The organism is Stenotrophomonas sp. 01N47 (assembly GCF_056399165.1).
The window spans coordinates 54814-110225 of record NZ_JBFTQU010000011.1 but is presented as its reverse complement, the minus strand read 5'-3'; the positions used below and the strand labels follow the sequence as shown (position 1 = coordinate 110225).

At 65.5% G+C, this 55412-nt stretch carries 57 protein-coding genes (2 of these 57 only partly in view); 30 read left to right on the top strand and 27 right to left on the bottom strand.

Annotation, left to right across the window (positions count from 1 at the left end):
* Positions 1-273 carry the start of a bifunctional proline dehydrogenase/L-glutamate gamma-semialdehyde dehydrogenase PutA gene (gene putA, locus AC1DKR_RS18865; RefSeq protein ID WP_478034439.1) on the bottom strand. 2946 nt of this gene lie to the left of the window's left edge, so only the first 273 of its 3219 coding nucleotides appear in the window; the start codon lies at positions 271-273; its stop codon lies off the left edge, out of view.
* A gap of 273 nt (positions 274-546) precedes the next feature.
* On the opposite strand from putA, the gene AC1DKR_RS18860 reads away from it, so the two are divergent.
* The 6 genes from AC1DKR_RS18860 to AC1DKR_RS18835 are packed head-to-tail and all read left to right on the top strand — an operon-like array spanning position 547 to position 5339.
* On the top strand, positions 547-1023 hold the full coding sequence (locus AC1DKR_RS18860; RefSeq protein WP_025878297.1) for a DUF2244 domain-containing protein: 477 nt from the start codon (positions 547-549) through the stop codon (positions 1021-1023).
* Between the two features lie 11 nt (positions 1024-1034).
* Positions 1035-1988: a cytochrome c oxidase subunit II gene (gene coxB / locus AC1DKR_RS18855; protein WP_394198217.1), complete on the top strand. Its 954-nt coding sequence runs from the start codon at positions 1035-1037 to the stop codon at positions 1986-1988.
* 60 nt (positions 1989-2048) lie between these two features.
* Positions 2049-3656: a cytochrome c oxidase subunit I gene (ctaD, locus tag AC1DKR_RS18850; RefSeq protein WP_025878294.1), complete on the top strand. Its 1608-nt coding sequence runs from the start codon at positions 2049-2051 to the stop codon at positions 3654-3656.
* 8 nt (positions 3657-3664) lie between these two features.
* Complete coding sequence (locus tag AC1DKR_RS18845; protein ID WP_154879164.1) at positions 3665-3862, top strand: hypothetical protein; 198 nt, start codon at positions 3665-3667, stop codon at positions 3860-3862.
* A complete protein-coding gene (locus AC1DKR_RS18840) occupies positions 3859-4449 on the top strand; it encodes a cytochrome c oxidase assembly protein (RefSeq protein ID WP_025878292.1) in 591 nt (196 codons plus the stop codon). The genes AC1DKR_RS18845 and AC1DKR_RS18840 overlap by 4 nt, the downstream gene beginning before the upstream one ends.
* A gap of 14 nt (positions 4450-4463) precedes the next feature.
* A complete protein-coding gene (locus AC1DKR_RS18835; protein WP_478034435.1) occupies positions 4464-5339 on the top strand; it encodes a cytochrome c oxidase subunit 3 in 876 nt (291 codons plus the stop codon).
* Between the two features lie 53 nt (positions 5340-5392).
* Here the strand turns inward: AC1DKR_RS18835 and AC1DKR_RS18830 are convergent, their stop codons facing one another.
* Complete coding sequence (locus AC1DKR_RS18830; RefSeq protein ID WP_010484233.1) at positions 5393-5611, bottom strand: twin transmembrane helix small protein; 219 nt, start codon at positions 5609-5611, stop codon at positions 5393-5395.
* Positions 5612-5668: 57 nt separating this feature from the next.
* Between AC1DKR_RS18830 and AC1DKR_RS18825 the strand changes: the two genes are divergently transcribed.
* The 5 genes from AC1DKR_RS18825 (at position 5669) to AC1DKR_RS18805 (ending at position 10169) form a co-directional block, all read left to right on the top strand.
* Complete coding sequence (locus tag AC1DKR_RS18825) at positions 5669-6385, top strand: SURF1 family protein (RefSeq protein ID WP_025878288.1); 717 nt, start codon at positions 5669-5671, stop codon at positions 6383-6385.
* Between the two features lie 50 nt (positions 6386-6435).
* Positions 6436-7005 (top strand): hypothetical protein, encoded by a 570-nt coding sequence (locus AC1DKR_RS18820; RefSeq protein WP_033830168.1) that lies wholly within the window; start codon positions 6436-6438, stop codon positions 7003-7005.
* A gap of 10 nt (positions 7006-7015) precedes the next feature.
* Complete coding sequence (locus AC1DKR_RS18815) at positions 7016-8179, top strand: COX15/CtaA family protein (RefSeq protein WP_312786874.1); 1164 nt, start codon at positions 7016-7018, stop codon at positions 8177-8179.
* Between the two features lie 4 nt (positions 8180-8183).
* Complete coding sequence (cyoE, locus tag AC1DKR_RS18810; RefSeq protein WP_033830169.1) at positions 8184-9077, top strand: heme o synthase; 894 nt, start codon at positions 8184-8186, stop codon at positions 9075-9077.
* Between the two features lie 498 nt (positions 9078-9575).
* Positions 9576-10169, top strand: coding sequence for a hypothetical protein (locus AC1DKR_RS18805; protein WP_478034430.1), 594 nt, complete (start codon positions 9576-9578; stop codon positions 10167-10169).
* A 155-nt stretch (positions 10170-10324) separates the two neighbouring features.
* Here the strand turns inward: AC1DKR_RS18805 and AC1DKR_RS18800 are convergent, their stop codons facing one another.
* The 9 genes from AC1DKR_RS18800 to rpsU all read right to left on the bottom strand — a co-directional run bounded on the left by AC1DKR_RS18800 (position 10325) and on the right by rpsU (position 17553).
* Positions 10325-10537, bottom strand: coding sequence for a hypothetical protein (locus AC1DKR_RS18800; protein ID WP_478034428.1), 213 nt, complete (start codon positions 10535-10537; stop codon positions 10325-10327).
* A complete protein-coding gene (locus AC1DKR_RS18795; protein WP_478034426.1) occupies positions 10509-11396 on the bottom strand; it encodes a hypothetical protein in 888 nt (295 codons plus the stop codon). The genes AC1DKR_RS18800 and AC1DKR_RS18795 overlap by 29 nt, the downstream gene beginning before the upstream one ends.
* A complete protein-coding gene (locus AC1DKR_RS18790) occupies positions 11397-12260 on the bottom strand; it encodes an ion channel (RefSeq protein ID WP_478034423.1) in 864 nt (287 codons plus the stop codon).
* A 94-nt stretch (positions 12261-12354) separates the two neighbouring features.
* Positions 12355-13329, bottom strand: coding sequence for a bile acid:sodium symporter family protein (locus AC1DKR_RS18785; RefSeq protein ID WP_478034421.1), 975 nt, complete (start codon positions 13327-13329; stop codon positions 12355-12357).
* A 40-nt stretch (positions 13330-13369) separates the two neighbouring features.
* A complete protein-coding gene (locus AC1DKR_RS18780; protein WP_025878280.1) occupies positions 13370-13870 on the bottom strand; it encodes a protein tyrosine phosphatase family protein in 501 nt (166 codons plus the stop codon).
* Positions 13871-13896: 26 nt separating this feature from the next.
* Entirely contained in the window at positions 13897-15636 is a 1740-nt protein-coding gene (gene dnaG / locus AC1DKR_RS18775; protein ID WP_478034418.1) for a DNA primase, read from the bottom strand.
* A gap of 59 nt (positions 15637-15695) precedes the next feature.
* On the bottom strand, positions 15696-16655 hold the full coding sequence (locus AC1DKR_RS18770) for a YihY/virulence factor BrkB family protein (protein WP_478034416.1): 960 nt from the start codon (positions 16653-16655) through the stop codon (positions 15696-15698).
* A gap of 105 nt (positions 16656-16760) precedes the next feature.
* Positions 16761-17204, bottom strand: coding sequence for a GatB/YqeY domain-containing protein (locus tag AC1DKR_RS18765; protein WP_032975623.1), 444 nt, complete (start codon positions 17202-17204; stop codon positions 16761-16763).
* Between the two features lie 133 nt (positions 17205-17337).
* Positions 17338-17553, bottom strand: coding sequence for a 30S ribosomal protein S21 (rpsU, locus tag AC1DKR_RS18760; RefSeq protein WP_002808376.1), 216 nt, complete (start codon positions 17551-17553; stop codon positions 17338-17340).
* A gap of 166 nt (positions 17554-17719) precedes the next feature.
* Between rpsU and tsaD the strand changes: the two genes are divergently transcribed.
* Positions 17720-18745 carry a tRNA (adenosine(37)-N6)-threonylcarbamoyltransferase complex transferase subunit TsaD gene (tsaD, locus tag AC1DKR_RS18755; protein WP_049468546.1) on the top strand — a complete coding sequence of 342 codons (1026 nt, stop codon included), beginning with the start codon at positions 17720-17722 and terminating at the stop codon, positions 18743-18745.
* 45 nt (positions 18746-18790) lie between these two features.
* Here tsaD and AC1DKR_RS18750 read toward each other — a convergent pair whose 3' ends face one another.
* The gene (locus AC1DKR_RS18750) at positions 18791-19450 is read right to left on the bottom strand and encodes a hypothetical protein (RefSeq protein WP_478034451.1); all 660 of its coding nucleotides are present in this window, start codon (positions 19448-19450) and stop codon (positions 18791-18793) included.
* 365 nt (positions 19451-19815) lie between these two features.
* Here AC1DKR_RS18750 and folB point away from each other — a divergent pair, with 365 nt between their 5' ends.
* From folB to AC1DKR_RS18730, 4 genes are all read left to right on the top strand, one after another.
* Positions 19816-20169 carry a dihydroneopterin aldolase gene (folB, locus tag AC1DKR_RS18745; protein WP_025878255.1) on the top strand — a complete coding sequence of 118 codons (354 nt, stop codon included), beginning with the start codon at positions 19816-19818 and terminating at the stop codon, positions 20167-20169.
* 91 nt (positions 20170-20260) lie between these two features.
* Positions 20261-21532, top strand: coding sequence for a mechanosensitive ion channel family protein (locus tag AC1DKR_RS18740; protein WP_059065752.1), 1272 nt, complete (start codon positions 20261-20263; stop codon positions 21530-21532).
* A 128-nt stretch (positions 21533-21660) separates the two neighbouring features.
* Complete coding sequence (locus AC1DKR_RS18735) at positions 21661-23835, top strand: glycoside hydrolase family 3 N-terminal domain-containing protein (protein ID WP_223484482.1); 2175 nt, start codon at positions 21661-21663, stop codon at positions 23833-23835.
* 137 nt (positions 23836-23972) lie between these two features.
* The gene (locus AC1DKR_RS18730) at positions 23973-24566 is read left to right on the top strand and encodes a hypothetical protein (protein ID WP_033830175.1); all 594 of its coding nucleotides are present in this window, start codon (positions 23973-23975) and stop codon (positions 24564-24566) included.
* A 106-nt stretch (positions 24567-24672) separates the two neighbouring features.
* Here AC1DKR_RS18730 and AC1DKR_RS18725 read toward each other — a convergent pair whose 3' ends face one another.
* Positions 24673-25839, bottom strand: a complete 1167-nt coding sequence (locus AC1DKR_RS18725; RefSeq protein WP_301909157.1) for a PQQ-dependent sugar dehydrogenase — start codon at positions 25837-25839, stop codon at positions 24673-24675.
* A 172-nt stretch (positions 25840-26011) separates the two neighbouring features.
* Here AC1DKR_RS18725 and yiaA point away from each other — a divergent pair, with 172 nt between their 5' ends.
* Positions 26012-26464, top strand: a complete 453-nt coding sequence (yiaA, locus tag AC1DKR_RS18720) for an inner membrane protein YiaA (RefSeq protein ID WP_478034413.1) — start codon at positions 26012-26014, stop codon at positions 26462-26464.
* A 46-nt stretch (positions 26465-26510) separates the two neighbouring features.
* Here the strand turns inward: yiaA and AC1DKR_RS18715 are convergent, their stop codons facing one another.
* The 6 genes from AC1DKR_RS18715 to AC1DKR_RS18690 all read right to left on the bottom strand — a co-directional run bounded on the left by AC1DKR_RS18715 (position 26511) and on the right by AC1DKR_RS18690 (position 32667).
* A complete protein-coding gene (locus tag AC1DKR_RS18715) occupies positions 26511-26843 on the bottom strand; it encodes a hypothetical protein (protein ID WP_478034411.1) in 333 nt (110 codons plus the stop codon).
* 82 nt (positions 26844-26925) lie between these two features.
* Positions 26926-28227: an APC family permease gene (locus AC1DKR_RS18710; RefSeq protein ID WP_478034409.1), complete on the bottom strand. Its 1302-nt coding sequence runs from the start codon at positions 28225-28227 to the stop codon at positions 26926-26928.
* Positions 28224-28985, bottom strand: a complete 762-nt coding sequence (locus tag AC1DKR_RS18705) for a L,D-transpeptidase family protein (RefSeq protein ID WP_478034407.1) — start codon at positions 28983-28985, stop codon at positions 28224-28226. Before AC1DKR_RS18705 ends, AC1DKR_RS18710 begins: the two co-directional genes overlap by 4 nt.
* A gap of 12 nt (positions 28986-28997) precedes the next feature.
* Positions 28998-29846 (bottom strand): MurR/RpiR family transcriptional regulator, encoded by an 849-nt coding sequence (locus AC1DKR_RS18700; protein WP_230112545.1) that lies wholly within the window; start codon positions 29844-29846, stop codon positions 28998-29000.
* Between the two features lie 280 nt (positions 29847-30126).
* Complete coding sequence (locus AC1DKR_RS18695; RefSeq protein WP_230113326.1) at positions 30127-31221, bottom strand: dipeptide epimerase; 1095 nt, start codon at positions 31219-31221, stop codon at positions 30127-30129.
* A complete protein-coding gene (locus AC1DKR_RS18690) occupies positions 31222-32667 on the bottom strand; it encodes a C40 family peptidase (protein WP_478034404.1) in 1446 nt (481 codons plus the stop codon). It abuts the gene before it with no gap.
* 132 nt (positions 32668-32799) lie between these two features.
* Here AC1DKR_RS18690 and AC1DKR_RS18685 point away from each other — a divergent pair, with 132 nt between their 5' ends.
* From AC1DKR_RS18685 to hglS, 9 genes are all read left to right on the top strand, one after another.
* Complete coding sequence (locus AC1DKR_RS18685) at positions 32800-34272, top strand: transglutaminase-like domain-containing protein (protein ID WP_478034401.1); 1473 nt, start codon at positions 32800-32802, stop codon at positions 34270-34272.
* A 51-nt stretch (positions 34273-34323) separates the two neighbouring features.
* A complete protein-coding gene (locus tag AC1DKR_RS18680) occupies positions 34324-37323 on the top strand; it encodes a TonB-dependent receptor (protein ID WP_478034398.1) in 3000 nt (999 codons plus the stop codon).
* A gap of 83 nt (positions 37324-37406) precedes the next feature.
* A complete protein-coding gene (locus AC1DKR_RS18675; protein WP_478034396.1) occupies positions 37407-38963 on the top strand; it encodes a serine hydrolase domain-containing protein in 1557 nt (518 codons plus the stop codon).
* The gene (locus tag AC1DKR_RS18670; RefSeq protein WP_442244699.1) at positions 38896-39609 is read left to right on the top strand and encodes a M15 family metallopeptidase; all 714 of its coding nucleotides are present in this window, start codon (positions 38896-38898) and stop codon (positions 39607-39609) included. The genes AC1DKR_RS18675 and AC1DKR_RS18670 overlap by 68 nt, the downstream gene beginning before the upstream one ends.
* 550 nt (positions 39610-40159) lie before the next feature.
* Complete coding sequence (locus AC1DKR_RS18665) at positions 40160-40531, top strand: hypothetical protein (protein WP_025878234.1); 372 nt, start codon at positions 40160-40162, stop codon at positions 40529-40531.
* Between the two features lie 227 nt (positions 40532-40758).
* On the top strand, positions 40759-41178 hold the full coding sequence (locus AC1DKR_RS18660; protein ID WP_025878233.1) for an EF-hand domain-containing protein: 420 nt from the start codon (positions 40759-40761) through the stop codon (positions 41176-41178).
* A gap of 97 nt (positions 41179-41275) precedes the next feature.
* Positions 41276-42028: an HAD family hydrolase gene (locus AC1DKR_RS18655; RefSeq protein ID WP_032975604.1), complete on the top strand. Its 753-nt coding sequence runs from the start codon at positions 41276-41278 to the stop codon at positions 42026-42028.
* A gap of 31 nt (positions 42029-42059) precedes the next feature.
* Positions 42060-42548 (top strand): hypothetical protein, encoded by a 489-nt coding sequence (locus AC1DKR_RS18650; protein WP_312111953.1) that lies wholly within the window; start codon positions 42060-42062, stop codon positions 42546-42548.
* A gap of 163 nt (positions 42549-42711) precedes the next feature.
* Positions 42712-44076: a 2-oxoadipate dioxygenase/decarboxylase HglS gene (gene hglS / locus AC1DKR_RS18645; protein ID WP_478034391.1), complete on the top strand. Its 1365-nt coding sequence runs from the start codon at positions 42712-42714 to the stop codon at positions 44074-44076.
* A 181-nt stretch (positions 44077-44257) separates the two neighbouring features.
* Here hglS and AC1DKR_RS18640 read toward each other — a convergent pair whose 3' ends face one another.
* Complete coding sequence (locus tag AC1DKR_RS18640; RefSeq protein ID WP_100554564.1) at positions 44258-45772, bottom strand: acetyl-CoA hydrolase/transferase family protein; 1515 nt, start codon at positions 45770-45772, stop codon at positions 44258-44260.
* 375 nt (positions 45773-46147) lie between these two features.
* Here AC1DKR_RS18640 and glnE point away from each other — a divergent pair, with 375 nt between their 5' ends.
* Complete coding sequence (glnE, locus tag AC1DKR_RS18635; RefSeq protein ID WP_478034389.1) at positions 46148-48943, top strand: bifunctional [glutamate--ammonia ligase]-adenylyl-L-tyrosine phosphorylase/[glutamate--ammonia-ligase] adenylyltransferase; 2796 nt, start codon at positions 46148-46150, stop codon at positions 48941-48943.
* Positions 48944-49105: 162 nt separating this feature from the next.
* Here the strand turns inward: glnE and AC1DKR_RS18630 are convergent, their stop codons facing one another.
* From AC1DKR_RS18630 to AC1DKR_RS18605, 6 genes are all read right to left on the bottom strand, one after another.
* Complete coding sequence (locus AC1DKR_RS18630; protein WP_478034386.1) at positions 49106-49666, bottom strand: queuosine precursor transporter; 561 nt, start codon at positions 49664-49666, stop codon at positions 49106-49108.
* A gap of 74 nt (positions 49667-49740) precedes the next feature.
* Complete coding sequence (locus AC1DKR_RS18625; RefSeq protein WP_089238290.1) at positions 49741-50256, bottom strand: hypothetical protein; 516 nt, start codon at positions 50254-50256, stop codon at positions 49741-49743.
* 33 nt (positions 50257-50289) lie between these two features.
* A complete protein-coding gene (locus AC1DKR_RS18620; protein WP_478034384.1) occupies positions 50290-50781 on the bottom strand; it encodes a hypothetical protein in 492 nt (163 codons plus the stop codon).
* Positions 50782-50799: 18 nt separating this feature from the next.
* Entirely contained in the window at positions 50800-51651 is an 852-nt protein-coding gene (locus tag AC1DKR_RS18615) for a DUF2145 domain-containing protein (RefSeq protein ID WP_478034382.1), read from the bottom strand.
* Between the two features lie 57 nt (positions 51652-51708).
* Entirely contained in the window at positions 51709-51927 is a 219-nt protein-coding gene (locus AC1DKR_RS18610; RefSeq protein WP_100460003.1) for a hypothetical protein, read from the bottom strand.
* A 150-nt stretch (positions 51928-52077) separates the two neighbouring features.
* Complete coding sequence (locus AC1DKR_RS18605) at positions 52078-53037, bottom strand: mitochondrial fission ELM1 family protein (RefSeq protein WP_478034378.1); 960 nt, start codon at positions 53035-53037, stop codon at positions 52078-52080.
* Positions 53038-53159: 122 nt separating this feature from the next.
* Here AC1DKR_RS18605 and AC1DKR_RS18600 point away from each other — a divergent pair, with 122 nt between their 5' ends.
* Together AC1DKR_RS18600 and AC1DKR_RS18595 are read left to right on the top strand one after the other, a co-directional pair.
* Positions 53160-53750 (top strand): malonic semialdehyde reductase, encoded by a 591-nt coding sequence (locus AC1DKR_RS18600; protein WP_132826136.1) that lies wholly within the window; start codon positions 53160-53162, stop codon positions 53748-53750.
* A gap of 85 nt (positions 53751-53835) precedes the next feature.
* Entirely contained in the window at positions 53836-54531 is a 696-nt protein-coding gene (locus tag AC1DKR_RS18595; protein WP_478034366.1) for a YceI family protein, read from the top strand.
* A 208-nt stretch (positions 54532-54739) separates the two neighbouring features.
* On the opposite strand, the gene AC1DKR_RS18590 is transcribed toward AC1DKR_RS18595, so the two are convergent.
* The gene (locus tag AC1DKR_RS18590) at positions 54740-55141 is read right to left on the bottom strand and encodes a hypothetical protein (protein WP_478034363.1); all 402 of its coding nucleotides are present in this window, start codon (positions 55139-55141) and stop codon (positions 54740-54742) included.
* 259 nt (positions 55142-55400) lie between these two features.
* Here AC1DKR_RS18590 and AC1DKR_RS18585 point away from each other — a divergent pair, with 259 nt between their 5' ends.
* Positions 55401-55412, top strand: partial view of a hypothetical protein gene (locus tag AC1DKR_RS18585; protein ID WP_478034361.1) — the beginning only. The gene runs 822 nt beyond the window's last position; 12 of the gene's 834 nt are visible here — the first part of the coding sequence; its start codon is at positions 55401-55403; its stop codon lies off the right edge, out of view.

The window sequence follows — 55412 nt, the reverse complement described above, 5'->3', positions numbered from 1 at the left end:
CTGGCGCATGAAGGCTTCGATCGCGCCCTGGTCCTTGGCGCGCACACGCACCCGGGCGACCAGGTCGGCGGCCAGCGCCTGCACCTTGGCCTGCTCGTCGGCCGGCAGGCGCGCCTGCGCCAGCAGTTCGCGCACATGGCTGGCCTCGTCCTTCAGCCAACCATCGGTGATGGCCTGGCGGAACGGGTTGGGGGACGCCGGCAGTTCCGGCGACAGCAGCGCCGAGTGACGCGGGGCGTCGCTGGCGGCAATGGGAGAGGAGGGTGCGTTCATGCCGGTCCGGCCAGTGGAAAACTTGGCGATTTTAATCATTTTTTCGACTTCAGGAAGGCCCGCGCAGCCACCTTCATGAATGCTGATAGCCCCTAGCGGTGGTGGATTCAGCGTGTTCAGCAAAGTCGGGCCGTTTTGTGCCGAATTCGTCATTCGCACCGCTGGGCCCATGCTGTATTGCAGCATCGGAAAAAGTGTGAATGCACCCTTGCTACCGGCGAGAGGGCAGGGCTACCATCGAGACGTTTCCCGCGGCAGGAACGCGGTTGCGACATGATCGAGGTGCTTACAGCTCCGGATGGGTCAGGTACGCAGCTGCGACTGCGTCCCCCACGGGCGCTCGATGCCCGGCAGTTCGTCCTGTTGTTTGCTGTGTTGTCGGGAGTGATGTGGCTGGTGTCCGCCTTCGGGTGGGTGGCCGGCAATGCATTCGCCCCCCTGTTCGCGCTGCTGTACAGCCTGTTGCTGGCAGCTGCGTTGCGCGCGTTGTGGCGCAGTGGTGAACGGCAGGAGGAAATCCGGGTAGTGCCGGCGTGCGTGGAGGTCATCCCCGTGCCCGGTGGATCGCCGGTGTTCCGGGCTCATCCGCACTGGGTGCGCCTGCTCACCGACGACCAGAGGGTCCGGCTGGCATCCAGCGGCCGGCAGGTGGAGGTGGGGAGTTTCCTCGCGCCGGCCGAACGTCAAACGCTTGTTGAAACGCTTGAAGATTTGCTCGCCGCCAGCGATGGCGGCAACCGACGACGCTAAGGGTCTAGGCAATGAAGCAAAGCAGAGGGTGGGGCACGAAGTGCGTTGCAATGGCCGCCGCGATGGGGGCCCTGCTGTCGATGCCGGGGACGGCGCTGGCCCAGGCGGCCGATCCAAAACCGTGGCAGTTGAACATGGGCAAGGGGGTGACCCAGACCTCGCGCCTGGCCTGGGAATCGAACAACCTTTCGTTGATCGTCTGTACGGTGATCGGCGTGATCGTGTTCGGCGCGATGGCCTACGCGATGTTCAAGTTCCGCAAGTCCAAGGGTGCGGTCGCTGCTACCTTCAGCCACAACACCAAGGCCGAAGTCATCTGGACGGTGATCCCGGTGATCATCCTGGTGGTGATGGCGTGGCCGGCCACGGCCAACCTGATCAAGATGTACGACACCCGCGATGCCGAGATGACGGTCAAGGTGACCGGCTACCAGTGGATGTGGAAGTACGAGTACCTGGGCGAGAACGTGACCTTCACCAGCCGCCTGGACCGCGAGTCCGACCGCATGCGGCAGAGTGGCAAGGTACCGACCCGCGAGAGCCATCCGCACTACCTGCTGGATGTCGACAACCGGCTGGTGCTGCCGGTGGACACCAAGGTGCGCTTCGTCATCACCTCCGACGATGTGATCCACGCCTGGTGGGTGCCGGCGCTGGGCTGGAAACAGGACGCCATTCCCGGCTTCATCAACGAAGCCTGGACCAGCATCGAGCAGCCCGGTGTCTACCGCGGCCAGTGCGCGGAGCTGTGCGGCAAGGACCATGGCTTCATGCCGATCGTGGTCGAGGCGGTGTCCAAGGAAGAATTCAAGCAGTGGCTGGCGCAGCGCAAACCGGCGCCTGCACCGGCAGCCCCTGCCGCGCCCGCCGAACCCACCGCGCCTGCCAGTGAAACGCCGGCGCAGCCGGCGGCACCGGCAGCCGCCGAGGCCGGCAACGCGCCTGCGGCGGCCAGCGGAGCCTGATGTAACTGCCCGCGGCCGTACGCGGCTGCGGCGACAACCGATCCTGAGAGGTGTTTTGCAATGGCGCACTCGGCAGTTGGGCACGACGATCACCATCACCCGCAGAGCTTCTTCGAGCGTTGGTTCTTCTCGACCAACCACAAGGACATCGGCACGCTGTACCTGGGTTTCAGCTTCATCATGTTCGTCATCGGCGCGTTCATGAGCGTGCTGATCCGGCTGGAACTGGCCCAGCCCGGCATCCAGTACATCCGTCCGGAAATCTTCAACCAGCTGACCACCGTACACGCGCTGGTGATGATCTTCGGCGGGGTGATGCCGGCCTTCGTCGGCCTGGCCAACTGGATGATCCCACTGCAGATCGGCGCGCCGGACATGGCGCTGCCGCGCATGAACAACTGGTCGTTCTGGCTGCTGCCGGTGGCCTTCAGCCTGCTGCTGCTGACCTTCCTGCTGCCCGGTGGCGCGCCGGCCGGTGGCTGGACGCTGTACCCGCCGCTGTCGCTGCAGGGCGGCTACAACGTGGCGTTCACCGTGTTCGCCATCCACGTGGCCGGCATCAGTTCGATCATGGGCGCGATCAACATCATCGCCACGGTGCTGAACATGCGCGCGCCCGGCATCGACCTGCTGAAGATGCCGATCTTCTGCTGGGCCTGGCTGATCACCGCGTTCCTGCTGATCGCGGTGATGCCAGTGCTGGCCGGTGCGGTGACGATGCTGCTGACCGACAAGTTCTTCGGCACCAGCTTCTTCAATGCGGCCGGTGGTGGCGACCCGGTGATGTTCCAGCACATCTTCTGGTTCTTCGGCCATCCCGAGGTCTACATCATGATCCTGCCCGCCTTCGGCGTGGTCAGCGAGATCATCCCGACCTTCAGCCGCAAGCCGCTGTTCGGCTACCAGGCGATGGTCTACGCCACTGCGGCGATCGCGTTCCTGTCGTTCATCGTCTGGGCCCACCACATGTTCACCGTGGGCATGCCGCTGGGCGGTGAGATCTACTTCATGTTCGCCACCATGCTGATCTCGATCCCGACCGGGGTGAAGGTGTTCAACTGGGTCAGCACGATGTGGCGCGGTTCGCTGACGTTCGAAGCCCCCATGCTGTGGTCGGTGGCGTTCGTCATCCTGTTCACCATCGGTGGGTTCTCCGGCCTGATGCTGGCGATCGTGGCCGCCGACTTCCAGTATCACGACACCTACTTCGTGGTCGCCCACTTCCACTACGTGCTGGTGACCGGCGCGGTGTTCGCGCTGATCGCGGCGGTGTACTACTGGTGGCCGAAGTGGACCGGGCGCATGTACAGCGAGAAGTGGGCCAAGGTGCACTTCTGGTGGTCGATCGTGTTCGTCAACCTGTTGTTCTTCCCGCAGCATTTCCTGGGCCTGGCCGGCATGCCGCGCCGCATCCCCGATTACTCGGTGGCGTTCGCCGACTGGAACCTGATCAGCTCGATCGGTGCGTTCGGCATGTTCGCCACGCCGTTCATGATGGCTGCGATCCTGCTGTCCTCGCTGCGCAACGGCGAGAAGGCCGAGGCCCGCTCCTGGGAAGGCGCGCGCGGCCTGGAGTGGACGCTGCCGTCGCCGGCACCGGCGCACACCTTCACCACGCCGCCGACCATCCGCCCGGGTGACCTGGCCCACGACGATATCGGTCATTGAGGTGCTGCATGCATAACGAGAGCCCGATCACCCCGGCCAGAGCCGAGCCACGCGTGGCCGCAAGCGCATCGACAGGCCAGCGGCCAGGCACCGCGCCGCTTTATGCGGAGCAGCGCCAGCGCGCCAAGCGCACCGCGTTGTGGGTGGGCGCGATCGCCGTGCTGGTGTACGTCGGCTTCATCCTCAGCGGCGTGATCGGTCGATGAGCGAAACACCGGCCACCGCTCCGTCACGCAGCGCCGGCCTGCCGCGCCTGATCGGCGTTGCGGTGGTGGTATTCCTGCTGACGTTCTCGCTGGTACCGCTGTATCGCATCGCCTGCGAGAAGGTATTCGGCGTGCGCCTGGAACGTGGCCCGGGCAGCGAAGCCAGTACCGGTGCTGCCACCGGCAAGCGCACCGTGCGGGTGGAATTCGATGGTGGCGTCAATTCGCGGCTGCCGTGGTCGTTCCATCCCGAGCAGCTGACCATGGATGTGGTGCCTGGCGAGCTCAACGAGGCGCTGTACTTCGCCCGCAACGACAGCCAGCAGGCCGTGGTCGGCAGCGCGGTGCCGTCGGTGGCGCCGGCACGCGCGTCCGGGTTCTTCAGCAAGACCGAGTGCTTCTGCTTCACCGCGCAGACCCTGCAGGCCGGCGAGAAGCGCGACATGCCGGTGCGCTTCATCGTCGATCCGGACCTGCCGCCGGAAATCCGCACGATCACCTTGTCCTACACCTTCTACCGCAACGATGCGTTGTCCGATCGGCTGGCGCCCGCCGCCACGTCGGAAGGCGCCCACGCTGCTCCCTGACCCGGATACCGACCATGGCCCAGACACCTACCGACGCCAACGTGTACTTCGTCCCGGCCCAGAGCAAGTGGCCGTTCGTCGGTTCCATTGCGATGATGGTGACCATGGTCGGCGTGGCCAGTTGGCTCAATGAAGCCAGCTGGGGCCGCTGGACCTTCTACATCGGCGTGGCGATGCTGGTGCTGACCCTGTTCTGGTGGTTCAGCGACGTGGTGCGCGAGTCGCAGGCCGGCAACTACAACCGGCAGGTGGATGGTTCGTTCCGGATGGGGATGGTCTGGTTCATCTTCTCCGAAGTGATGTTCTTCGGTGCCTTCTTCGGTGCCCTGTTCTACACCCGCCACCTCGGCCTGTCGTGGTTGAGCGGCGAAGGGCGCGGGGTGATGACCAACGAGCTGCTGTGGCAGGGCTACTCGGCCGGCTGGCCGACCAATGGCCCGGCGGCGATCGGTGGCGCGTTCCAGACGATCCCGGCCTGGGGCCTGCCGCTGATCAATACGCTGATCCTGCTGACCTCGGGCGTGACCCTGACCATCGCCCACCATGCGCTGAAGGCGGGCAACCGCCGTCAGCTGTTGATCTGGCTGGGCCTGACCGTGCTGCTCGGCCTTGGCTTCCTGACCCTGCAGGCCGAGGAGTACATCCACGCCTACAAGGAATTGAACCTGACGCTCGGCTCGGGCATCTACGGTTCGACCTTCTTCATGCTGACCGGCTTCCACGGCGCACACGTGCTGCTGGGAACGATCATGCTGATCGTGATGTGGCTGCGGTCGGCGAAGGGACACTTCACCCGCGACAACCATTTCGGCTTTGAAGCGGCCGCGTGGTACTGGCACTTCGTCGACGTGGTGTGGCTGATGCTGTTCCTGTTCGTCTACGTGCTTTGACCGCGCAGGCGTCGGCAGAGTCAGCCGCCGGCGCTGCCTGGTCTGATGGGGCGTCAGCCGCCGATGCCGTGCGGTTTGATCCAGCCCATGTAGATGCTGACGATCACCAGTACGATCAACGCCACCGACACTCCGATGCGGCGGGTCAGTGCATTGACCGTGCGCTTGGTCTGGCCGCGGTCCACCAGCAGGTAATACAGGCCGGCGCCCAGATTCCAGACGATGACGATCAGAAACGCGATTACCAGCAGGGTCTTCAGCGAATCACTCATGCGCGGCTCGAGGGCAGGGTGGATGTGCCTATCTGACCGCGTTTGCGCGGACTTGTCATGATGCGCCAGCACACGCGCCTGATCGGCTGGCTGATGGCGTTGCTGGCGATGGCCGGATTCACCGCGCTGGGGCTGTGGCAGCTGCAGCGGATGCAGGCCAAGCAGGCGTTGCTGGATGCACAGGGGCCAGCCGTGGCGCAGGCGCTGCCGTTGGCGCAGGCGCTGGCGGCGCAGGGCGCGCTGCATGGCGTGGCCGATCACGGTCGCTTCCTGCCGGGCGTGGTGCTGCTGGACAACCAGACCCGCCACGGCCGCGCCGGGGTGAAGATCTATCGTCCGTTCCGCAGCGATGCGGGCAGCGTGTTGCTGGTGGACCTTGGCTGGCGCGCGCTGCCGCCGGACCGCAGGTTGCCGGTGGTGCCGGCACCGCCGTCGCCGGTGGCCGTACGTGGCCTGTTGGCGCCGCCCCCCTCGTCCGGGCTGGCGCTGGGGCCGGCGTTCACTACCACCGATGTTGCAGGGCGCTGGCTGGCCAGTCGCCTCCCCGCCGATGGCCTGGCTGCGGCACTGGGCCTGCCATCGTTGCCCGAACGCGTGCTGCGGCTGGACCCAGCGCTGCCGTTCGGCGATGAGCGCGATCTCGACCTGCTGCCGAACACGCTGCCGCCGCAGCGCCACCTGGGTTACGCCGTGCAGTGGTTCGGGCTGGCGCTGACCGTGCTGGTGGTGGCGCTGGTACTGGAGTGGCGCAGAAGACGGCCCGTTGCCCGGTAGTGCCGGCCGCTGGCCGGCATCCCTTTCCCAACCATGAGAAAATGCCCTGCATGAACACTGCTACCTCCCCGCAGGCGCGCGGCAACGGCCGCCGGACCCTGGTGCTGCTGTTCGCCGTTTTCTTCGGGGCGATGGCGCTGGCCGCCCTCCTGCGTTTCTCCGGCTGGCAGCCAACCGCGCACCGCAATGCAGGGCAATTGCTGAAGCCGCCGGTGGATCTGCGCCAGCAACCGCCGACGCTGGCCAATGGCGCGGCCTACCCCTGGAACCCCGAGGCGCGCACATGGCGCCTGTTGGTGGCCCCGGCCGGAGCGTGCGACGCGCAGTGCGTCACTTTGTCGCAGGGACTGGGCAAGGTGTGGCAGCTGTTCGGCCATAACGCCGATAATGTCGAGATCCTGTGGCTGGGAACGCCACCGGCGTCGATCGCCTCGCTGCCCGCGCTGCGGCCGCTGGCCCCGTCGCCAGCCCTGCGCGCGGCGCTGCCTGGCGTCGATGATCCGGCGGGTCTGCCGGTCTACGTGATCGATCCGAACGGCTTCGTGATCATGCGTCATGCCCCCGGGAGCGATCTCGGCGGTCTGCGCAAGGACATGGCCACGTTGCTGAAACTGAAGTGAGTCCCGTTTGATGAGCCTTTCCGCGCGTCCGGCGCTGCACCGCAATTTCCACCGCCTGGCGTGGTTCGCCATGATCATGACCGCGAGCACGATCATGTTCGGTGCCTTCGTGCGCCTGTCCGATGCCGGCCTGAGCTGCCCGGACTGGCCGACCTGCTATGGGCAGGCGACCTGGCCGCAGCACGTGGAAGAGACCATTGGCCACCCGGCAGCGGAGATCCGTCCGCTGGAAACACACAAGGCCTGGCGTGAGCAGGTGCACCGCTTCCTGGCTGGCGCGCTCGGCATCGAGATCCTGACCCTGGCCCTGCTGGCCACGCGCAAGCGGCGTTTCGGAAGCACGGCGGTAGTCACCGCCTGCGTGCTGGTGGCCGCGGGCATACCGCTGTACATGATGGGCTGGCATGGAACCGCCAGCGCGCTGGCGCTGGTTGGTGAGGCCATCCTGCTGATCGCGGCGCTGCGCTGGAGCAACATCGACCTGGCGCGCGCTGGGCTGCTGACATTGGCGGTGGTGATCTTCCAGGCACTGCTGGGCATGTGGACGGTGACCCTGCTGCTCAAGCCGATCGTGGTGATGGGTCATCTGCTGGGCGGCATGCTGATGTTCGGCCTGCTGGTGTGGATGGCCTGGCGTGCCACGCACATGCCGATCACCCTGGCTGAGGCGCCGAAGCTGAAGTGGCTGCTGCGCATTGGCGTGGCGGTGCTGGTCACCCAGATCGCGCTGGGTGGCTGGGTCAGCGCCAACTACGCGGCGCTGGCGTGTGGCGGCGGCAGCGCCTCGCTGGACAACTTCCCGCGCTGTGCCAACCAGTGGTGGCCGCAGCACAACTTCGCCGAGGGCTTCACCCTGTGGCGCGGTATCGGCGTGGACTACGAAGGCGGCGTGCTCGACGGTGCCTCGCGCATCGCCATCCAGATGGCCCATCGCCTGTTTGCCATCGTCGTTGCCGTTTACCTGCTGTGGCTGGGCCTGCGCCTGTTCCGGCTGCCGAGCATGCGCGGCTGGGCTTCGGCCCTGGTCGCGCTGCTGGTGCTGCAGGTCACCCTCGGCATCCTCAACGTGAAGCTGGCGCTGCCGCTGGAAGTGGCAGTGGCGCACAACGGCGTTGCCGTTGCCCTGTTGTTTGTATTGGTCAGCCTGCTGGCCCGCCTGCGTGCCCCGGACTGATCCCATGTTTTCCAACTATCGCCAGTACTGGGACCTGACCAAGCCCAAGGTCGTCGCCCTTATCGTCTTCACCGCCCTGGTCGGCATGGTCCTGGCCATTCCCGGCGTGCCCAGCTGGGAGCAGGTGCGTGCCGGCCTGCTCGGCTTCCTCGGCATCTGGCTTGCCGCGTCCGCCGCTGCAGCCATCAACCAGCTGCTGGATGCGCACATCGACGCGCAGATGGCGCGCACCTCGTGGCGTCCGCTGGTGGTGGGCAAGGTGAAGCCGTGGCAGGTGCTGGTGTTCGCCGGCGTGCTGATCGTGCTGTCGATGGCGATCCTGGTGCTGTGGGTGAACTGGATCACCGCGGTGCTGACCTTCGCCTCGCTGATCGGTTATGCGGTGATCTACACCGTCTACCTGAAACGCGCGACCTCGCAGAACATCGTCATCGGTGGTCTGGCCGGTGCGATGCCGCCGATGCTGGGGTGGGCGGCGGTGACCGGCATGCAGGGGCAGTCGGACTGGGCGTACTCGTCGCTGCTGGTGCTGATCATCTTCATCTGGACGCCGCCGCACTTCTGGGCGCTGGCGATCTTCCGTCGCGAGGATTACGCCAAGGCGGAAATCCCGATGCTGCCGGTCACCCATGGCGTGGTGCACACGCGCAAGCAGATCATGGCGTACTCGGTGGTGCTGGCGCTGGTCTGCCTGCTGCCGTACCTGGTTGGCATGAGCGGAGCGTTCTACCTGGGTGGGGCGATCGTGCTCAACGCCGTGTTCCTCTGGTACGCCTGGCGCATGCTCAACCCGCCGGACGAGCTGTTCTCGATGAAGATGTTCAGTTACTCCATCGTCTACCTGATGGCGCTGTTCGCCTTCCTGCTGGTGGATCACTGGATCCTGCCCTGGTTGTGACCTCGGGGTCACATCAGCCGAGTATGGGCTTGGCTCTACAGTAAATTCACGCCATTTTGCGTGCGCTGATCTTTTCTCTTCCTAGCCAGCAGAATAGTACGTTGCTGTGGAATTTCTTTACGGCTCGCTGTTCTTTCCCGCAATGGCTGTTGCAAAAATTCTGATCGCGTAGGCTGCCGGAGAGAAGTGGTTGAGTCGTCGCTATGCGGAAATCTCATTGATCTGATATGGCGCAGAACTCCTGACTATGTCAGGAAAGATGATCGAAGCGAGTACTAAAGAAGCGCGTATCAAAAAGGTGCATAATCCAAGCTGCAGAGGTGAGTTCGATCTGGTCGCTGTGGCTAGCCTAGATCCTTGTGGGTATCCTAGGTATGGATGTACGCAACTGGAATTTGAGCGTAATTTCTGTTAATTGGATTTCCGGGCTGCTTATAAAATAGCGGGTTTTCTGAAATTTGAGTTGAACACAGTCAATTTTAAAGTATGGAGGCTGAAATGACGGTCTTGGGTAATGTGCTTTTTCGTAGCAGGGGGGACTTGGACTCTGTTCTTCGTGGCCACTCGGAGGCGATTCCAGCACTCGTAAAGCAAGAGTTTTCCAGAAGGCCGAATTCTTTCGATAGAAATGAGTGTGTCGCGAGCGTTGTAAAAACTCTTGAGCTTGCTCCGTTAGTGCTGGATCTTTCTTTGGCAAAAACGTCGGTTACGGCGACGACGTTCGAGGCGCAAGACCAATTTTTCGGCGGCACTTCCACGGTCCACGGTTGGGAGTTGGTGAGGACGATTCCATTTCAGGGGCACCAAGAGCTCTGGGATCTCCGCCCCAATCCTTATGGAGTCAACTCGCCATCTGCAATGGTCGAGAGTTCAGGTTTGAAAGTGGGCATCCGCGTTCGTGATTCTGACGTGGACACAGGAAAGCAGTACATCAACGATACTGTCAGTCGGATCCAAATCTGCATTGACACCCAAAAGGCTCAAATTGAAGCTTTCAATTCAAGCTTGGTAGAGCAGGTTCAGCAAGAGATTGATGGGTACCTTTCTCGGCAGAACCGGGCCGCTCAGATTTTGAAGGATCTTGAGGGTTAGGCAAGAGAGGTAGTCTTGAATTCATCCGAGGTTGTAGATTGTTTGTTCTGAAAGATTAAACTCATAGGATCGTCATTCTTAGGCCTGACGATCCTATGATCGGATTCGCTATTGAAAAACGGGTAGTACCAGCCGTTATGCGCCGGGCGATCAGGTCAAAGGCTGTTAGTTGGATCTGACCCGGAGATCACGATGATGATCTCGGCTTCACGGTTGATGTCCAGGCGGCGGGCGAGGCAAGATAATGCGCGCATTGCCATACTCGGCAGCGCCTTGGCGCTTACGAAGGGCAGGTGAGGCAGCGGCGACTTGTTCCACAGCCACTCGATTATTGCCTCACTAAGGGCCTGATACACCTTGATCAGCACGGTGCATTCTCTCTCTTAGCAACTCATTCAGCGTCTCTGTAAGTAGTGGTGCTTGGCGAGCTTGGCAAGCGCCATAACGATTTGGCGCCTTAATCATTCGCTTGATCCTCTCGTCCACAACCGTTTTGCTAGAATAAATGGACGTTAGGCTGAGGTATTCAATCGTTCTCAGAATCTCGTAATTTGACGAGAATTTTCTCTTCATTAATAACTCATCAAAAGTTTCTTCTGAAAAGTTCATTTGGAATGATCTTCTCGCTATCTCCTTCCAAGTGTTCAGCGCATGAGTTGCCTCGGTTGAGGCGGGAAGCCCTCTACGATAGCGGGACTTTTCCATCCTTAGGTCTTGGAGTGCCCTTAGTGCATGGATTTTTTCGTCTTTTCCCACAAGTAGGAATTCGACGATGTCTCGTAGACGGAAAGATAGCCTTCCGGATTGTGCGGCCTTCTTAATTAGCAGGTCGCGGGAAAGGCAGAACGTGAAGTCAAATTGCCATCCTCGGGCACGGTCGTCTTCAATCTTGGAAAGTGCGAATCCTAGCGACTGTATGCAGCGGTCGAGCTCGTGCTGCTCCGGAGGGATGGCGTTGCACTGATCTAGGAATATTCTCAGTTGGCTATTATCATCCCAAAGGATTTGAGCTTCTAGCTTAAGGTGCTGTAGAAAGAGCGAGCCTTTGCACTGCATGAAGTGTAGTTGCTTGGAGCTCATGGACGAGCAGCTGTAGCCTAAGCCTGATAATTCCATAGTGATGACGGATCTTGCCTTCGGATCGTCATTGATAATCAATATGTCATTATCGCTGTACTCGTCAGAGTCCCCTCTTCTTCTCGAGCCAAACTCGGCAATGGCTCTCATTTAATCGCGTCTCATAATGCGGCCGGCGACTTCAGTTAGGGCCATCGTGAAGAACAGCGGGCCAAGCAGTGCTTGGCAGGATACGACAATTTTGCCAATCTCCGTTTTGGGCGTCACGTCGCCAAACCCTACAGTACTGATGGTGATGCACGTAAAATATATTGAGTCTAGGAGGCTGATTTGGCTGTCGTTGAACATTTCTTCTCGAAATGCATAATTTATGGCCGCTGCACCTATTGCAAGTGTCGTAAAGGTTCCTAGTATTCTCCAGGTCTTTTGCCCATATCCGGAGACAAATGCATGGGCAAGGCTGACCAAATACTTCGCGCAGTTTGTTATGGGATTTTTAGAGTTTCTTATTTCGTGCAGGATCTGGCTTCTTTCAGCTACTCGCATTAAGTAAAGGCTTTCCCTTGCGTATGTGGGCTGACTCGTTGCAACTGAGTTTCGATACATTGCATGGAACCAGCCAATCGCGATGTTGCTATCTGTCTCCAGATCAAAATTCTTGCTGAATTGTGCGGGATCAATAAGGCACTCAATTAGCTTTGCCTTGTACATATTGCAGGCAGTAAATGTGCAGTTGATGAATTCACAATTATCGAAATCAGTTCCTAGGAACAGGCACTCTGAAAAAGAGCAATTCGTGAATATGATGTTGCTTATTCTTGTTCTTTTGAACGAACATTTGCTGATTGATGCGCCCTTCACTCTGGTAAGAGAAGGGAGCTTCGGACTTAGGATTTCTGGGTAATAAAGGAACGAATTCCAACCAAATGCATTCACATGGGATGCCAGTTGTTCTTCGCTGTCTATCCTGGTGCCCGTGATTGAAAATGTGGCCGCACTTTTCCCTTTCTGCATTTGACTCATTCCCTGATGAGATTATTTCGGATAGTGCTAAGGCTAAGGCTAAGGCGAGCGGGCGCGACCTATTACTTCGGGAAGTCGAAGAAGATCAGCTCTGCGGTCGTTTAGCATACCGCTGCGCGATCACGCCGCAGACGATCAGCTGGATCTGGTGATAGATCATCACCGGCAGCACGATCGCGCCGAGGCTGCCGCCAGCGAACAGCACCTTGGCGATCGGCACGCCGGTGGCCAGGCTCTTCTTCGAGCCGCAGAATACGATGGCGATTTCGTCTTCGCGGTTGAAGCGCAGGCGGCGGGCGATGAAGGTGATCAGCGGCATCGCGATGCCGAGCAGTACAGCCGCCACCACCGCCACTGCGAACAGCGACAGCAGCGGCGTCTTGCTCCACAACCCCTCGGTAACCGCTTCGCCGAATGCCGAGTACACCACCAGCAGGATGGTGGCCTGGTCGGTGTAGCGCAGCAGCGCGCGCTGCTTCTCCACCCAGCCGGCGATCCAAGGGCGCAACAGATGGCCGGCCACGAACGGCACCAGCAGCTGCAGCATGATGCCGCCGATGGCATGCAGCGGGTCGTGCACGCCGCCGGAGGTGCCGGCCAGCGCGGTCAGCAGCAGGGGCGTGAGGAACACGCCGAGGATGCTCGACAGCGAAGCACTGCACACGGCCGCCGGCACGTTGCCGTGCGCCATCGAGGTGAACGCGATGGAGGACTGCACGGTGGAGGGCAGGGTGCACAGGAACAGCACGCCCAGGTACAGCTCAGGTGTCAGCAGCCAGCCTGACAACGGCTTGAACAACAGCCCCAGCAGCGGGAACAGGATGAAGGTGCAGGCGAGGATCGTCAGGTGCAGGCGCCAGTGCAGCATGCCGCCGATGATCGATTCGCGCGGCAGGCGCGCGCCGTGCAGGAAGAACAGCGCGGCGATGGCGACGGTGGTGACATCGTCGAGCACCAGGGCGGCGGCGCCTTTCATCGGCAGCAGCGAGGCCAGGCCGACGGTGCACAGCAGGGCGAGGGTGAAGTTGTCCGGTCGCAGGCGCGACCACCAGCGGGTCATGGTGGATGGGCTCCTTGGTGCGGGGGGATTACCCCGGGAATCAGGGGGTGGGAGAAGGGATCGCCAGACGCTCGCGGGTGGCCGCTTCCAACGACTTCAGGCCGGCTCGCTGGCCCAGTTGCAGCGCCTGTTCCGGGCTGGCGTGTTCGTAGCGTGCGTTGACCAGGCCGAGCACGGCACCGGCGCGGTTGCCGGAAGCGCAGTGCAGCAGCACCGGCCCCTGGCTCTGCTGCAGCGCCTGGTGCACGGCGCGCAGGTTGGTGGCATCCAGGCCCTCGGCGCCGGCTACCGGGATGCGCACATAGCGCAGGCCGAGCGCTTCGGCCTCGCGTGTTTCATCGAAGCCGCGATCTTCATCGGGTTGGCGCAGGTCGATTACCGTGCGCACGCCTTGGGCAGCCAGTTCGTGCAGTTGCGCGGCCGTGGGCTGGCCACCGGCGTAGAGGCCGGGGCGGACTTCAGCAAGAACAGGGTCCGCAGCCCAGGCCGGCAGGATCGGGCAGAGCGACAACAACAGCAGGCAGGTCAGGCGCAGCAGCATGCTCTCTCCGGGGATGTGTTCTGCCGCTACAGGCGCAGATTGGCGCGCGCCTTCAGCAGCTCGCGCATCTCGTACTTGTCAGTATCGTCCAGACCCTGTTGTCGCTGCTTGGCGTTGAGGTCGTCGATCCGCTGGAACAGCAGCTGCTTCTCCAGCTGGCCGACCGCGTCATGCAGTTCCACCGTCCACATCGCTTCATCGCCCGCCAGCGTCTGCGCGGCCAAGGTGTGCAGTGAGGCCTGTTCTTCGCGGCCGTCAAAATGCTCGAGCAGGGCGCCGGTACTGATGTCCGGGCGCTGTTCGACCAGCCCCAGCAATTCCAGCAGCAGCTCAACGCCCGGCAGGCGCAGGCCCTGGAAGTGGTGCTTGCCGCCCAGGGTCAGGGCCAGCGACGGCTGCTGCAGCAGGACGGCGATCGCGCCACGCACCAGGCTGCGCTTGGCCGCCGGCTGGATCGTGCGCGGAGCGGCGCGTTGCGGCATCTGCGGCCGGCCCGCCTGCGCGTTGCCGCCCAGCCCCGTCAGCTGCGCCAACTGCTGCTTCATCAGGTCGCCGAAGGCACCATCGGGAATCTGCGTCAGCATCGGCTTGGCGCGCTCGGCCAGCCGTGCCTTGCCATCCAGCGTGCCCAGGTTGATCTCGCGGGTCAGCTCGTCGAAGAAGAACTGCGACAGCGGCGTGGCCTGCTTCAAGCGTTCGTCGAAGGCCTCGGCGCCTTCCTTGCGCACGATGCTGTCCGGGTCTTCGCCGTCGGGCAGGAACAGGAAGAAGGCCTGGCGGCCGTCCTTCATGCGTGGCAGCACCGATTCCAGCGCCTTCCAGCCGGCGCGGCGGCCGGCGGCGTCGCCGTCGAAGCAGAAGAACACGTCCGGCGCGTTGCGGAACAACAGTTCGGCGTGGTCCGGCGTGGTCGCCGTGCCCAGCGTCGCCACCGCCTGGGTGACGCCGAACTGGAACAGCGAGACCACGTCCATGTAGCCCTCGACCACGATCAAGCGCTCGATCTTCTGGTTGGCCTGGCGCACCTGCCACAGGCCGTACAGCTCGCGGCCCTTGTGGAACAGCGCGGTCTCGGGCGAGTTGAGGTACTTGGGGCCGTCATCCTTCTCGAACACGCGCCCGCCGAAGGCGATCACCCGGCCACGGCGGTCGAAGATCGGGAACATCACCCGGTCGCGGAACTTGTCGTAGACGTGGCCGCGGTCGTTCTTTGAGAACAGGCCGGCGCGGTCGAGCAGCTTCATCCGCCGCTCGTCCTTGCCCAGTGCGTCGCGCAGGCCGCTGTAGCCATCAGGTGCATAGCCGATCTGGAAGCGTGCGCGGTTCTCTTCGTCCACGCCACGGCCGTCGAGGTAGCTGCGTGCTTTCTCGCTGCCTTCCAGGTTCTTCTGGAAGAACTTGGTTGCCGCGTCCAGCGCGGAGTACAGCTCGCGGCTGTCATCCTGCTGTTGGGCGCTGCGCGGGTTCTCGCTGCGCGGCACTTCCATGCCGGCACGCTTGGCCAGTTCATCCACCGCGTCGAGGAACTCGAGGCGGTCGTAGTTCATCAGGAAGCTGATCGCCGTGCCGTGCGCACCGCAGCCAAAGCAGTGATAGAACTGCTTGGTCGGCGAGACGGTGAACGAGGCCGAGCGCTCGTCATGGAACGGGCAGCGTGCGGCGTATTCCTTGCCCTGTCGCTTCAGCGGCACGCGGCTGCCCACCACCTCGACGATGTCGGAGCGGGCCAGCAGGTCGTCGATGAAAGCGTCGGGGATACGGGCCATGGGCAACGAGGCAGGGCGCGGCGGCAGCCACGCGGAAGGGGGAAGTCAGTCCCCCTAGTTTACCCCTTGCCGGCCCCGTTCCCGGGCGCGTTCGCCGCGGTGCCAGGGTCGATGCCTGCAGCGAGCAGATGATGGCGTGCGCGCAGGCGTTCATCGATCACCGCGGTCATCAGCGCGCCGACGAAGAAGACCACGGTGGCGTAGTAGATCCAGACCAGCGAGATCACCAGCGCACCCATCGAGCCGTAAGCGCTGCCCGGTGCGACGGTGGCGATGTACACGCCGATGCCATAGCGTCCAAGCGCGAACAGCGCCGAGGTGATGAGGCCGCCGATGAAGGCCTGGCGCCACGCCACGCGCCGGTCCGGCAGGTAGTGATACATGAAGGCGAAGCCGACCGCGTACAGCAGCAGGCTGGTCAGGTAGCCGATGGCCGGCAGGATCGAGGGCAGCTGCGCAAAGGCCACCTGCAGCACGGTGGTGGCGGTCATCGACAGGATCAGCAGGAAGCCCAGCGCCAGCACGACGCCGAAGGAGAACACGCGCTTGCGCAGCCAGGCCTTGATGCCCTCCAGGCGTTCGCCGCTGGTGCGGAAGATCAGGTTCAGTGCGTTCTGCAACTGGGCAAACACCGCAGTGGCGCCAACGAACAGCAACAGCGTGCTCCACAGCCCGGCCAGCGATCCGACGTCGGGCTGGTTGTCGGCATTCTTCAGCACGGTTTCGGCCACGGTCGCGGCACTGCTGCCGGCCACCGAGCTGATCTGGTCGACCAGGGCCTGCTGTGCCGGTGGATACAGCGAGGCGGTCAGCCACAGCAGCAGCACCAGCAGCGGCGCCATCGACAGCAGGGCATAGAAGGAAACCGAGGCGGCCTGGGTCAGCACGTCGATTTCGACGAAGCGCTTGACGACGGCCATCGGGAAACTGTCCTGCAGGCGCTTGATGTACTTGTGCAGGGACGCGGGGCCGCCGTGCGGCGCGCTGTCTTCGGGGGCGTGGGACGTTGGATCAACCATGCCGGAGTTGTAGCAGCACCACGTCGAAGACGCGGTGAAGCAGGTGCGCAGGAGCGCGTCCCGGCGTCCCTTCGCAGTGCGGAAGGGACCCGGGTCTGGCGTTGCTTACGACAGCGCCTGCTTGACCAGCTTGGATACCAGGCCCATGTCGGCCTGGCCGGCCAGCTTGGGCTTCAGCGCGCCCATCAGCTTGCCCATGTCGGCCGCGCTGCTGGCGCCGGTTTCGGCGATGGCCGCCTGGATGGCCGCGACGATCTCGGCTTCGCCCATCTTGGCCGGCAGGTAGGCTTCGATCACCACGATTTCGGCGCGCTCGATTGCCGCCAGGTCTTCGCGGTTGGCCGCTTCAAACTGGCTGACCGAGTCCTTGCGCTGCTTGACCATCTTGTCGAGCACGGCGATCACGGCGGTGTCGTCGAGCTCGATGCGCTCGTCGACTTCCTTCTGCTTGATGGCGGCGTTGATCAGGCGGATGACGCCCAGCTTGTGCTTCTCGCCGCCCTTCATGGCGGCCTTCATGTCTTCGGTGAGCTGCTGCTTCATGCTCATGACGAACCTCGTGGTGGTAGTGGGGCAGGGCGGATGCCCGGGCCCGGAAACGCAAAAAGCCGGCGACGCTCGCGCGTGCCGGCTTCGACTCCATCGCGGCAGGGAATGCCCACCGCAATGAAGATGCGTCCGATCAGTACAGGCGCTGACGCTTGGTAACGTCGCGCGACGAGCGGCGCAGCTGACGCTTCACAGCAGCGGCGGCCTTGCGCTTGCGCTCCTGGGTCGGCTTTTCGTAGAACTCGCGCTTGCGGGTTTCGGCCAGCACACCGGCCTTTTCGCAAGTGCGCTTGAAGCGGCGAAGAGCAAACTCAAAGGGTTCGTTCTCGCGGACTTTGACGCTGGGCATGGAATCTCCGGGACACAGTAGAACCGGGTCACGCCCGGCGAGCCGCACATTATAGTGGCGAATAAACAAACTGCAAGCCACAAATCCTGAATAGGGGCAAGTTGTTGGATTGCAGTGAGACCTGCCAGTTCCCCGAGGGGTTGGCAGGGGCGTCATAATAGCAGGCATGCGAGTCCTTGGCATCGAATCTTCCTGTGACGAGACCGGCGTGGCGGTGTATGACACCGACCTGGCCGGCAGCGCTGCCCTGCGCGCCCATGCGGTCTACAGCCAGATCGCCCTGCACGCCGAGTACGGCGGTGTGGTGCCTGAACTGGCCAGCCGTGACCACGTGCGCAAGCTGCTGCCGTTGATCCGGCAGACGCTGGCCGAGGCCGGGCTTGGCGTGAACGACATCGACGGGGTGGCCTACACCGCCGGCCCCGGCCTGGTCGGGGCGCTGCTGGTGGGTGCCGGCGTGGCCCGGTCGCTGGCCTGGGCGCTGGAGGTTCCCGCCGTGGGTGTGCACCACATGGAAGGTCACCTGTTGGCGCCGCTGATGGAAGACGATCCGCCGCAGGCCCCGTTCGTGGCGCTGCTGGTGTCCGGTGGCCATACCCAGCTGGTGGCCGTCGATGCCATCGGCCAGTACCGGTTGCTGGGCGAAACCCTGGACGACGCCGCAGGCGAAGCCTTCGACAAGACCGCCAAGATGATGGGCCTGCCGTACCCGGGCGGGCCGCAGCTGGCCGCGCTGGCCGAGCAGGGCACGCCGGGCGTCTACCGCTTCACGCGGCCGATGACCGACCGCCCGGGCCTGGATTTCAGCTTCTCCGGCCTGAAGACCCAGGTCCTGATGGCCTGGCGCGACAGCGACCAGAGCGAGCAGACCCGCGCCGACATCGCCCGTGGCTTTGAAGACGCCGTGGTCGAGACCCTGTGCATCAAGTGCGAACGCGCGCTGGAAGCGGCCGGCACCAATGTGATCGTGGTGGCCGGCGGTGTGGGTGCCAACAAGCGCCTGCGCGCCCGCCTGCAGCAGATGGCCGAGCGCCTCGGCGGCCGCGCCTGCTTCCCGCGGCCGGCGTTGTGCACCGACAACGGCGCGATGATCGCCTTCGCCGGCGCGCTGCGCCTGCTGGCGGGCCAGCACAGCCCACCGAAGGTGGACGTCACCCCGCGTTGGGACATGGCGACGCTGCCGGCGGTGTGAGCCGGTCCGTCTCCCGGTAGTGCCGGCCGCTGGCCGGCAACATCATCAACGCTTGCCAACCAGTGGCGAGGCCGCCAGCACCGTGGTGGCCCGTTCATGGCGCTGCAGCCATGCCAGCGTGTGCGGGCACCGGGCGTGGATCAGCCGCCCGATCGCGGCCAGGTCGGCGCCGATGTCGCGCTCGAGGATCGGTTCGTGGTGGGCGATGCGGTTGCGTAGGTGGCGGATGCGTCCGATATCTGCGTGGATGGCTTTCCTGGTGACACTGGGATGGGCCGAAGGCGCATGGCGTAGAACGCCGCTGAGTGCTGGTATCCACAGCGAAGCGTCGAAGCGGCAGGTGAAGAGCTGCTGCCAGAAAACCATCGGCAGGTTGGCGACGATCTCGGGCGTGTCGGTGGTACGGCCGGTGACCAGTTCCAGTGCGGTTCTCGCCGAAGCGGATGAAGATGCCGGCAGCCTGCGTCGGAAGGCATCATTCCACGGCCATCGAGGCCCATGTTGCCGGGCCAGCGCCGATGCGGCTGCGTTGCGGATGACCACTTCGCACAGATGCACCGGCATCATCAGCGCACCGCACATCCGCATGTTCCACAGGTACAGGGATTCGGCGGTGAGACCCGGGCTGCAGGCCGATGCAATTCTCTCGTAGGTCGACAGGCGCTCCGCTGACAGAGCGCGCCTCAATGCATCGTATGCAGCCATCGTGATGTGCGGTGGTGAAGGAAGGGTCGATGCTGGCCAGAGACGGCGGCGATCACCATCGGGGAACGCCGTTGCCTGCGTGACCGATTCCCTGTGTTTCGGCTCGGACGAATTCCGTGAGTTGCTTTGTCGCAATTGGCCTTGACCGGCGATTGGGTCCTTGCCTAACCTCAGTGCCTGCGCCACCGGGACCCGCGGCTTGAGAAAGCTCCCCCCGGGGACAAAACGGTAGTACCAAAGGGCCCCGCTAGCAGGGCCCTTTGTCTTTTCCAGACCTTGCGAATGCCCGGCGACCCGCCTCCGTTCCGGGCAGGCTCACTGCCGTCCCGTTACCATGGCCGCCTGTTTTCCGGCTGGTAACCGCAATGGACAAGGTTTTCATCGAAGGGCTGACGATCGACGCCCTGATCGGCATCTACGATTGGGAGCGGCGGATCCGCCAGGACCTGGTGTTCGATCTGGAGATGGGGTTCGACAACCGTCGCCCGGCCGCCAGCGATGACATTGCCCATACCCTGAACTACAAGGCGGTCAGCAAGCGCCTGGAGCAGTTCGTGCGCGAATCGGAATTCGGCCTGGTGGAGACCTTGGCCGAGCGCTGCGCGCAGATCGTGCTGGACGAGTTCGACGTGAAGTGGCTGCGCCTGAAGCTGAGCAAGCCCGGGGCGGTGCGTGGTGCACGTGCGGTCGGCGTGATCATCGAACGCTCGCGGGACTGACAGGCCGGTAGTGCCGGCCGTCGGCTGGCAACCCCCGGTAGTGCCGGCCGCTGGCCGGCAACCTCAACAGCAATGAAGAAGGAGACAACCGATGGTGGACGCAGTGGTGGCGGTACAGTGGCTGGAAAAGCTGCAGAACACACTGGAACCCTATCCTGGCGCCTACCTGGCGTTGATGATCTCGGCGCTGCTGGTTGCCGCCGGCCTGGCCAACTGGGTGACCAAGCGCATCCTGCTGCGCGGCCTGCGTCGCCTGCTCAACCGCCTGCCCGGCGCCGATACCGGCCGCGGCAGCCATCTGATGCGGGTCATTTCGCGGCTGTCCAACGTGGTGCCCAGCCAGGTGATCGCCTCGGGCATCCGTATCGTGCCGGATCTGCCGCCGGGCCTGGTCGGCTTCATCATCGGTGCCTGCCAGGCGTGGGCGATCCTGACCGTGGTGCTGGCGCTGTCGCATGCGCTGGATGCGGCCAACGACCTGTACGAACGTCGCCCCGAGGCGCGCAACAAGCCGATCAAGGGGTACCTGCAGGTCGCCAAGATCATCATCTTCGTGATCGCCGGTCTGTCGATCGTTGCCACCCTCGCCGGTGTCGACCTGCGCTACCTGGTCACCGGCCTGGGCGCGGCCACCGCAGTACTGATGCTGATCTTCCAGGACACCATCCTGTCGCTGGTGGCCAGCGTGCAGATCAGTGGTGATGGGCGTATCCGTATCGGCGACTGGATCGAGATGCCCAGCCAGAATGCCGACGGCGATGTCATCGATATCGCCCTGCATACGGTGACGGTGCAGAACTTCGACAAGACCATCACCACCATCCCGACCAAGAAGCTGGTGACCGAGTCGTTCAAGAACTGGCGCGGCATGCAGGAGGCCGGTGGCCGCCGGATCAAGCGCGCGCTGTTCCTGGACCAGCACAGCGTGCGTTTCATGGAGGAACAGGACCTGGCCTTCCTCGGCCAGTTCGCCCTGCTGGGCGACTACCTGCGCGGCAAGCAGCAGGAGCTGGGCCAGTGGAACGGGCGCCTGCGCGAGCAGGGCGTGGCCGAGGTCAACAGCCGCCGGGTGACCAACCTGGGCACCTTCCGCGCCTACGTGGAGCGTTATCTGGCCAGCCACCCGGGCATCCATACCGATATGACCCTGCTGGTGCGCCAGCTGCAGCCGACCACCGAAGGCCTGCCGCTGGAGCTGTACTGCTTCACCCGCAGCACCGCCTGGGGCGAATACGAGGCGGTGCAGTCGGACATCTTCGACCACCTGCTGGCGATCCTGCCGGCCTTTGGCCTGCGGGTGTTCCAGGCGTCCAGCGACGCGATGTTGATGGCCGGGCAGCGCCAGTTGGCCGGCTCGGAGTAAGCTGCGATGCCCCCGGCCGGACCGTACGGATCCGGCTGGTGGCTGAAACTGAATGACGAAACCTCTCGCCAAATCGTCCGGGATCGCTAGAATGCCGGGCTTGTAAACGTTTTCATCAAGGACTGCCGGTGGCCTCCGATCGCATCGAATCCCTCATTGCCCAGATGACCGTCGAGGAAAAAGTCGGCCAGCTGGGTGTCTTCGCGGACATGGTCCGCCCGTTCGCCCCGGACGTGAACCCGGAAGCCAACGTGCGCAATGCCGACCAGGTGCTGCAGCAGGTGCGCGAGGGCAAGGTCGGCTCGCTGTTCAACGGGGTCGGCGCCGAGCTCGGCCGCCGCATCCAGCAGGTCGCCACCGAGGAGAGCCGCCTGGGCATCCCGGTGATCCTGGCGGCCGACGTCATCCACGGCATGCGCACGGTGTTCCCGATTCCGCTGGGCGAGGCCGCCAGCTTCGAGCCGGACCTGGCCGAGCGCACCGCGCGCGCCACTGCGGTTGAAGCGACCGCTGCCGGCCTGCACTGGACCTACGCACCGGCAGTGGACATCGCCCGTGACCAGCGCTGGGGACGCGGTGCCGAAGGTGCCGGTGAGGACGTGGTACTGGGCTGTGCCTTCGCCGCTGCCCGCGTGCGTGGCTTCCAAGGCAGCGACCTGCGGGCCGCCGACTCGCTGCTGGCCACGCCCAAGCACTTCGCCGCCTACGGCGCGGTGATGGCCGGCATGGAATACAACATGGTGGACATCTCGCCGCAGACCCTGCGCGATGTGCACCTGCCGCCGTTCAAGGCGGCCTTCGATGCTGGCGCGATCACCGTGATGTCCTCGTTCAACGACATCAACGGCGTGCCGGCCAGCGCCAACGCCGAGCTGCTGACCGACATCCTGCGCGGTGAATGGAAGTTCCCGGGCGTGGTGATCTCCGACTACACCGCCGACATGGAACTGGTCGCGCACGGTTATGCCGCCGACGACCGCGATGCCACCGCCAAGGCGTTCACCGCCGGCCTGGACCTGAGCATGCAGAGCGGCTTCTACGCCGAGCACCTGCCGGGCCTGGTGGAGAGCGGCGAGGTGCCGATGAGCGTGCTGGATGAAGGCGTGCGCCGCATCCTGTGGCTGAAGGAAGCCATCGGCCTGTTCGACGACCCGTACCGTTCGCTGGACCCGGCGCGCGAAGCCGATACCTCCCATATCGCCGCCCATGACGAACTGTCGCGCGATGCCGCGCGCCGTTCGATCGTGCTGCTGAACAACCGCGACAACGTGCTGCCGCTGCAGAAGAACGGTCAGAAGATCGCGCTGATCGGCCCGTTCGTGCAGGACCGCGACAACATCGAAGGCTGCTGGACGCTGTTCGGCGACAAGCAGCGTTACGTGGATCTGGAAACCGGCGTTCGCGCGGCCATCGGCGATGACGCGCTGCTGGAAGTGGTGCCGGGTTGCGAACTGGAAGCCGCCATTGCCGGTGGCACCGAGGCGGCCGTGGCCGCTGCGCTGCGCGCCGACGTGGTGGTGCTGGCGCTGGGCGAGCCGCAGCGTTACAGCGGCGAGGCGCAGTCGCGCGTGGAGATCACCCTGCCGCCGGCACAGCAGGCGCTGGCCGAAGCGGTGGCGATGACCGGCAAGCCGCTGGTGGTGCTGCTGCGCAATGGTCGCGCGCTGGCCCTTCAGGGCGCGGTGCGCAATGCGCATGCCGTTGCGATCACCTGGTACCTGGGCACGCAGACCGGCCATGCCGTGGCCGATGTGCTGTTCGGCGATTACAGCCCCTCCGGCCGCTTGCCGGTCAGCTTCCCGCAGGTGTCCGGCCAGCAGCCGTACTTCTACAACCACCCGCGCACCGGTCGCCCGGAACTGCCGACGATGTCGGAATTCAAGGCACGCTGGCGCGAGATTCCGAACGAGCCGTTGTACCCGTTCGGCCATGGCATCGGCTACACCACCTTCGCCTACGGCGTGCCGCAGCTGAGCAGTGCGCGCGTCGGCTGGGACGACACCCTGACCCTGACCACCACGCTGACCAATACCGGCAGCGTGGCCGGCGAGGAAGTGGTGCAGCTGTACATCCACGACCGCGTGGCCAGCCGCGTGCGCCCGGTGCGCGAGCTGAAGGACTTCCGCAAGGTGGCCCTGCAGCCGGGCGAGTCGGCCGAGGTGGTGTTCACCCTGACCCGTGAACAGCTGGCATTCACCGGCCGCGACGGCGTGCTGCGTGCCGAGCCGGGCCTGTTCGACGTGTGGGTGTGCGCCTCGTCGATGGCTGGTGACGCGGTGCAGTTCGAACTGCTGAAGGCCTGATCGGTAGAGCATCCACGCATGGCGTGGGTCTACTGGCAATGAGTAGCGCCGGGCCATGCCCGGCGTCCTCACCCATGGCGAACACGCCGGGCACGGCCCGGCGCTACCATCGGAGCCTGATCCGATGGAGACCGCGCATGCGCACGATGGCCTACCTTGTTCCTGTCCTGTTGCTGGCAGCGTGCTCGCAGCCGGCACCGCCGCCCGAACCTGCCGCCGATGCGCCTCCGCCGATGACGGGCGCGACGCCGGCCGAAGCGGCCGCCAGCACCACGCCCGATGCGGTCGCCGCGCCACAGGCTGCGGCGGAGCACGCCAAGGATGCGGCTGCGACGCCGGCCGATGCTGCCAACCCCGCAGCACCTGCGGCGGCAGACGACGCCCGCGCGCGCATCGAGACGCTGCTCGGCGATGCGGCGCAGTATGAAAAAGTATTCACTGCCTTCAAGACCGCAGTGGTCGGTGGCGATCGCGCGGCGGTGGTTGAAGAAGTGCGTTTCCCGCTGAACATCAGCGGTGGCAGGAAGATCACCGGGCCCGGTGAATTCCAGCGCAACTACGAAAAGATCATCACCCCGGCGGTGGTCAAGGCGGTGTCCGCGCAGGACTTCGGCACGGTATTCGTCAACCAGCAGGGCGTGATGATCGGCGATGGCCAGGTGTGGCTGACCGGCGAGTGCCTGGACAAGGCCTGCACGCGCACCGAGGTGAAGGTCGGCACCATCCAGTAACGAAAACGGCCCCGTATGCAGGGCCGTTCCAGATCGGTAGTGCCGGCCGCKGGCCGGCAACCAGGGCTCCTGCAGGTGCCGGCCAGCAGCCGGCACCACCCGGCCATCAGGCCTTCGGCGTGAGCTTCAGCAGCCGTGCCTTGCTGCCGTCTTCCAGCAGCCACAACGCGCCGTCCGGGCCCTGTTCCACTTCGCGGATGCGCTCGCCCATGTTGAAGCGTTCGGCCTCGCGCGCGCTGTCGCCGTCGAAGGCAACCCGCACCAGCGAAGTGGACGACAGCCCGCCGATGAAGGCGCTGCCCTTCCACTGCGGGAACAGGCTGCCGCTGTAGAACATCAGGCCGGCCGGGGAAATGACCGGGTTCCAGGTCACCTTCGGTGCGGCGAACTCCGGGCGGGTGTCATGGTCGGGAATCGGACGGCCGTCGTAGTGGTCGCCGTTGGACACGATCGGGTAGCCGTAATTGGCACCGCGCACGATCAGGTTCAGCTCATCGCCGCCGGCCGGGCCCATCTCCTGCGCCCACAGCTTGCCGTTGGCATCGAAAGCGATGCCCAGCACGTTGCGGTGGCCCAGCGACCACACCTGCGCGGCCACACCGCCCTGCGAGGCGAACGGATTGTCGGCCGGCAGGCTGCCGTCGTCGTTGAGGCGGATGATCTTGCCTAGGTTGCCACTCATGTCCTGCGCAGGATCGAACTTCTGCCGTTCGCTGGAACTGATCCACAGCTTGCCGTCCGGGCCGAAGGCCAGGCGGTGGCCGTAGTGGCCTTCGCCACTGACCTTCGGCGTCTGCCGCCAGATCACCTTCAGGTCCTTCAACTGGCCGCCGCCGCTGGCATCGAGGGCGAGGGTGGCACGGGCCACGGCCGCGCCGCGCGTGTCCAGCGTGCCTTCCTCGGCGTAGCTGACGTACACCACGCGGTTGCGGGCGAAATCCGGATGCAGGATGACGTCACCGAACCCACCCTGGCCGCCGTAGGCGACCTTCGGCACACCGGTGATCTCATGTTTCTGGCCGCTGGCCAGGTCCAGGTGCTGCAGCTTGCCGCGCTTTTCGGTGACCAGCAGGCTGCCATCGGGCAGGAAGGTCATCGCCCACGGCTGGTCGAACCGGCTGACCTCGGTGGCGGTGAAGGGGCGTTGGTCTGCGCTGGCCGCGGCGGTCGCCGGGGCCTTCTGGCCGGACGCATCAGGGCCGGCCGCGTTGCAGGCGGTGGTGGCGAGGATCGGTAGCAGGCCGAGGGCGAGCAGCAGGGGCGTGCGGGTCATGGGTATCTCCAGCGGAAGGGGATGCGGATGGCCAGGCTCTCCCTTGTATACCACCGGGGCGGTGACGGTCGTGGCCCGAAGGTCCTGCTCCCCCCTGTGCGGCATGGCGCGGATCGTCTAGGGTGTTGTCGCCCGGGCAAAGCATTGCCCGCCTGTCTGCCAAGGACCTGCAATGAACGCACCCCTCATCCATCGACCCTCGCCCGCCTTCATCGCCGCCTCGTGGGTGGCCCTGCTGCTGGGCGCGGTGGCTTACCTGGTAGGCCTGTTCAATGCCGAAATGCCGCTGAACGAAAAGGGCTATTACCTGACCCTGCTGTTGTTCGGCCTGTTCGCGGCGGTATCGCTGCAGAAGAGTGTGCGCGACCGCGTCGAGAGCATCCCGGTGAGCGGCCTGTACTACGCGCTGTGCTGGTTCGCACTGCTGTCGGCGCTGTTGCTGCTGCTGGTCGGTCTGTGGAACGCCACCCTGGTGCTGAGCGAAAAGGGCTTCTATGGCATGGCCTTCGCGCTGTCGCTGTTTGGCGCGGTGGCGGTGCAGAAGAACACCCGCGACCTGATTGCCGCCAACGCGGGTGAGCCCAAGCGCGCTTCGTCGATTCCGCCGCTGCCAGAACAGGACTGACCGGCGGAGGTAGAGCCGAGCATGTGCTCGGCTCTACAGGACACTGTTACGCGCTGCGATCCCGGCGCGGGTCCAGATTGACCGCTTCTTCCCAGCCACGACGCACGGCGCTGCGCGCCTGCGCCCATTCCAGCCGGCTCTTGCCGCGTTCGTTTGCCCACCGCGTTTCCAGCTCGCCTTCCACCTCCTCGTACGCGCGGATCATGTCCTGCGCGCGCGCGGTGTGGCCGATCTGGTAGGCCGGTTCGTAATCATCGAAGAACAGCTGGTTGTCGTAATACGGCTCGCTGGTATAGCGATCGCGCCAGTAGTCCGAAACAGCCTGGCGCGGGGTTCCATCTTCCGGCACGCGGCCGGGGATCTGGTAATCAGTGCTCATGGGCAGGGGGCTCCGTGGTGGACGAAGCCTGATCCTGCCCATCTGCCGGTTAACGCGCCGGGCTGGCAGTGTGACCGCCAGGTCAATCCACGGCGGCGTCCTTGCGCGGCAGTTTGTAAATGACGGCACCGACCGCAAAGGCGACCAAGGCAGCAGCGATGTTCTGCCAGCTGGCACTGGCGAACAGGGCCACACACAGCAGCAGGGCCAGCACCGGAATCAACGGGCCACCGGGCAGCTTCAACGCACCGGGACGGTCCGCATAGCGCTTGGCCAATACCAGCACCGCTGCCGCAGTACCGATGTAAGCGAACAGGCGCGTGGTCATGGACAACAGCGCCAGTTGCACGAACGACCCGGACAGCGCCAGGCCGAGCGCGATCAGGCCCTGGCAGAAGATTGCTGCAGCCGGGGTACGGAAGCGCGGGTGCACCTGCGCCAACACCTTCGGGCCGTAGCCATCGCGGGCCAGGGCGAACAGGAAGCGCGGGCCCATCATCATCGTGTTGCTGTTGGTGCCGAGGATGGAGATGGTCGCGCCCACGGTGAGGATCAGCGCCAGCGCCTCGCCGCCGAAGCTGGAGGCGGCATCGGCCAGCGGCGTGGCCGAGCTGGCCAGGCCGGGCAGCGTGCCTTGTGCCACGATCTGCACCGCCGCATAGATCACGGTGACGGTGACGATCATGGTAATCAGCGCGAACGGGATGTCGCGGCGTGGGTTGCGGTACTCGCCGGCCGCGGCCGGGATGTTCTCGAACCCGGCGTAGGCATACAGCAGCAACAGCGCCGCCTCGCCCATGCGCTGCAGGTCGTGCGGGTCCGGGCGCTGGCCAGAAAACGCCAGGTGCGGATCGATGTAGAACGCGCCAATGGCCACGAACAGCAGCAGCGGCAGCATCTTGCCGATCACCAGCACGATGCCGGTACGGGCGGCCGAACGCACGCCGATGATGTTCACCCCGGTCAGGAAAGCGAGCGAGACCACGATGATCGCGATGCGGCCCATGCCGGCGCCTGCCCATGGCCAGAACCGCGCCACGGCGTCAGCCAGCGCATTGCTGAGCGCTGCGGCGGAGCTGATACGGGTCAGCCAGATCATCCAGCCGATCTCGAAGCCGGCAAAGCGACCGAAGGCTTCGCGCGCGTACAGGTAGCTGCCACCGGGTTCATCGAAATAGCTGGCCGCCTGCGCATAGCACAGCACCAGCAGGGCGACGACGATGCCGGCAGCGACCACGCCCCACAGGCTGAAGGGCCCGAGCAGGGCGACCGTGGCGGCCGGTAGCAGGTAGATGCCGCTGCCGACCACATCGTTGATCGACAGGCCGACGATCTGCCAGCGGCTGACCGCGCGTTGCAGTTGTGGTTCTTCGACGGTGCTCAACGTGCGGCTCCTTCAAGCGCGGGCAGTTTCCACTGCGCCTGCAGGCGCTGGTATTCGGCGCGTGGCAACAGCACGAAACGCGGCGTGTCCTGCGGGCGCAGCCAGTCCAGCAACGCCTTCATGCGCGCCTGCGGCATCGCGGTGCAGCCGGCGGTGGCCTCGCCGGGCTGGCGCCACAGATGGGCGAAGATGCAGCTGCCCTTGCCGGGCTGATTGTCCGGGTTGTGCGCGATCACGAAGCCTTCCTGGTAACGCACGTCGCCCTTGTTGTGCAGGTCCAGCCGCATCGGTTCGGTGGAGCCGGTTATGGCGGTACTGCCGACCTTCCTGGCATCGACGATGCGGTTGTAGAACGGCGACACCGGTACGTCCATGCAGTAGCTGCTCTCGAACATCGGCTGGTAGGTCATCGCCGTTCCGGGCCGAGTGACGGCATAACCGAACGCGCTGCCCAGCGCGAACACACCGGCCGGACTGCGGCCATCGCCTTCCTGTTTCTGTGGGCCATCGGCCTGGACAGGATGCAGGCCCAGGCCCCAGGCACTGCCGGTGCGACCCAAGGCCACCGGGAACGCCTGGCCGTGCTTGCGCCAGTGCTTGCCGTCGCGCACGAAGGCCTGCAGCTGTCCCTGCGTGCTGTCCCAGTTATCGCTGGTGACGACGATCAATTGGCGTGCCTCATCCAGCGGGGCGGCATGGACAGTGACGGCAGCGAGCAGCAGCGCGGCGGATGCAAGGCGGGCCAGCAGCAGGTTCATCGGGCGCTCCGGTCAGGAATCCAGCAGGTGATCGATCCGTTCCAGGTTCAGCGCCAGCTGCTGCTGGCGATCCGGATTGGCGTGGCAGAGCAGCACGAACAGGAAATCGAGCAGGGCGTGCATGGCGCTACGGTACAGCAGCTGCGCCACCTGCGGCGCGCGGTCGTACGCGCACACCACCAGCGCAGCATCGGCATGCGCGCGCAGCGGATTGGCGGTGTGGCGGGTGATCGACACCACCTTGCCGCCCATGTCCTGGAACTGGCGCGAGAGCTGCGACAGCTGTGGCAGGTTGCCGAACTCGGAGAACATCAACAGCACATCGCCCTGGCGCGCGGCGGACAGGTTGGCCAGCATCAGGATCGGATCGGTATGGGGCACTACCAGCAGGCCGAGCAGCGACAGCCGCATGGCGAATTCACGGGCGTACAGGCCGTCGTCACCGAGGCCGTGGACGAACAGCTTCGGCGCGCCGTCGAGCAGCTGCACGATGCGTTCGATCTCCTCGCGCGGGTTGGCCTGGCGGGTTTCTTCCTCGGCCTGCGCCTTGCTGCGGCGCAGGGCATCGCCCAGGCGCAGGTAGTCATCGCTGATGTCCGGCGCGGCCGGCGCCTGCTGCGGGTCGGCACCGGCGCGGGCGACGTCTTCGCCGATGGAATACTTCAGGTCCGGGTAGCCCTTGAAGCCGAGCTTCTGGCTGAACTTGACCACGCTGGACTGGCTGATGCCCAGCGCACTGGCCAGCTGCTGCGAGGAGTAATCGCGCAGCAGGTGCGCGTTGTCGAGGATGAAGTCGGCGATGCGGCGTTCGATGGCCGACATCTGCCCGCGCTCGGTGCGGATTTTCAGCAGGGGCGGCATGCGGGGCGTCCGGGCATGTGTAGGCGCGTTGCGGTTGGTCGCGTAGAGCTTGTCATGGGTTGGGTCGGGCGGGTGGGGTTTGCAGGGGACGCCGCAAGTACGTCCGTGTAGGCTTGGCCGCGCCCATGGCGCGGACACCCCTGCAAACCCCACCCGCCCGCCTCCGGACAGATCGCGCGCGTGCCAGCCGCGAAGGAGATACGGGATGGGGCAAAAGCAAGAGCGAAGGCATCCACGCATGGCGTGGATCTACTGGTGGCGGCGATCGTTGTGTCAACAATCAACCGAGCATCTCCAGCCCCCGTACTTCGGTGATACCCAATCCCGGCACATCGCTGATGCTGATTTCCGACTCGTTGAAGCGCACGCCGCCGCTGACCGGATCGAACTGTCCCAGCGATGGGCCATCGAGGTCGACCTTGGTGATCACATCGCTCTTGGCTACCGCCAGATGCACTGCCGCCGCCACGCTGATGCTCGACTCGATCATGCAGCCGATCATGCACGGCACGCCGTAGATGCCGGCGATGTCGGCGATGCGGATCGCGTTGGACAGGCCACCGGTCTTCATCAGCTTGATGTTGATGATGTCGGCGGCGCGCTGCTGGATCAGGTCCATCACCTGGCTGGGGCTGAACACGCTCTCGTCGGCCATTACCGGCGTGTTGACGCGGTCGGTCACGTACTTCAGGCCAGTGATGTCAGCGGCCTTGACCGGCTGCTCCAGCAGCTCCAGCACCACGCCGGCTTCCTCCAGCGTACGCATCGCATGCACGGCCTGCTTGGCGGTCCAGCCCTGGTTGGCGTCCAGGCGCAGCAGTGCACGGCCTTCAACGGCGGCATGGATCGCCTTGACCCGCTCGATGTCTACGCCGATGTCCTTGCCGACCTTGATCTTCAGCGACTCGAAACCGCGTTCGATCGCCGACAGCGAATCGGCCACCATCTTGTCGATGTAGTCCACGCTGATGGTGATGTCGGTGGTGATCACCGGGTCGCCGCCACCCAGCATCTGGTACAGCGGTGCGCCATGCAGCTGCGCCCACAGATCGTAGAGCGCGATTTCCACCGCTGCCTTGGCGCTGGTGTTGCGCTCCATCGCGGTCTGCACCAGCGTGCACAGGCGGTTGAGGTTGACCACCTCCTGGCCGATCAGGCGCGGGGCGATGAAGTGGCGGATCGCTTCGATGATCGAGCCGTGCGTGTCACCGGTGATCACCGCGGTGGCCGGTGCCTCGCCGTAGCCGGTGTGACCGGTGTCGGTGCGGATCAGCACCACCACGTCTTCCACGGTCTCCACGGTGCGCAGCGCGGTCTTGAACGGTGTTTTCAGCGGCACGCGCAGCATGCCCAGTTCGATGGCAGTGATCTTCATTCAGGGATTCTTGGCACGCAGGCGTTGGATGTTGGTGATGCGGTCGATGTAGCGGACGCTGTCGCTGGCCATCATCGGCTCCAGCGGCGTGACCGATACGCCATTGAGGTGGGCCTGCACACGCTTGCCGTCGGCACCGAACCAGCTGCCGCCCGCAGTATCGTGGATCACCCAGGTGCGGCCGTCGACGTGGCCGATGGCCATCATCACGTGGCCGGGGATGTAGACCAGATCGCCCACCTGCAGATCGGTGACGGCGCGGTCGCGCACGGCCTTACTGTCCTTGCTGGTGAACGGCAGGCGGTCCAGCGCGGGGCTGATCGCCTGTGCGCTGGTATTGCGCGGCAGCAGTACGCCGAAGCTGCGATAGATCTCCGACACGAATCCGCTGCAGTCGCGGGTGTCGTAGTCGTGGCCCCAGCCGTAGCGCTCGCCGAGGAACTTGAACGATTGCTGCAGCAGCAGGCGCGGAGTCAGCGGCAGGTAGTCGGCGGCGGTGTCCTGCGAGCGCGGCAGCAGCGCCGGCACCAGGCGCAGGCGGCCATCGGCCTCGCGCACCGGCAGCTGCACTACCCACGAGGCATGTGCCTGTTGCCCGTTCACCGGTTCGGCGGCGGGCCAGTCGGCCAACACCGGCAGGCGCACGCCCATGTCCAGCTGCAGGCGCGATACACGCGGCGCTTCCGGTGTGTAGGCGGTGTGCGCGATGGCACCGGTGACGATGCGGTACGGGCCCTTCGCGCCGTAGCCGAGCACCGTGGCTTTGTCACCACTGGCCACGGCATCGGCTTCGATCCAGGCGCTGTAGCGCTCGCTGTGCACGAACAGCCAGCGGCCATCAGCACTGCGATGGACCACGGCAACCTTGTCGCCGGGGAACAGCGCCGACTCCTGGAAGCGGTCGATATCGGTGTCGCCGACTGTGCTGAAAACACGCTGGCGGGTGGGGAAGGTGCGCAGCGCGGCACGCTTCACCACCAACCCGTACGACGGTCCCACCTGCGAAGGAACCACGTCGAGGCCGAGGTTGGCTTCGATTGCAGCCCGCAGGCCGGGGGCGATGGCCTGGCCCTTCTCGTCATACAGCGAGCGCTTGGGCCAGCTTGATAGTGCGCCGATGCTGTCGCGGACCTGCGCGGCGCTGAGCTGTGCGGGCAGCGTGGCGATGTCCTGGATGTGGTTGTCCTGGGTGCGCATCCGCGCGTTCTGCGCAGTGATCTGCGCGCGGTCCAGGATCGGTGCGTCGGCGTTGTCCAGCCGTGCGGCCCAGTAGTCCGGGGTGAGGTAGGCCTCATGCAGGCCGATCACGTACGGCAGCGGCGCGCCGGGATCGGGTGCAGGCGTGGCCGCCTGGGTGAATGCGGGTGTGGCCAGCAGGCCCAGCGCCAGCGCCAGGGTCAACCTGCGCGGCCAGTGCCGACGCGGTTCGCGGGAAGCCAGGATCATGCGCTGCACACCCTCCTCGAATGCCTGTTGGAATATTTATTCCTTTTGGCGACGAAAGCAAGAATAAATTATTGACCGGTCCGCCGGCCCGTGTTACACAGCCGTTACCACCCGCGCTTGGGAAGTGTCGCTGTGGATCCTGCCGTTCGCAAACCGTCTCTGCCTGCCGCTGCCGGCCTTGGTGCCGCGCTGCTGCTGTGGGCGTGGTCGGCATCGGCTGCGGATCAGCGCAGTGCCGTCGATCGTGAACGGGAAACGCAGTTGATCGATCTGGTCGACAGCGGTCGTTTCAGGGATGTCGATGCGACGTTCGCCGCAGACGGCGTGCCCGCGCCAGCCGACTTCCAGTACGAGCGCATGCGTCGCATCAAACTGGATTTCAGCCTCGACGAAGCCGCAGCCAAAGCCGCCGTTCGCCGCTGGATTCCCGACCTGACCGACGAGGAGTTCGCGCGCTGGGACCAGCAAGGGCTGATCGAGCACTACGATATCGACGGCACGCGCTGGTACTTCAAGCGTGCGCCCTCCAACCTGTTCCTGCTCAGCGACGAGGCGCGTGCGCGTCGTCGAGCCGATGCACCCATGCCACCGCCCGGCCCAAATGAAGTGCTCAATGCGCATCACGCGCGCGTGGTTGCTGCCGCCGAACAGAGCGGCAACGCTTACGTGTTGCCGCAGCGCATCGAATTCACCCAGTCGTTGACGGTCAAGGCCGACACCGTACCGGCCGGCGAAACCGTGCGCGCATGGATTCCGTACCCGCGCGAGATTCCCGGCCAGCAGGAGCGCGTGCAGTGGATTGCCAGTGCGCCGGGCAAGGCGCGCATCGCGCCAGCGAACACCCAGCAGCGCACCGCCTATCTGCAAGCCAAGGCCGTCGCTGGCCAGCCGACGCGCTTTGAAATCCGCTATGCGCTGACGATCTTCGCGCGCCACACGGCAATCGATGCGAAGAAGGTGCAGGCCACGCCGAATGATCCTGCATTGACGCCCGATCTGGCCGAGCAGCTGCCGCACGTGCGCTTCACCCCGGCGTTGAAGCTGTTCTCCGACCAGGTGCTGCAGGGCGAGACACGCCCGTATGAAGTGGTACGCAAGCTGTTTGCGGCGGTTGACCGCATTCCGTGGGCCGGTGCGCGTGAGTACTCGACGATCAGCAATATCAGCGACTACGCGCTACGCGCCGGGCACGCCGATTGCGGGCAGCAGACCCTGCTGCTGATCGCCCTGCTGCGCATGAACGGCATTCCCGCGCGCTGGCAGTCGGGCATGGTGTTTTCCGACGATGGCAGCGGCTACAACAACCTGCACGACTGGGGCCAGGTCTACCTGGCGCCGTATGGCTGGCTGCCGATGGATGTAACCACCGGTGCCCTGGCCAGCGACACGCCCGCGCTGCGTGATTTCTACCTGGGTGGCCTCGATGGCTACCGCATCGCTTTCAACGACGATTTCGGCCAGGCCTTCGTGCCGGCCAAACAGCACTACCGCTCTGAAACGGTCGACTCGCAGCGCGGCGAGGCCGAGTGGGCAGGCGGAAACCTGTACTTCGACCAATGGAGCTACGACTTCCAGTGGCGGGTACTGCCAGCCGGGCAACGCTAGCGCGATACACCACCCTCACCACCATTCAATTCTTGCAGGAGAGAGCAGGGGATGAAGGCTTACAACATCAAGCGGGCGGCCTTGTGCGTCGCCCTCGGTACGTGTCTGGCAACGCTGGCACCCAGCGCATTCGCGCAGGACGGCGCGGTCGTCGGTCGCCTGACCAGCGATGCGGGGCAGGTGCCTGCCGGCGCCACGGTCACGGTCCGCAATCCCGCCACCGGATTCGTGCGTTCGGTACAGGCCGACAGCAAGGGCAGCTATCGCATCCCGTTGCTGCCGGTCGGCACCTATGACATGGAGGTAAGCCTGCCAGGCGGTGCTGCCAGCCGCGTCGGCCAGGTCACGGTCAGCCTGGGCAGCGCAACCACGGTGAACGTGCCGCTGGGAGCGGTCAGCACGCTGGGCACCGTGGAAGTGCGCGCGCCGCAGGTGGTGTCGATGGTGGACGTGAAGTCCACCGAGTCGGCCACCAACATCACCCGCGAGGAACTGTCGCGGCTGCCGGTGGACCGTGACATCACCGCGGTGGCGCTGCTGGCGCCTGGCGCGGTGAAGGGCAAGGGCTCGCTGGGTGGACAGGGCATCTCCTTCGGTGGTTCGTCGGTGGCGGAGAACACCGTCTACATCAACGGCCTGAACGTCACCGATTTCTACAACCGGGTCGGGTTCTCGTCGGTGCCGTTCTCGTTCTACCAGGAGTTCCAGGTGAAGACCGGCGGCTACTCGGTGGAGTTCGGTCGCAGCACTGGCGGCGTCATCAACGCCGTCACCCGCTCGGGCAGCAACGACTTCAAGGCCGGTGCCGAACTGGTGTTCGAGCCGCGTGCCTGGCAGTCGCAGGCGCGCGACCGCTATGACGGCGACGGCAGCCGTTACATCACCGCCAGCCGTGACGACTACTCGCGCAGTGCGCTGAATGTGTTCGCCTCCGGTGCGCTGGTGCAGGACCGGCTGTTCTTCTTCGGCATGTACGAAGCGCGCGACTACACGCCCAATTCGACCAATGATGCCGGTACCGTGTTCAACCGGGGTACCGCCGATGATCCGTTCTGGGGCGGCAAGCTGGATTGGCAGATCACCGACAACCAGATGCTGTCGCTGTTCGGATTCTCCGACAAGAGCGATACCGTCACCGACGTCTATCGCTACGACCATGACACCGGCACTGTCGCAGCCGAGCGCAACAACCAGATCTACAACACGGTGGGCGGCAGGAACTGGTCGGGCACCTACAGCTGGCAGGTCAACAACGATCTGACCATGAAGCTGATGTATGGCGAGAACAAGCGCAACCGCACGCAGAGCTCGTTGATGGACGAGAACTGCAACCGCGTGTTCGACAACCGCACTGCCAGCCAGGGCGTGCCTTCCAACCTGCAGGGTGACCGCAGCTGCACCAGCAGCTCGCAGCTGGAGTCGGCGCTGGATACGCGCAAGGCCGCGCGCGCCGACTTTGAATGGTCCACCGGCAACCATCTGCTGCGCTTTGGCCTGGACCGCGAAGAAAACACCTCCGACTACGAGCGCGCCTATCCCGGTCCCGGTGGCCTGCGCTACGACATCTACTACCGCACGCCGGGCAGTTCACTCAACGGCGGCACCGTGCCCGCCAGCGGCCTGGTCGCGCGTACCCGCCGCTACGAAGTGGCCGGGTCGTTCGAGACCATCAACTCAGCCTACTACCTGGAAGACAACTGGCAGGTCACCCCGAACTTCCTGCTCAACATCGGCGCGCGCGTGGAAGGGTTCGACAACAAGGGCGGCGACGGCGACAGCTACATCAAGATCGACAACATGATCGCGCCGCGCCTGGGCTTCGCCTGGGACGTGCGTGGTGATGGCACCACCAAGGTGTTCGGCAACCTGGGTCGTTACTACCTGCCGGTGGCCAACGTCATCAACATCAAGCAGGCCGGTGGCTTCCTCGATGAGCGCACCTGGTATGAGTTCCTGGGCTACACCGGCGCCGCCAACAACGTGCCGAACCTGGGCGGCCAGATCGGTCCGGTCGACAATTCGCAAGGCGATGGCAGCGTCCCGGACCTGCGCGCCGAAGTGAACCGGGACATGGATCCGGTCTACCAGGATGAGGCGATTCTAGGCTTCCAGCACATGCTGAGTGAATCGTGGTCGGTTGCCGCAAGCGTCACCTACCGGCGCCTGAGCAACGCCATCGATGACATGAACATCACCGCCACCGGCCAGTGTGGTGCGATCGACGGCGTCTGGATCATGGGAAACCCCGGGCGCACGAACACAGTCTGGGGGGACACCAATTGCGATGGCAGCAACGATGGCTGGATCGACATCGACACCTCCAAGGAAGGCTGGGCGCTGTATGACGACGACGGCAATTACGTGGGCCAACGCGGCTGGGTGAAGCCCAAGCGTGACTACAAGGCGCTGGAACTGCAGGTCGATCGCGCGTGGGATGGCAAGTGGGGCTTCAATGCCTCCTATACGCTGGCTTACGGCAGGGGCAATGCCGAAGGCCCGGTCAACTCCGATACCGACTTCGCCGACGCTGGCCGCACCGAGAATTTCGACAACCCATGGGTGAACTACCGCGGTTATGGCTATCTGGCCAATGACCGCCGCCATCAGTTCAAGTTCCGCGGCAGCTACGCGTTGACCGAGAACCTCAGCGTGGCCGCCACCCTGGGCGTGCAGTCGGGCAGTCCGATCACCCGCTTCGGTGCGGGTAATCCCTTCGACGACACCGACTTCCACAGCTATTACGTGTGTGTGTCCAACTGCCAGTCGACGGTGCCCTCCGAACGCGTGTTCGTGCATTCGCGGCGCGGTGGCGATGGCCGTACCCCGTGGACTTACGATCTGGACGTCAGCGTTTCCTACAAGGTGCCGATCCCCACTGACCTGCGCCTGAAGCTGGCGGTGTACAACGTGCTCAACCAGCAGCGCGTGGTCACCGTGGACCAGGACTACGAACCGCAGGACAGCATCGGCACGCCGAACCCGATGTATGGTTATGGCACGGGATTCCAGTCGCCGCGCTATGCGCAGTTGACGGTGACCTGGAATTATTGAGGATGCATCTGCGCGCCGCCCTGCGGGGCGGCGTGGCGTGATGAACGCCGTACCTGCCTGCGCGCTGCCTGACGGAGACTGACTTGCATCGTCTGTTGCTACTGGCTGCAGCACTGGCCAGCCCCACTGCCCATGCAGGGGCGGTGGACACCGCACGCCTGGACGCCGACATCGCCTTCGTGGACCGGCACGAGCACCTGCCGGGACTGGCGATGGCGGTGGTCGAGGATGGCCAGGTGGTCTATCGCCACACCGAAGGGGGGCGCGGTGACGGCGGCCGCATCGACGAAGACACGCTGTTCAAGATCGCCTCCAACAGCAAGGCGATGACCGCTGCGCTGCTGGCCACGCTGGTGGAGCAGGGCAAGCTGCGTTGGGACGACCCGGTACGCCGCCACCTCCCGGCGTTCCGCATGCATGACCCTTGGGTGGGCGAACACCTGCAGGTGCGCGATCTGCTGATTCACAACAGCGGTCTCGGCCTGGGCGCCGGTGACCTGATGCTGTGGCCTGAGCCCAATGCCTTCACCCGCAGCGATGTCATCGCCGGGCTGGCACACCTGAAGCCGGTCACCAGTTTCCGCAGCGGCTACGCCTACGACAACCTGATGTACGTCGTTGCCGGTGAGGTGGCTGCGGCCGCCGGTGGCAAGCCCTATGACCAGCTGATGCGCGAGCGGGTGTTTGGACCGTTGGGGATGACCCGTTGCCAGGTGGGCGCATGGTCGGTGAAGCAGGTCGGCAATGTCGCCCAACCGCATGTGCGTCGCGATGGCCGCAATGTGGTGGCCGGTGCCGATGGAACGCTCAGCCCCGATCTGACGTCGATGGCGGCCGGTGGCATCCGCTGTTCGCTGCGCGACATGACGCGCTGGATGCAGGTGCTGCTGGACCCGGCGCTGGCACCGGCGTGGTTGAGTGCCGAGCAACGCGGCATGCTGTGGACGCTGCACATGCCGATGCCGTTGGGCGAACGCCAACGCAAGTGGGACAACGCCCGCTTCTATGGCTATGGGCTGGGCTGGCGGGTGTCGGACATGGACGGGCACTGGAAAGTCGCGCACACCGGTACGCTGTCGGGCATGTATTCCTCGCTGGCGCTGCTGCCGGATCGCAAGGTCGGTGTGGTGATGCTGTTCAACGGCGAGGCCGAAGAAGCCCGCACCGCGTTGATGCAGTCGACGCTGAAACAGTTCACCGCGCCGGATGACGCGCAACCTGTGGGGTACTACCTGGCCGAGCTGAAGGCCGATCAGGCCGCGCGTGCCGCCACGGGAAGTCGTGCACCCTCTACCCGGGCTGCCCGACCGGCTGCAGCCACTGATCTGGTGCAATGGCAGGGGCGTTACCGCGATCCCTGGCTTGGCCCCGCCTCGCTATGCCCCACCAGCAATGGCCTGCGCTTCAGCGTCGACAAATCGCCCACGCTGCAGGCAACGGTGCAGCAGCTGCAGGGTCGCTGGCTGTTGCAGTGGGATACGCTGGAACCCTCGGCGCAGGCGTGGCTGAATCCCGGCGCAGACACGCCGACGCTGGAACTGCGCGCCATCGATCCGGAGATCGACTTCAGCTATGACTTCCAGGACCTGCATTTCACTCGTACTGGCGATTGCCCTGGCAGCGGCGGCCCACGCCGCTGAGCCGCCGCGCATCTCGCCCGCCACCGACGTCACTGCGGCGGGACTGGTGGAGATCCGCACGTTGTCGCCGCGCATCGAGATGGACATCCGCTACGCCGGTGCCAACAATTTCACTGCTGCGCGCGTGCCCGGCTATGAAGCGCCCGCGTGTTATCTGCTGGCGCCGGTGGCAAAGGCGTTGGCCGCTGTGGAAGCTGACCTGCGCGCGCAGGGTTTTGGCTTGCGTCTCTACGATTGCTATCGCCCGGTGCGCGCGGTGCAGGCGTTCATGGCCTGGGTACGTGATCCGCAGGAACAGTCGCGCAAGGCGATGCAGTATCCGGATCTGGACAAGCCGCAGCTGCTGAGCGACGGCTACATCGCCGAGCGCTCCGGCCACAGCCGTGGTGCCACCGTGGATCTGGGCCTGCTGGATTGCCGCAGCGGGCGCTGTACGCCGATGGACATGGGCACCGACTTCGATTTCTTCGGCCCGCGCGCGCATACGCAGACGCCCGGCCTGACTGACGCGCAGAAGGCCAACCGCCAGCAGTTGGTACAGGCGATGGCACGGCGTGGTTTCGCCAACTATGCGCAGGAGTGGTGGCACTACACGCTGCAGCCCGAGCCGGACCTCGGTACCGCCTACGACGTGCCAGTGCGGTAAGGGGTTGTCGGCAGGGCTGCGCCCTGCACCCGCCGAATCGACGGCAACAGCAACAGCAACAGCAACAGCGGGCATTCCGTGGGATGGCGGGGTGGATCCGGTTGCGGGGGACGCTGCAAGTACGTCCCTGTAAGCTCGGTCGCGCCATCCATGGCGCTCACGCCCCCGCAACCGGACCCACCCCGCCTTCGACAGTTTTCCGCGATCTGTCGGAATGGCAGGGCCTGCTCCTGTTGGGTGTCACCTTGGTCGACACAGTAGATCCACGCCATGCGTGGATGTTCATCGTTCAATTGTCGAAATATTCGATTTCGATGGAGATCCATCCACGCATGGCGTGGATCTACTGAAGCCGCCGGTACTCGTCTGGGGAAGAGCCCCCTGAGTCAGGGGGCGGCCGCGAAGCGGCGGGGGTCTGGAAGCTGGTAAGTGGGGCCCGCGGTTCGCGCAGCGAAGCGTGGGAGCGACAGCGCGTATGCGATGGCGCGTACCAAGGCGCAGCCCTGCCGATACCCCTTACACTGGCCGCCTTCTCCTGCGTCCCCGCCCGATGAACCTTCCCCTGCATTTCGGCCTGCTCGGTACGCTCGAGGCGGGCCTCATCGCCCTGCTGGTCGGCCTGCTGGTGTATTTCCTGTGGCACCACCTGTGCAGGCTGCTGCACTGGACCGTGGGCCATGCCATCGGCTGGTCGTGCGTGATCGCGGTGATCATCTCCGCCGGCATCGACGCCTGGAAGCTGTTCTACATGGGCATCGTGCGGCTGGAGTCGCCGCTGTATGCGCGCCTGTTCCTGTCCACCATCCACGATCCGAACGAACTGGGCAGCCGCGTGGTGCTGGAGATCGCCGGTGCGCTCTCCGGTGTTGCATTGGGATGGGTGTTGTTCAGTTCGCGGTCATCGGAAAAAACCGTCGACTGACGCAGGTTTTTCGTTCGCTGCCGGTTAAATCGTGCAGCGCTGAATGCTCGTCTTACTACCTGCTCACTTCGCACTAACCACCGCGCTAACGCATGCGCCTGCGCCAGTGGTTAACCATGCGTGTTCGAGGGAATCGCGGCGCAAAATCGATTCAGAAACGCGGTGGCAGGGTAGGTGCCGTGCGGAGACAACGACCGCGCACTACCACCCTTCAGGAGACACCCCAGATGACTATTCGCAACCGCAAGCCCCTGATCGCCCTGATCGTCGCCGCCGGCAGCGTGTTGGCCATCCCGGCGATGGCGCAGTCGGCCAAGCAGCAGGCCGCGCATGCACAGAACGAAGCGGCGCAGGCCCAGCAGGCGGCGGCACAGGCAGGCCAAGCGGCTGACCAGGCCACCGACGCGGCCGCAGCAGCCTCGGCGCAGGCCAACGGCGGTGGCCAGACGTGGGCCAGCATCGATACCGATGGCAACGGCACCATCAGCAAGAGCGAGTCGCAGGTGAATGCGGGCCTTGCGCAGGTGTTCGACCAGGCGGATGCCAACAAGGACGGCCAGTTGAGCGCCGACGAGTACAAGGCCTACGTGGCCGCCCAGCAGGCGGGTGCCGGCGCGGGTGGCACGGCCGCGGGCCAGGGTCGCTGATCCACGGTTGAATTCGGGACAACCGGTGCATGGGCAACCCGGGTGGCTTCGGCCACCCGGGTTTTTTTCGTCATCGCCGCGCCTGTATCCTAGGGCGATGAACACCTCCACGCCTGCGCCCTCGCGCGCCATCGGCCTGGTCGGTTTTGACGGTGACGACACGCTGTGGAAGAGCGAGGACTACTACCGCAAGGCCGAGCAGGATTACCTGGACCTGCTGTCGCGCTACATCGACGTCCACGACACCCAGACCGCCCGCCACCTGCTGGAAGTGCAGCAGCGCCACCTCGGCGTGTTCGGCTACGGGGTGAAAAGCATGACGCTGTCGATGATCGAAGCGGCCATCGAGATCACCTCGCAGCGGATCGAAGCCAAGGACATCCAGCGCATCCTCGACATCGGCCATGACACCCTGCGCCACCCGGTCGAACTGATCGACGGCGTACGCGAGTCGGTGGCCGCCATCGCCGCGCAGTACCCGGTGGTGCTGATCACCAAGGGCGACCTGTTCCACCAGGAAGCCAAGATCAAGGTCGCGGCGCTGGCGGACCTGTTCCCGCGCATCGAGATCGTGTCCGAGAAGGACCCGGAAACCTATGCCCGCGTGCTGGCCGAATTCGACCTGCCGATGCAGCAGTTCGTGATGGTCGGCAATTCGCTGCGCTCGGACATCGAACCGGTGATCACCCTCGGCGGCTGGGGTATCCACACCCCATACGCGGTGACCTGGGCGCACGAGACCCAGCACGGTGTGGCCGACGACGAACCACGCATGGTCAACGCCGATACCGCCTGGGACTGGCCGGCGGCGCTGGCGACGATCGAGGCCAAGGCCGCTGCCGCGGCCTGACACGGCGCGGCGGCTGCGGCAGAATCGAAGGATGAAACTGCCACTGCGCGCCCTGCTGTTGTCCCTGCTGCTGGCGCCGGCCATCGTGCTGGCGCAGCAGACCGCCGAACGTTCGGCGACCTATGAGGTGGATACCGGCGATGCCTGGGTCGACACCCAGCTGGCCGACATCAACCACTACGCCGAGCGTTACCCCGATGCCTTCCTCGACGAGGTATCGCGCTACGCCGGTGTGCCGCGTGGCTACATCGCCGCGCTGGCCACCACCCACCAGTGGCAGGCCGGCGACATCTATTTCGCCTGTTTCTGGGCCAAGGCCAGTGGCCAGACCTGCCGCGACAGCGTGCGTGCCTTCAGCCAGGATCCCGAGGGCGGCTGGGCCGAGGTGGTGAAGCGGATGCCGGCCAAGCCGCAGAACCTGCACTACCGCGCCGTACGCCACGCCATCGTGGCCAGCTACGAGCACTGGGATCGGCCGATCACCCTCGATGCCACGCTGAAGCGCCAGCTCAAACGGTAGTGCCGGCCGCTGGCCGGCAACTGCATGCCCCCGACGCAGAGGTTGCCGGCCAGCGGCCGGCACTACCCATCGCAGGTCATGTTGCTCTGCGTATCGCCGCCGCCGCGCGCTCCGGCGACAATACGGGTCCGAGCTGTTCCCCGTTCCCGTAATCGAGTGACTGATGAGCGCCTCTTTCGTTTCGCCTGATGTGATCCGCCGCCTGTTCGCCCAGGCCATGTCCCGCATGTACCGCACCGAAGTGCCGTTGTACGGCACGCTGGTGGAACTGGTGGAGCGGATCAACACGCAGGTCCTGGCGCAGGACCCGGCGCTGGCTGCGCAGCTGCTGCGCAACGACGAGCGTGCCCGCCTGGATGAAGAACGCCACGGCGCGATCCGCGTCGGTACCCCGCAGGAACTGGCAACCCTGCGCCGCCTGTTCGCGGTGATGGGCATGTACCCGGTGGGCTACTACGATCTGTCGGTGGCCGGCGTGCCGGTACATTCCACCGCCTTCCGCCCGCTGACCGCCGCCGCGCTGGCACTGAACCCGTTCCGCGTGTTCACCTCGCTGCTGCGCCTTGAGCTGATCGAAGACGAGGCGCTGCGTGCACAGTCCGCCGAAATCCTCGCCCGTCGCCGCATCTTCACCGACGACGCGCTGGCGCTGATCGAGCAGGCCGAGCGTGAGGGTGGCCTGACCCAGGCCGATGCCGAGCGCTTCGTCGAACAGGCGTTGGAGACCTTCCGCTGGCATGGCGACGCCACCGTGGATCTGCCGACCTACCACGCCCTGCACAAGGCGCACCGGCTGGTGGCCGACGTGGTCAGCTTCCGTGGCCCGCACATCAACCACCTGACTCCGCGCACGCTGGACATCGACGCTGCACAGGCGGCGATGATCGAGCACGGCATGGCCGCCAAGGCGGTGATCGAGGGCCCGCCGCGTCGCACCTGCCCGATCCTGCTGCGGCAGACCAGCTTCAAGGCCTTGGAAGAGGTCGTGCACTTCCCGGACAACGAGGGCGGCGACGCCGGCACCCATACCGCGCGCTTCGGCGAGATCGAACAGCGCGGCCTGGCACTGACCGCGAAGGGCCGCGCGCTGTACGACCAGCTGCTGACGCAGGCGCGCGATGCCGGCGGCGCGGGCAGCACCGGTGGTGACTACGGGCAGCGCCTGCGGGCGGTGTTTGCCAGCTTCCCGGATGACCATGACACCCTGCGCCAGGAAGGCCTGGGCTACTACCGCTACCAGCTGACCGACGCGGGCCGCGCGGCGCCGGAACGCGTGGCCGATCTGCCGGCCGAAGTGCTGGTGGCTGCCGGCCTGGCCACGGCCGATCCGATCGTCTACGAGGACTTCCTGCCGGTCAGCGCCGCAGGCATCTTCCAGTCGAACCTGGGCGGTGGCGAGCAGCGTGCGTACGTCGCACATGCCAATCGCGAAGCCTTCGAACAGGCGCTGGGCGCGGCGGTGAACGATGAGTTCGAGATCTACGAGCGCATCCAGGCCGAATCGCTGGCGAGCCTGCGCACCGCCTGAAGGTGTGCCGGCCGCCACAGGGAGCCGGCGAGCGATGTCCGATTGCTGGTAGTGCCGGCCGCTGGCCGGCAGCTTTTGGGCCAGGCGAGCATCCGGCGTGCAGACGTTGCTGAGGGGAGCCGGCCAGCGGCACTACCGGATGTGGGCAAGAAAGGCCGGGCATCCGCCTGGCCTTTTCGCGTCAGGCCTTCATCGTGCCCGTATCCAGCCATCGCTGGTGCCACGACAGCGCCTCCGGCAGCAGGTGCGGGGTGTGCTTGCCGTAACTCTCGCGGCTGGCGCGGTCGAAGTAGTCCTGCAGCTGCGCGCGGAAATCCGGGTGCGCGCAGTTGTCGATCAGCACCTGCGCGCGCTTGCGCGGGGTCAGGCCACGCAGATCGGCCAGGCCCTGTTCGGTCACGATCACTGACACGTCGTGCTCGGTGTGGTCGACGTGGCTGGCCATCGGCACGATCGCCGAAATGGTGCCGTTCTTCGCCGTCGACGGGCTCAGGAACGCGGACAGGAAACCATTGCGCGCGAAGTCGCCCGAACCGCCGATGCCGTTCATGATCCGCGTGCCCATCACGTGCGTCGAATTGACGTTGCCGTAGAGGTCCACTTCGATCATGCCGTTCATGCCGATGCAGCCCAGGCGGCGCACCAGTTCCGGATGGTTGGAGATTTCCTGCGTGCGCATGATGATGCGCTCGCGGTAGAAATCGATGTTCTCCTTGAACGTCTCGTTGGCCTGCGGGCTCAGTGCGAAGCCGGTGCACGAGGCATAGCTCAGCACGCCGTCGCGCAGCAGGTCGAGCATGCCGTCCTGGATCACTTCGGTGAACGCGGCCAGGTCGCGGAAACCGCTCTTGGCCAGGCCGGCCAGCACCGCGTTGGGGATGTTGCCCACGCCCGACTGCAGCGGCAGCAGGTTGGCCGGCAGGCGGCCGCGCTTCACTTCGTGCTGCAGGAACTCGATCAGGTGCGCGGCGATCTGCTCGCTGGTCGCATCGATCGGGCTGAACGGGCTGTTGCGGTCCGGGCCGTTGGTGCGCACCACCGCCACGATCTTGTCCGGGTCGCAGCGCAGCGCGGTCTCGCCGATGCGGTCGTTCGCATTGACCAGCGGAATCGGCTTGCGATGCGGCGGCAGCGCGGTGCCGTAGTAGATGTCATGCATGCCATCGACGCCGGCCGGCTGCCACTCGTTGACCTCGATGATCACCTTCTTGGCCAGGTCCAGCCAGGTCTTGTTGTTGCCCAGCGAGGTGGACGGCACCAGCGAACCATCTTCGCGGATGGCCGAGACTTCGATCACGGCGGTATCGATCTCGCCGTAGAAGCCGAACCAGACGTGCTGGGCGACGTGGCTGAGGTGGATGTCGATGTAGTCCAGCTTGCCCTCGTTGATGCGGTTGCGCGCATCCGGGTCGCTCTGGAACGGCATGCGCATGGCGATGCCATCAGCCTTGGCCAGCGCGCCATCGAGTTCCGGCGCAGTGGAGGCACCGGTCATCAGGCTGATCTGGAAGGGCAGGCCCTGGGCATGCACCGATTCGATGCGGCGGGCCAGTTCCACGGGAACGGCCTTGGGGTAACCGGAGCCGGTAAAGCCGCTCATGGCCACGGTTTCACCGGGCTGGATCAGCGCGGCTGCGGCCTCGGCGGAGACCACGCGGTCACGAAGACGCGCGTTGGCGATGCGATCAACAGTCATGACGACAGCGTTTCTGGGGGGAATCCCGATTATCGGCCATCCCCTGCCGTACGGGGGGTTCTACCTTCGTGGAATGGTGTTTCCGGCAACGCCTCTCCCATACCCGCCGGTTTTGTTTTGCAGTGCAGCGTGCAAAGTACTTTCGTACACCGCACGATGGCCCTGCATCCCGACGTGGGGGAGGGAGCAGAGCCCGCTGGCAGTTCGCTGCAAGCGGGCTTTTTTATTGCCTGTCGCCCAGTATGAATACGTGGTCTGCACCATTGGTAGTGCCGGCCGCTGGCCGGCAACCCCAGCAACCTTCGGCAAGATCGCAGCAACGGATCAGAGCCCCTCGCCGTTGGCAAAGGGATCCGACCCCGCGAGAATCAGGGTATGACCCTAGCCCCCGCTGAATTGCCCGCCACCCTGCAGCCCCTCGTCGACCGCGCACTGGCGCGCCTGGCCCAGGCAGTGCCCGATCCCATCCCGGCCGAGCTGCAGCCGATGCTGGTGCAACTGGCGGTCAGCAGCGACTTCGCCATGGACACCCTGGTGCGCCAGCCCGGCCTGTTGGCGCAACTGGCCGCGCCCGGTTGTCCGCCCCTGCCGGCGCCGGTGCTCGACCCGCTGCAGCCCGGTGACTGGCCGGCGCAGCTGCGGCGCTGGCGCACGGCGATGTCGACCCGCTTGATCTGGCGCGACCTGGCCGGGCTGGACGACGTGCCACAGACCCTCGCCGGTGCCACCGCGCTGGCCGAGGACTGCCTGCGCTTGGCGCTGGACGCCCTGCAGCAGGAGTTCGCCCAGCGCCATGGGGTGATTGCCGATGACCACGGCCAACCGCAGCAACTGGTGGTGTTCGGCCTGGGCAAGCTGGGTGGTGGCGAGCTCAACTTCAGTTCCGATGTCGATCTGGTCTACGCCTACGTGCAGGGCGGTGAATCCGACGGCCCGCGCGCGCTGGCGGCCGAAGAGTACTTCGCCCGGCTCGGCCAGCGCTTGGCCAAGCTGCTGGATGAAACCACCGTCGATGGCTTCAGCCATCGCGTCGACCTGCGCCTGCGCCCGTTCGGCAGCGCCGGCCGTGTGGCGCTGTCATTCGCGGCCATGGATCAATACTTCCAGCGCGAAGGCCGCGACTGGGAGCGCTATGCCTGGTTGAAAGCACGCGCGGTGGCTGGCGATATCGCGGCCGGCGAGGCGTGGCTGCAGACCCTGCGTCCGTTCGTGTACCGCCGCTACCTGGACTTCACCGCGCTTGATGGTCTGCGCGAAATGAAAGCGGCGATCACCGCCGAAGTCGCCCGCCGCGAGATGCACGACGACATCAAGCGTGGCGCCGGCGGTATCCGCGAAATCGAATTCCTGTGCCAGGCGCTGCAGCTCATTCGCGGTGGCCGCGAGCCGGCGCTGCGTGAGCGACGGCTGCTGGTCGCGCTGGATGCGTTGGTCGCTGCCGGGCAGATCGCCAGCGATGATGGCGCCGCGTTGCGCGAGGCCTACCTGTTCCTGCGCCGGCTGGAAAACCGCCTGCAGATGCTGCGCGATGCACAGACCCATGTGCTGCCGTCCGATGTGCTGGATCGCGAACGCATTGCCGTCGGCCTCGGCCATGCCAATTGGGATGCGCTGCGCGCCGCATTGACCGTGCAGCAGCAGCGCGTCAGCACCGAGTTCGGTGCATTGCTGGCCCCGCGCAAGGGCCAGGCCGCGCCGGATGCGCTGTCCAACTACTGGCGCAGTCTGCCCGAGGGCAGCAACGCAGCGCTGCTGGCCGAGGCCGGTTTCGTCGATGCCAATGGCGCCGATCAGTCACTGCGTGATTTCGCCCAGGGCACCGGCGTGAAGTCGCTGTCCGATGCAGCGCGTGCGCGCCTGGACCGCGTGCTGCCAGCACTGCTGCACGCCGCCACCCGGTCACCGCAGCCCGACGCCGCACTCAAGCGCGTGCTCGGCCTGCTGCAGGCAGTGCTGCGCCGTACCAGTTACCTGGCGCTGCTGGACGAACAACCCAGCGCGCTCGCGCGCCTGGTCGACGTGCTGGCGCGCAGCGCATTGCTGGCCGAACGCCTGGCCGCGTATCCGCTGCTGCTGGACGAACTGCTGGACGTACGCGTGTCCGGGCCGATGCCCGATGCAGCCGGCATGCTGGCCGAATGCCAGCAGGTGCTGACGGTTGAAGATCCCGAATCGGCGCTGCGCTGGCTCAACGAAACGCGCCTCGCCCTCAGTTTCCGCATGGCGATGGCCACGCTGGACGGGCGCCAGGGCGCGGTCGACAGCACTCGGCAACTGGCCGAACTGGCGCAGGCGGTGGTGGTTACCGTGCTGGCGATGGCCGAGGCCGATATGCACGCCGCGCACGGCCTGATTGCCGGTGGTCGCTTCGCGATCATCGGGTACGGCAGCCTGGGCGGCCTGGAGCTGGGCTTCGGCTCGGATCTGGACCTGGTGTTCCTGCACGACCATCCCGTCGGGGTGGAGGCCAGCGATGGCGCGCGCCCGCTGGAGCCGGGGCGTTGGTATGCGCGCCTGGCCCAGAAGGTGATGGCGCTGCTGGCTGCGGTCACCGCCGCCGGCCGCCTGTACGACATCGACGTGCGCCTGCGCCCGGATGGTGGCAAGGGCTCGCTGGTGTCTTCGCTGGCCAGCTACACCGAGTACCAGCGCGAACGCGCATGGACCTGGGAACACCAGGCGCTGGTGCGCGCACGCGGCGTGGCCGGCGATGCCAGCCTGCTGCAGGATTTCGAACAGGTACGTGCGCAGACCCTGGGCCGCGAACGTGATCGCGCAACGCTGTATGCCGATGTGCTGAAGATGCGCGGGCGCATGCGCACCGAACTGGACCGCAGCGATGCCGCACGGCTTGACCTGAAGCAGGGCGCAGGCGGCGTGGTCGACCTGGAGTTCCTGCTGCAGACCGGCGTGCTGGCGCGCAGTGCGCAGACACCTGCGTTGCTGCAGCCGCGTGCCACACCGGCATTGATCGACGCGTTGGCAGCGGCGGAGTTCCTGCCCGAAGCCACCGCCCAAGCGCTGCATGGCGCGCATGCGACGCTGCTGGAAGTAGGGCTGGCCTGCACGCTGGATCGCAGGCCACGGTTGGCGCCGACGACGCCGGCCATCGAAGACGCGTGTGCAGCGATCAGCGCCGCGTGCATCGCTGCGGAGCTGCCGTTCGCCTGAGCGCCTGCAATGGCTGTAGCAGCTTTGGCTAGGTGCCGACCGTTGGTCGGCACAATCTCTCAGCTGCGATGAGCCCTGAAGAAGCGTGCCGACCAACGGTCGGCACCCACCGGGTTCTGGGAGTGTGCCAACCAAGGTCGGCACCTACCAGGGCAACGGCGCTCAGCCCGCCGTGCGCAGCGGCGCCATCTTCCACAACAACGCGCGGAACGGGGCCAGCAGGCATACGCCGATCGCCAGCTTTACCGCCAGGTCGCCCGCGGCCCAGCTCACCCAAGGCAGGGTGGAACCAGCGAAGGCGATCGACCAGAAGATGGTGGTGTCCACCGTCGCGCTGCAGGTGGTGGCCACCATCGGCGCCCGCCACCAGCTGCCACGGCGCAGGCGGTCGAACACGGTGATGTCCAGCAGCTGGGCAACGATGAAGGCCGAGCACGAGGCGATCGCAATGCGCGGTGTGGCCACCCACACCGACAGCAGCACCGCCACCGCAAAACCGATCCACGCCACGCGACGGGCCGGGCCCGGGCCGAAGCGGCGGTTGATCAGGTTGCTGACCAGAAACGCGACCGGGTAGCTGAAAGCACCCCAGGTCAGCCAGTCATTGATCGGGTACTGCACCAGCACGTTGGACAGCAGCACCACCGCGCCCATGGCCAGTACCGCCAGCACCAGGGCGCGGGCGGTCAACGGGGCAAAAACAGGCGCAGAACGCACGGACATGGCGAGCCAGGGGAAAAAGGGGATCGCCCATTATCCGCCCGGCCCACCGCAAAGCCAAAAACGGCCGTTCAGCTTTACAGCTGTTCGCTCAGCGCGTCGCCGGCGGCATAGGCCGTGGGCACATAGGCCAGGGCCTTGCCGTCGCTGTTCTTCACCGTCCAGCCGGCACCGGCATCGGTCGGGTCGAAGCGCACCTGCTGGCCGACCACGAAGCCGGCCACGGGGTCTTCGCCCTCAATCGCCGGCCACTGCAGGGTAGCGGTCTGGTCGGCCTTGTCCGGTACCTGCAGATGCACCTGGCGCTCGCCGGCGGCGGTGGTCGCCACCTGCTTCACTTCCATCGGCGGCAGCGGCACCGCCGGGGTGCGCTCGGCGACTTTGCCATTGCGCTCGCTGGCCTTGAACGGCGCCTTGGACAGCGCGGCCAGGCCCATCGAAGTGGCCAGCGGAACCGACACCACGATCAGCGAAGTGACCAGCACGCTGGCCTGGCCACTGTTGAGGTGCGGGGCGGCGCCGGCGTGCACGGTCGGCACCGTCAGGGCAGACAACAGCAGGGCGGCGGCGGGGGCGCGCAGGGAACGAAGCATGATGACCTCCTGGTCGGGAAGAGAAGCAGCGGCTCAGCGCTGCGTATCGAAAAGATCGCGTGGGCCGGTGGCCTCGGGCAGGTATTCCAGCGGCCGGCCCTGGTTGTCGCTCACCTGCCAGCCGTTGCCCGATCCGGTGGGTTGGAAGTTCACGGTCTGGCCCACGTTGAACTGCACGGCCGGGTCGCCGGGGCGCTTGGGCCATTGCATGGAGGCGGTGTTCTGCGGGTTGCTGGCGTCCTGCAGCAGCACCTCGCGGCGACCATCGACGGTGGTGGAGATGGCGCTGACCTGCATCTGCGGCAGCTTCACCGCGCCCTGGCCCGCTGGCACGCCGGTATCTTCGGCTTCTTTGGCCGCCGCCGCTTGCGCAGCTGCCACCATCGGTGCGGACATCTCCAGGCTCGGCCCTTCGGGCACGCTGTTCTGGATGATTACGATGCGGCGCTCGGCATGTGCGGGCGTCGCGGACAACAGGCTGCCGCACAGAAGTACGGCCAACGCGGAAAACTGCAGGTTGCGCATCATCTTCTCCTTGCCGGGTCAGGGCGCAGCGGCGGCGGTGCTGTCGACCGTCGCATGCGCAATGGTCAGTTCCTGCTGCAGCTGACTGCGCTGATGCAGGAAGTCGAATACCGATTCCACCGTCACCACCGAGTAGTTGCCGGAAATGCGTTCGCTGGCGGGGTGGTCGGTGGTGGTGGCGTTGGCCACGAACAAGCGCGCACCCACGCGCTTGCCCAGGCCGATATGCAGCACGCTGGGCTGGAACTTCTGCGCGCGCAGCCATTGCTGTGCCTGTTCGCGCTTGACGATCACCGGGCCACCTTCAGCCTGTGCCATCGCCGCGGCCAGCACTTCCAGGATCCACTGGTTGGAATTCTGGAAGTCGGTGGCGAACGGATAGGCCACGACGTTGTACTTCGATTCGTGCAGCGCCTTGGGCTGGATCGCCGGTGCTGCCAGCATCCGCTTCAGTGCCAGCTGCAACGCCGGCGGCGGCACGCCGATGCGCAGATCGGTATGGGTGCCGCTCTCTCCGACGAAATTGCCCAGGCCCTCACGGTACAGCTGCGAACTGTCGGTCTTGCAGCGGTTGAGCAGGTGCATCGCACGCCAGCGGCCGTCGTCCTCGCGCAGCAGGAAGGCCAGGTGGCTGTGGCGTAGGCCGTAGCGGCTCAGGTCCTGGCCGCCACGCGCGGCGATCACCACGTCCACGTCGGGCAGCGCATCCAGGCGCTCAGCCGTGGTCCACGCCACATCGAACATCGCCGCCTGCGCGGCTACGCTGGGGTAGCGCTCGCGGCAGGTGCCGCTGTCGGCCCATGCCGGCGCGGTGGCCAGCAGGCCCATCGACAGCAGCAAGGCGCAGCGCAGGCGATGCAGACGTTCCATGTATACCGCTCCAGACGCGGGCAGGCCCGCGCGCCGATCATACCCGCATCGCTGGAATCAGCGCTCCACGCCCTTGCGCCGCAGTTCCTTGTCGCAGGTATCGCTGATTGGCGCGATTGGCAACGGCGGGCGCTCGTTGCGCGGATTGCGCAGCGCCGGCTGCTCGCGGTACGCATCCAGCTGCTGCTGGCAGGCGTGCGACAGCGGGTCCAGTTCGGTAGGGGTGGTGGAGCAGGCGGCCAGCAGGGCCAGCGGAAGCAGAAGCAGGGTACGCATGGGGACGTCCAGTCCGAGGGGGAGGCTGGACTCTAACCGCGCAGCGGGATCGAAATGTTCAAAAAGTGCTGGAGAGGGTCGTACCGGCCGCTGGCCGGCAACCCGATGATCTTCGGCCACGTGCACCTGGTTGCCGGCCAGCGGCCGGCACTACCGTGATGCCAGGCGCGCTTTGACCTCGGCGGCAATCCGCGCGGTCTCGCGCAGCGGTTCGATGCGGTCGTACTGCCAGTCCAGCCAGCGTGTCTGCAAGCGCCCGCGCTCGCGCAGCTGCTGCTGGAAGCGCGCCAGCCGTCCCTGCGCCGTATCGGCCAGGGCCACCATCACCGGCATGCGCGTGGCGCTTGCCTCGGACAGCAGGTTCACCGAATCGGGCGACACCACCACCCGGTTGGCCCAGCCGAGCAGGCCGGCATACGGGTTCACGCCATCGCCGCCATCGCCCCAGATCACATGCGGCAGATCAGCGAACTTCGCCCGCAGGATCTCGGCCAGGGCCGGCGGCGTGCGTCGCGAGGTAGTCGCCAGCAGACTGCCACCCTCGCTGCGGATCTGTTCGGCCAGCGCCTGGAACACATGCACCATCGCGGTTTCGTCCCACGGCGCCAGCGGCGTCGGGCCGCCCACCAGCAGCGCGGTGCGCGGGCCGGGCAGGGTGCTGAAGCTGGCGAACGCAGCGCGGCCCCAGGCCAGCCAGTCATCGTCCACCGGGTTCAGGCTGCCGATCAGGGTCAGCACGTTGCTGCCGCGCAGGGCGTCATGTTCGGGCACCACCACCACATCCCAGTGACGCGAGCCGATGCGCGGGTCGAGGATCTGCACTACCTGGCTGCCGCGCGCGCGCAGCACGCGAAGCGCACCGGCGGCCTGGCGGCCACAGCCGATCGCCAGCGCGGGCGCCTCTGCAGCGAGTGACGCGAACGCCTCGCCGTAGCCTTTCACATCACCGGGCAAGCGCCGCGGTGCCAGCCAGCGCCAGGGCGCCCGGGGCTGCAGGATCAGGGGGCGGTGGGTGCCTTGGCGCAGCGCCGAGGCCAGCGCGACCGCCTGCCGGACATTGCCGGCACGGCCGTCGGTGACCGTCCAAGGCGCGCTCGATCGTTTCACCATTGGCATTAATTCGTTTCAGCCCTGCTGGGTGTTGCAACAGTCGCGACACTCTACACTGCGGATCGACGTTTCGCCCCGCGCCGCCCGCGGGCACAGACCTTAGCCGCCCTGGAGATCCACCGATGTCCCACGCGCTCGACGCCGCTGCACTGGACCAGTTGTTCCGCACTGCCCGTACCCAGAACGCCTTCCTCGACAAGCCGGTCGAAGACGCCCAGCTGCACGCCCTGTACGACCTGCTGAAGTGGGGCCCGACCGCCGCCAACGGCAGCCCGGCACGCTTCGTGTTCGTGAAGTCGACCGAAGCCAAGGCCAAGCTGGCCCCGGCCCTGTCCGAAGGCAACCACAACAAGACCCTGGCTGCCCCGGTCACCGTCATCGTGGCCTTCGACCAGGACTTCCACGAGAAGCTGCCGTACCTGTTCCCGCACACCGACGCCAAGGCCTGGTTCGACGGCCCGCGCGAAGGCCGCCATGAAGGCGCGTTCCGCAACGGCAGCCTGCAGGGCGCTTACCTGATCCTGGCCGCACGCGCGCTGGGCCTGGATGCCGGCCCGATGTCCGGCTTCGACAACGCCAAGGTCGACGAAGCCTTCTTCGCCGGCACCAGCATCAAGTCGAATTTCCTGGTCAACCTGGGGTACGGTGACGATTCGGGCCTGTTCCCCCGTCTGCCGCGTCTGTCCTTCGACGAAGCGGCGCGCATCGCGTAAGTCGCTGTATCGGTTTCGGGCCCGCCCGCCGTGGCGGGCCATTGCTGCACTGTGTTCCCACCCTACGATCCGGAGAGTTCCTGAGATGAGCGCCACCCGTAAACTGCTGCTGCCGCTGGCCCTGACCCTGGCCATCGCCGCCTGCTCCAAGCCGGCCGACACCGCCACCCCGGCAGCCGATGCTGCTGCCCCGGCCGCCACCGAACAGGCTGCCACCACCCCGGCTGCTGATGCCGCTGCTGCCGCCATCACCATCGCCTCGGGCACCTACAAGCTCGACCCGACCCACACCGACGTGCTGGCGCAGTGGAGCCACTTCGGCTTCTCCAACCCGAGCGCGCACTTCGGCAACGCCGAAGGCACCCTGGTGTACGACGCCACCGACGTCACCAAGTCCACCGTGGAAGTGAAGCTGCCGCTGAGCGGCCTGAACAGCTTCACCGCCAAGTTCGACGAGCACCTGAAGAGCGCCGATTTCTTCGACGCTGCCAAGTTCCCGGCTGCCAGCTTCAAGAGCACCAAGGTTGAATCGGCCGGCACCAACAAGCTGACCGTCACCGGCGACCTGACCATCAAGGACATCACCAAGCCGGTCACCCTGGACGTCACCGTCAACGGCGGCGGCGAGCACCCGATGGCCAAGGTTCCGGCCGCCGGCTTCGATGCCACCACCACGATCAAGCGCAGCGATTTCGGCGTCGGCGCCTACGCCCCGAACGTCAGCGATGAAGTGAAGATCCGTATCACCACCGAAGCCACCGGCGAGAAGCCGGCGGCTTGATCCCTCCCGCTCACTCGTCGTGAGAAGGCAGAAGGCCCGCTGAAAAGCGGGCCTTCTTTTTTGGCAGCGTCCTGGACGGATCGCTCGATTGCCTGATTGGCCGATTGCCGAATCACCGGGTGGCCCGATCGTCTGGTAGTGCCAACCTCGGTTGGCGCACGAGCACTCCGCAGGCCAACCAAGGGTGGCCACTACCGGGTACGGGCGCTCAGCGCAGCGTACCCAGCCACGTCGCCGACGCTTCGCTCGGGCTCTGCTTGGCCTTCACCGCCAACCCGCTCGCACGCACGAACGTCTGCGCCGCCTGCGCCACTACCTGGCGGGCGATCAGCGCGGCCTGCTTGGTCGTTGCCTGCTGCTTGCGCAGCTGCACGATATGCACCGACGGGCGACCGACCGGTGCGTACTTCTGGTCGCGGCGCAGGATGTCGGCCACCTGTGCCACTTCGTGTTCGGCCTGCAGGTAGCGGTGTTGTGCTTCGACCAGCTCACGCAGCGGTGCGCGCGCCGCAGCCGGGTCGGCAAAGGCGGACAGCGCTGCATCGCAGGCGGCATCATCAGTGAAGCGGGTACGCAGCGTGTCCACGCTGGCCAGGGTCAGTTTGGCCATGTGGGCCTCGTTGCTGCAGGAAAGGAGTGCGATTGTCGCATTGCTTGCCGGGTCGTGCCGGCCGCTGGCGGGCGACTGCGTGGGGCGTGCGGACCAACGGTCCGCACCCACCGGCGGACCAACCGTCCGCGCCCATCGGCTGGCCGACGGTCTGCACCCGCCGGCTGTCCAACAGTCTGCACCTGCCGGCGGCAGAGAGCAGCCGAGCATCGGGTCGCGGTTACCATGGCGGCCGCACTGAACCACGGAAGGCAACACCATGCAGGAAGCG

Bases quoted from the DNA above. Each gene is read 5' to 3' on its own strand.
- AC1DKR_RS18860 (WP_025878297.1), top strand. From the start codon at position 547: ATGATCGAGGTGCTTACAGCTCCGGATGGGTCAGGTACGCAGCTGCGA.
- coxB (WP_394198217.1), top strand. From the start codon at position 1,035: ATGAAGCAAAGCAGAGGGTGGGGCACGAAGTGCGTTGCAATGGCCGCC.
- ctaD (WP_025878294.1), top strand. From the start codon at position 2,049: ATGGCGCACTCGGCAGTTGGGCACGACGATCACCATCACCCGCAGAGC.
- AC1DKR_RS18845 (WP_154879164.1), top strand. From the start codon at position 3,665: ATGCATAACGAGAGCCCGATCACCCCGGCCAGAGCCGAGCCACGCGTG.
- AC1DKR_RS18840 (WP_025878292.1), top strand. From the start codon at position 3,859: ATGAGCGAAACACCGGCCACCGCTCCGTCACGCAGCGCCGGCCTGCCG.
- AC1DKR_RS18835 (WP_478034435.1), top strand. From the start codon at position 4,464: ATGGCCCAGACACCTACCGACGCCAACGTGTACTTCGTCCCGGCCCAG.
- AC1DKR_RS18830 (WP_010484233.1), bottom strand. From the start codon at position 5,611: ATGAGTGATTCGCTGAAGACCCTGCTGGTAATCGCGTTTCTGATCGTC.
- AC1DKR_RS18825 (WP_025878288.1), top strand. From the start codon at position 5,669: ATGATGCGCCAGCACACGCGCCTGATCGGCTGGCTGATGGCGTTGCTG.
- AC1DKR_RS18820 (WP_033830168.1), top strand. From the start codon at position 6,436: ATGAACACTGCTACCTCCCCGCAGGCGCGCGGCAACGGCCGCCGGACC.
- AC1DKR_RS18815 (WP_312786874.1), top strand. From the start codon at position 7,016: ATGAGCCTTTCCGCGCGTCCGGCGCTGCACCGCAATTTCCACCGCCTG.
- cyoE (WP_033830169.1), top strand. From the start codon at position 8,184: ATGTTTTCCAACTATCGCCAGTACTGGGACCTGACCAAGCCCAAGGTC.
- AC1DKR_RS18805 (WP_478034430.1), top strand. From the start codon at position 9,576: ATGACGGTCTTGGGTAATGTGCTTTTTCGTAGCAGGGGGGACTTGGAC.
- AC1DKR_RS18795 (WP_478034426.1), bottom strand. From the start codon at position 11,396: ATGAGAGCCATTGCCGAGTTTGGCTCGAGAAGAAGAGGGGACTCTGAC.
- AC1DKR_RS18790 (WP_478034423.1), bottom strand. From the start codon at position 12,260: ATGCAGAAAGGGAAAAGTGCGGCCACATTTTCAATCACGGGCACCAGG.
- AC1DKR_RS18785 (WP_478034421.1), bottom strand. From the start codon at position 13,329: ATGACCCGCTGGTGGTCGCGCCTGCGACCGGACAACTTCACCCTCGCC.
- AC1DKR_RS18780 (WP_025878280.1), bottom strand. From the start codon at position 13,870: ATGCTGCTGCGCCTGACCTGCCTGCTGTTGTTGTCGCTCTGCCCGATC.
- dnaG (WP_478034418.1), bottom strand. From the start codon at position 15,636: ATGGCCCGTATCCCCGACGCTTTCATCGACGACCTGCTGGCCCGCTCC.
- AC1DKR_RS18770 (WP_478034416.1), bottom strand. From the start codon at position 16,655: ATGGTTGATCCAACGTCCCACGCCCCCGAAGACAGCGCGCCGCACGGC.
- AC1DKR_RS18765 (WP_032975623.1), bottom strand. From the start codon at position 17,204: ATGAGCATGAAGCAGCAGCTCACCGAAGACATGAAGGCCGCCATGAAG.
- rpsU (WP_002808376.1), bottom strand. From the start codon at position 17,553: ATGCCCAGCGTCAAAGTCCGCGAGAACGAACCCTTTGAGTTTGCTCTT.
- tsaD (WP_049468546.1), top strand. From the start codon at position 17,720: ATGCGAGTCCTTGGCATCGAATCTTCCTGTGACGAGACCGGCGTGGCG.
- AC1DKR_RS18750 (WP_478034451.1), bottom strand. From the start codon at position 19,450: ATGGCTGCATACGATGCATTGAGGCGCGCTCTGTCAGCGGAGCGCCTG.
- folB (WP_025878255.1), top strand. From the start codon at position 19,816: ATGGACAAGGTTTTCATCGAAGGGCTGACGATCGACGCCCTGATCGGC.
- AC1DKR_RS18740 (WP_059065752.1), top strand. From the start codon at position 20,261: ATGGTGGACGCAGTGGTGGCGGTACAGTGGCTGGAAAAGCTGCAGAAC.
- AC1DKR_RS18730 (WP_033830175.1), top strand. From the start codon at position 23,973: ATGCGCACGATGGCCTACCTTGTTCCTGTCCTGTTGCTGGCAGCGTGC.
- AC1DKR_RS18725 (WP_301909157.1), bottom strand. From the start codon at position 25,839: ATGACCCGCACGCCCCTGCTGCTCGCCCTCGGCCTGCTACCGATCCTC.
- yiaA (WP_478034413.1), top strand. From the start codon at position 26,012: ATGAACGCACCCCTCATCCATCGACCCTCGCCCGCCTTCATCGCCGCC.
- AC1DKR_RS18715 (WP_478034411.1), bottom strand. From the start codon at position 26,843: ATGAGCACTGATTACCAGATCCCCGGCCGCGTGCCGGAAGATGGAACC.
- AC1DKR_RS18705 (WP_478034407.1), bottom strand. From the start codon at position 28,985: ATGAACCTGCTGCTGGCCCGCCTTGCATCCGCCGCGCTGCTGCTCGCT.
- AC1DKR_RS18700 (WP_230112545.1), bottom strand. From the start codon at position 29,846: ATGCCGCCCCTGCTGAAAATCCGCACCGAGCGCGGGCAGATGTCGGCC.
- AC1DKR_RS18695 (WP_230113326.1), bottom strand. From the start codon at position 31,221: ATGAAGATCACTGCCATCGAACTGGGCATGCTGCGCGTGCCGCTGAAA.
- AC1DKR_RS18690 (WP_478034404.1), bottom strand. From the start codon at position 32,667: ATGATCCTGGCTTCCCGCGAACCGCGTCGGCACTGGCCGCGCAGGTTG.
- AC1DKR_RS18680 (WP_478034398.1), top strand. From the start codon at position 34,324: ATGAAGGCTTACAACATCAAGCGGGCGGCCTTGTGCGTCGCCCTCGGT.
- AC1DKR_RS18670 (WP_442244699.1), top strand. From the start codon at position 38,896: ATGACTTCCAGGACCTGCATTTCACTCGTACTGGCGATTGCCCTGGCA.
- AC1DKR_RS18665 (WP_025878234.1), top strand. From the start codon at position 40,160: ATGAACCTTCCCCTGCATTTCGGCCTGCTCGGTACGCTCGAGGCGGGC.
- AC1DKR_RS18660 (WP_025878233.1), top strand. From the start codon at position 40,759: ATGACTATTCGCAACCGCAAGCCCCTGATCGCCCTGATCGTCGCCGCC.
- AC1DKR_RS18655 (WP_032975604.1), top strand. From the start codon at position 41,276: ATGAACACCTCCACGCCTGCGCCCTCGCGCGCCATCGGCCTGGTCGGT.
- AC1DKR_RS18650 (WP_312111953.1), top strand. From the start codon at position 42,060: ATGAAACTGCCACTGCGCGCCCTGCTGTTGTCCCTGCTGCTGGCGCCG.
- hglS (WP_478034391.1), top strand. From the start codon at position 42,712: ATGAGCGCCTCTTTCGTTTCGCCTGATGTGATCCGCCGCCTGTTCGCC.
- AC1DKR_RS18640 (WP_100554564.1), bottom strand. From the start codon at position 45,772: ATGACTGTTGATCGCATCGCCAACGCGCGTCTTCGTGACCGCGTGGTC.
- glnE (WP_478034389.1), top strand. From the start codon at position 46,148: ATGACCCTAGCCCCCGCTGAATTGCCCGCCACCCTGCAGCCCCTCGTC.
- AC1DKR_RS18630 (WP_478034386.1), bottom strand. From the start codon at position 49,666: ATGTCCGTGCGTTCTGCGCCTGTTTTTGCCCCGTTGACCGCCCGCGCC.
- AC1DKR_RS18625 (WP_089238290.1), bottom strand. From the start codon at position 50,256: ATGCTTCGTTCCCTGCGCGCCCCCGCCGCCGCCCTGCTGTTGTCTGCC.
- AC1DKR_RS18620 (WP_478034384.1), bottom strand. From the start codon at position 50,781: ATGCGCAACCTGCAGTTTTCCGCGTTGGCCGTACTTCTGTGCGGCAGC.
- AC1DKR_RS18615 (WP_478034382.1), bottom strand. From the start codon at position 51,651: ATGGAACGTCTGCATCGCCTGCGCTGCGCCTTGCTGCTGTCGATGGGC.
- AC1DKR_RS18610 (WP_100460003.1), bottom strand. From the start codon at position 51,927: ATGCGTACCCTGCTTCTGCTTCCGCTGGCCCTGCTGGCCGCCTGCTCC.
- AC1DKR_RS18605 (WP_478034378.1), bottom strand. From the start codon at position 53,037: ATGGTGAAACGATCGAGCGCGCCTTGGACGGTCACCGACGGCCGTGCC.
- AC1DKR_RS18600 (WP_132826136.1), top strand. From the start codon at position 53,160: ATGTCCCACGCGCTCGACGCCGCTGCACTGGACCAGTTGTTCCGCACT.
- AC1DKR_RS18595 (WP_478034366.1), top strand. From the start codon at position 53,836: ATGAGCGCCACCCGTAAACTGCTGCTGCCGCTGGCCCTGACCCTGGCC.
- AC1DKR_RS18590 (WP_478034363.1), bottom strand. From the start codon at position 55,141: ATGGCCAAACTGACCCTGGCCAGCGTGGACACGCTGCGTACCCGCTTC.